Here is a 57,054-nt window from a genome sequence, read left to right as displayed (position 1 = left end):
CTGTTGCCGACCCGTGGCGAGCTCGTCCTGGCGGTCGAGCTCGCGGGCGATTGATCTGGCAAAGATCGTGAAGAGCTGTTCCGCCTGCGGCCCGATTTCGCGCGGTTCAGGGTCGATAGCACAGAGGGTGCCCCAGATACTCCCATCGTTTCTGAGGATCGGAACCGAGATGTAGCTCTTGAAGCCATATTTCCGGGGCGTGGGGTGATCGCGATAGACCGCGCTGTCATCCACATCCGGAATCATGACGCTGCTGCGACAGGCGCGTACTTCGCTGCAGATGGTCGTTGCGACATCAAGCTCGTCACCGGGCGTCAGGCCGAAATTCACCTGATCGCGGGACGCGCATGTCAGCCAGCGGTCTTCGGTCACGCGGGCGACAGCGACAAACCCCATGTCGGCTGCCGTGCCGCAGGCATCGAGGATCATGGAAAGATCCGAGACAAGATCGACCTGCCGGATGCTTTCTTGGAGGGGATCAATATTGGGTAACATGCGTTTGGCCGGAAGAGTGGTTCCAGCGCAAGGTACTTGACCTGATACCGAACTTCCATTGGTGAGTGCGCGTCTCGGAATGCCCGGCGGGCCTCAGGACGCGCGGTCGGGAACGAACCCGGCAGACAATGCCGCAGCGACGAAGGCGCTTCGTGCTTCCTTCACCGGGCTCATACAGTCCATGGCAGAGTCGATCTTTTCCAAGGCGGCATGACGCGCATCGTCCACGATCGGCCAGTTGCGGCGCAGCCAGTGACGCGCCTTTTCGATCGTACTGAAGCGTTCCGCGACACAATTGTGCGCCGAGTAAAGGGTGATCGGGGCACCCCATTGTATTTCAAACATTCGTTTCCCTTGTCTGTTAACGCGATCCCGGCGAAGCCTGCCCCGCAGGGCAGTCCGCAACGCTCTTCAAAAATGGAGGAGATCGCCTGTTCGGCGCGACGTGTGTCGTGCCAAGTCCCGCATCGGGGATACAGTCGGCTCCGAAAGCTCGGAACCAACCCTGTTATGCAGCTCCGGGATCCGGAGGCAGAGACGTCGCAAGGCTCAGTTTGCCGCGTCGTCCGGTTCGATTGCCGACGTCGCGGTCGGCTTCGACGCTGCCGCTTGCGGCTTCATTGCGCCAAACTTGCGATTGTTGGGACGTTTCTTCGCAGGAGTGCTGAGGAACTCCTTGAGATCGAGTTGCTTTTTCGGCTGGGAATAGCCTATGACCGTCTCCTCGTGTTGTTTTGTTTACGATGAACCACACGAATTCATTCGGAGAATTTCGCGCGGGCAGGAACGTGGAAAGCGGCGGCGTGGGGCCGGAGATCAGTCGTCTTCGCCCTTGTCGCGAGCCTCGCGGGCAGCCTTCAGGCGAGCCGTTTTTCCGTGCCGGACCAGAGCCTCGTCATCAAGCAAGCGCTTTGCGCTTGCGGTCGTCTTGTCTATCGCAGTCACCGGCTCAGCGGCTTTTGCAGCCGAAGCGGAAACCGTGGGAGCCAAGAGCCGCCCACCGTTTCCTTCTTGAGCCGGAACACCTTTAAGCAGGTCTTCCAGCTTCGTCTTCACGCAAGTGCCAGGTTGGTGGCGGATTCGCGACCGTCACGACCGCTCTCGACGTCGAAGGTGACAGCCTGACCGTCTTCAATCCGGCTGATCCCGCCGCGTTCGACGGCAGAGATGTGCAGGAAAATATCCTTGCTGCCATTTCCAGGCTGAATGAAGCCGAAGCCTTTGGTGCTGTTGAACCATTTCACGGTGCCATTGGCCATATCCGTGGTCTCCTTGATGAACGCTGCCCACACGATCGCGGCAGCCCGGCATAGTCGATCCAAGCCGATCAACCGAAACCAAGCCAATGGCGGCGGAATAACGAAGAGAAGAAACTTAGGCTTCTTATAGATGGTGTTCGCCTGACAGATTTTCAATGGCCTACGTGCGATATTAGCTTGTCACTGAGCCGGGACCACGGGTCGGGAGCGCCCAGATCTGCTGTTGGTTGCGCTTCGGTCCAACGTCGGCGACTTTGCCGGAAGCGCGAGAGGTACGGGGCGCCGCGAGCCGCATCCACTTCCTGCGCATCACTGGCATTTGTCCAAGACGCCGCGGAGGTCGGCTCTCCGCGCTCTCTCCTGAGGGCCTTTGCCGCCGCAGCGCAAATCGAGCACTCGCGGCGAACGGCAAAAAGGTCCGCTCTGCCGACCTTGAACCGTTGGGAATGCCGCGGCGGGGCCCGAACGGCCGCTTTGACGAAGCCGCGCCGCGGCGCCCACCAGTACAGAGAAGGTCGGCTTTGGGCCGAGCTTCTCAGTTGGCAGCCAGTCACGGAGCGGCAGAGATGTCCACCGTAAAGACCAGAAAGAAAAGCCCGGTCACGAGGACCGGGCGATGTGGGAAACGGGACAGTGGTGGACGGGGTAGCGAAGGCCACCCCGCCTGAGCATCATTCAGCGGCGACCATCGACTGGACGTCTTCCTCCTCGGTAGCTTCGTCGTCTTCATCGTCCACGGAGAGGAAGTCAGGCAGATCGACGGCATCCGCTGCGCCATCTACGGCGCTGTCGGCTTCGGCATCGCGCTCCACCATGCGCAGCGGCTCCGGAAGCCAGCCAGTTTCAGCCAGCAGGCGCTCGGCCTCCTCCGCCATGTCACCCTTCTTCAGGTGATCGATGAGCTGGGCCGCTCGCTCGCCGGCGCCCTCACGCACCGCCTCGATGATCCGCGGCTTGGTCACGCGGCCGAGATAGTTGGCGACGGTCGGGCGCCAGCCCACCGCCACCATTTCGAGGCCCGTCGCCCGGGCCAGCCTGTCGGCCTGGGACAGGCGCACGTCGAGCCCGTGCTGGCTAACGCCCATGCCGCCATAGGGGTTGGGCTTCTCGTGCAGCGCGTTGACGCCGAAGCTGACGCAATGGGCGAGCAGCTCCATGCGAGTGTCATCGTCCTGATCGGCCAGCCAGTCCCAGAGCGCGACATCCTCGGCAGGGATGTGATCGCCCCAGCGTTCGTGCCGCTCGGCGATGGCGCGCGCCGAGACGCTTTCGCCGAGGTCGTCGGCTTGCGCCGGGAAATGAACTTCCCGGACCTGGGCCTCGAGGCAGCCCTTGGTGGAGTGCGGCAGCAAGCAATCGGTGACCAGCCGGTGTAGTAGCGCCGTCATGGCAACATGCGGGTTGGACGCCAAGGCATCCCGGAGCGCCAGCGTGCGATGCGCGGTCAACTCGCTGACGAGACGGTCGGGTAGAGGCCGGATGGTTTCGACGTCCTCGTCCTCTTCGGATTCGGCCGCCGTACCACCCAAGGTGATGACAGCGCGCTGGACGCCGCCAGGCTCGCCGCCTTCGGGAGATGCACCATCGGCGTCATCGCCCTCGGGACCTTCCGTCTCCTCGTCTTCGGGACGGACATAGCCGCGTTCAACGGCGAGCTGGCCGTCGTGGCGGATGCTGACGAAGACACCAGCACGGGCCATCTGGTACGCGTCATAGCGCATCGGCCGGGCCTCGAAGGCCTCCAGCGCCTCCTCGATCTCGGCGAGGCGGGCATCAACCTCGTCGGGGAACTCGTCGGCCTGGGCATATTCCGCTTCCAGCGCGTCGAACTCGTCCCGCAGCTTCTCACGCTCGGCACGCTCCTCGTCGGTCAGGTCGATGGTGGTACCGGCCAGACGGCGCAAGCCGCTGGTGTGGCCGTAGGGGAAATCCGCCGCGACCTCGATCCACTTCCAGCCTTCGGCGGCGATGGTCTCCGCTTCGGCCTTCAGCTTCTCGCCGGCCAGCCGGTCGAGCAGCACCGGGTCCTGAAGCCAGCCGCCATCGTCCTGCTGGAAGAGATCGCGCAGCATATAGCCGCCCGCCGCCTCATAGGCCTCGATGCCGACGAAGAGCGCCCGTTTGTCGGAGGCCCGCACCGTGGTTTCGGTCAGCATGCGACGGATGGTATAGGGCTCCTTCTGCCAGCTATCCTTGATCGCCTCCCAGACCTGTTCCTGCCGGGCATGGTCGTCGGAGATTGTGAAGGCCATGAGCTGTTCCAGCGTCATGCCGTCCTCCGCATAGGTCTCGAGCAGCGTCGGCGAGACCGAAACCAGGCGCAGACGTTGCTTCACCACCTTGGCATCGACGAAAAAGGCGGCGGCGATTTCCTCCTCGCTCATGCCCTTCTCACGAAGGACCTGGAAGGCGCGGAACTGGTCGAGCGGATGCAGCGGCGCGCGCTCGATGTTCTCGGCCAGCGACACCTCGTCGATCAGGATATCGTCTCCGGCCTCCGAGACGACACAGGGCACCGGCGCGGTCTTGTTCAGGCGTTTCTGTTTGATCAGAAACTCCAGCGCACGGTAGCGGCGGCCGCCAGCCGGCACTTCGAAGAGGCCGGTTTCCTGCCCTTCGGCGTCGAGCTCGGGGCGGACATGCAGGGACTGGATCAGCCCGCGGCGGGCGATGGACTCGGCCAGTTCCTCGACCGAGATGCCGGCCTTCACGCGCCGGACATTGGACTGGCTGAGCACCAGCTTGTTGAAGGGGATGTCGCGCGAGGACGACAGGGTGATTTTCTGCGTGGCAGTGGCCATGTCAGGGTCTCCTTGACGGACGCCGGGGAGCCTCTCTCTCCGGCAACCAGCCCGTCACGAAACCCCCACCCTCCTTTCCCTCTCATGGCCGAGCCGAGTATGATCGCGAATACCCATCAGAGGTCGCCGCGGGCGCGCAGGCTGGTCTCCCGGCCAGCCCCGGTGATGATGTGGTCGTGCAGTATCACCCCCAGGGACGCAGAGGCGTTTCGGATTTCTTTCGTCATCGCGAGGTCGGCGGCTGAGGGCTCGGGATCGCCGGCCGGATGATTGTGGACGATGATCAGCGCCGAGGCGTTGAGCGCCAGGCAGCGCCGCAGCACCTCCCGGGGATAGACCGGGACATGATCGACCGTGCCGATGGCCAGGCATTCGTCAGAGATCAGCCGGTTCCTGCGATCGAGATAGAGGACATGGAAACGCTCCACATCGCCCCTGATGGTGAGCGCGCAATAGTCGAGCACCGCCTGCCAGGACGTCAGGACCGGGTTCTGGTTGAGGTGGCGCAGCAGGATCTGCCGGGCCTCGTAGACCACGGCCTGCTCCTGGGCCGAGAACCGAAGCGGCTGCGGTTCGATGGTGAGTGTTCTCATGGTTCGTGTCATGGTGCTGTTCTCCGACGGCAGCCGGCCGGGCGCCGGAGCTTTCACCGCGTCACGAGGAGAAGCGCCGCCCTCTTCCTGCGAAGAGAGCGGCGCCTAAGCTGCTGCCCCCTCAGGAACGCGGGGGCTCCGTATCGGGGCGTGTCCCGTTTGACAGGCGACCCGAGCGGTAAAGCAGGCGCTCGGCATCGCGGATGCTTCCGGTCTGACGCGCGGTGTCGGCCCAGACAGAGACCGGCACGTCGCCGGTGAACAGCAGATCCCGTTCGATTCCCATGCCGAAGGGCAGCCGGATCGAGCACAGTTCCTCAAAGCTCCAGGAGCCAAGTTCGGGGTAGCCAATGTCGGCCAGGCCAAACATGATGTCGCCGTCCTCGTCGAGCTCGGTCGCAAGCCAGACACCGGCGCCGAAGGGATTGAAGAACTTCACGATCGGAATGTGGTCGGTGTCAGCCTGGCGACCATTGGCCAAAAGCTGCGCGCGTTGTGACGCCGTCAGAAGGATCATGCCGCGGCCCTCCCGTCCGTCGAGGTTTGCCGATCAACATCGGCGCTGTCGTCGGGCAGATGGGCGAGCAGCCAGTCGGCCGCCTTGCTGGCCTGCGAGGCTGCACGAACGATCGCGCGGGAATCCTCGCGCAACACCTCCAGCCAGGAACCGATGTAATCGGCGTGGCGCACCGTCGGCACGATGCCGAGCGAGACGCAGCAGAACGCGCTCGAAATCTCGGCGATTAGTTCCTCGAAAGCGTATGTCTTCGTGCCGAAACTCCCCGAGAAGTCCCGCCCCAACCGTGAGGCATGTCCTGTCGCGTGCCCCATCTCGTGCAGGGCGGTCCGGTGCCAGTTGATTGGCTCGAAAGAGGCCTGCGGAGGTGGCACCTGCACGTAATCGAGCGCGGGAACATAGAAGGCGCGGTTGCCACCGATCCGAAAGTCGATACCAGTCGCGGCGATCAGTGCTTCGACCCGCGGCTCGATCAGCCCGGGCGGCGGTGGCGGCGCCTCGATGGCAATGTCGTCTGGCAGTCCCTCGCATTGGGCAGCATTGAACACGGTAAAGCGCTTCAGGAACGGGATGCTGTTCGCGTCTTCCCCGCTCTCCCGGGCGCGGCGCTTCTCGTCTTCAGGCGTGAAACGGTCGGCATAGACGACGGTGGTACCCCGCTCGCCCTTGCGGACATTACCGCCGAGCGACAGCGCCTGGCGGAAGGTCAGCCAGTGCTGCGTTGGATAGCCCTGCTGGATGACCGCGCCCCAGAGGATCAGGACATTGATCCCGGAATACTGCCGACCTGTGCTGGCGTTGCACGGCATGGCGAGCGGCGCTTGCGCCGCCGCCGTCCCCCAGGGCTGAACCCAGGGCAGCCGGCCTTCCTCCAGCTCGGCGATGATCTTGTCGGTGATGTCGTCATAAAGGTTCGTGCGCGGACCGCTCTTGCGGGCCGCGCGATGCTCTCTGGCCATCGGGATGATCTCCGCGACGGGCGCCGGAGGCCTCTCCTCCAGCCCTCAACCCGTCACGGAAAACCCGCCCGCACTTTCACTCTGAAGGGGGCGTTGCGGGGTCTCCCCGCTGATGGGGGTGCGTCGGCAACGCCAGTGCCGACCAGGGGGAAGGCTTTCCCCTCCCGGCTGTTCACCGAGGACATTAAAGACTAGGACTGGATGTCTCTAGACGTCGTGGAAGCAGACTTGAAACGCTCAATCGGCGCCCCCCAATTGAGTTGACGGAACGAAGTTTTGAGAGCGCTACCGCAATGGGAATTCAGCATCTATGCGCTGTCCCTTCCCAAGGGGCATGGGTTCGGAAACCGGCCCCCTGTCGCCGCATGGCTCAGCGAAGACGGTCTCTCATGTGGCATTCTCAGGCACGATCTGAACGATCGCTCCTATGGGGTGCTGGTCATGCGGCGGCGAACCGACCAAGTCTGGACGGTGACGGCCGAGCGGGAAGGCTATGCCGCTGAAAAAGAAGCCCTCGCCCAGTTGCCACCTCTCCTGAAAGACGGCGAGCCTCCGGAACCTGTTCCACCCGGCGTCATGCAGCGGCCCGCGCTCTATGATCTGGAAGGGAGGACGGCGAGCGAAGTGTTCGCGACGTTGACGCTGCCGTCCCATCGCCCCGCGGCATGGACGCTCAACCAGCTCTATCTCGCGCTTCCAAAGCCAGATCGAAACTGGGCAGGAGATTGCCAGACGAACAACTTTCACACGCGGTTGTGGGAGGCGCAGCTGCTGGCGACGTTTCGCGAGCAGGGATTGCTCGTGACCCAACCATATGAGTCCCCGGATTTCCGCATCGAGAACAGGCTTGGCGGTTCGGCATGGGTGGAAGCCGTAACGGCCAATCCCGCAGATCCTTACAACCATGTGAACGCGCCGCCGAGCGCCTTGCCAGCCGACCGGGAAGAGGCATTTTTCGGCGCCGGAGCTTTGCGCTTTGCCAAAACGATCGGCAACAAGCTTGCTCGCAACTATGATCAGTTGCCGCATGTACAGGGACAGCCCTTCGCCCTGGCAATTGCGGACTTTCAGGCACCGGCATCGATGATCTGGAGCCGGGAAGGACTGATCGGATATCTCTATGGCGAGGGCGCAGAAGAGGTTGAAATCGACGGGCGCATGCATGCGCGTCCGACGAATGCATCCCACCTCAAGGGCAAGGCCAGATTTCCCGCCGGCCTGTTTGCCGATGCGGGACATGCCGAGCTCTCCGCAGTTATCTTTTCGAACGCGTGTTCGATGGCCAAGCTCAATCGCGTTGCGGTATCGGGTCAGGGCGCACCGAGTGGACTGCGATACATGCGGATTGGCAACTTCTTTGACAGGACGCCAGGCGCTCTCAGGGGCATCCCGTTCTGCCTTGATGTGACCAGCGATGAGTATCGCAACCTCTGGCCGATAGGGAGTGAGCCGTGGTCGGCTGAAATCGAGGTCTTTCACAATCCGTTCGCGCACCACCCCTTGCCATTTGAGCTTCTGCCGGAGGCAACACACTGGTTCGACCAGGACGGTGAGACGGTGTGTCGGAGTTTCTACGAAACCTCGATCCTTTGGTCCCAGACACTGATCCAAAACGACACGGACCCACCGCCGACCCTAGAGCAACTGATGTCGAAGGGTCCAAAAGCGTGAAAGGCATCATGCCGAATGCACCGAAGGTGCTCGCATTCGATCACCCGAGGATATTTGCGGCCCGAGGTACGCCTTATGCACGACCACCCAGGCACGGATTCCCTACCCCTTCAGACGCTTCAGATAATCTCCCCGATCCAACGCCCCCGTCCGATTTGCGCGCCATGCTATCCGCTTCCCCGCCAACCCGCTGCGCGCCCTTCTCCCAGCTATGCCATCGTGTTTCACTCCGGGATCATGAACACGGCGTTTCTCTTGATAGCAATGTATTCCGGGCGACCGATCATTCCCGCTGAGGATGTCGCCAGGGATTTTTTCGGTCTGAGTACCGACAAGTTCATCCGCAAAGTCTCGGCTGGTTCCATCGCCCTCCCCCTCGTCCGCATGGAAGCATCCCAGAAATGCGCCAAAGGCGTCCATATCGACGATTTGGCCGAGTACCTAGACAAGCGGCGGGCTGCAGCCGTCAAGGAATGCCTGCAACTGCAGGGCCTTCGATAAGCATGTTCCCCTCTGAAAATCGCCAAAGACCTGCCTGCTACCCATGGCACCAAGCGACCACCCTCCTCGCCTTGTCCGACAGCATGGATTGAATTCTGTCAGAAAGCTGCGTATATTTCTGACAGGAGAACGATCATGCAGCACCTTGCCGAACAGATATTGACCCATGCAGAAGGGCTTCCGGAAGGAGCGCCACTTGCCGCAAAGGGCCTGTTGCACCTCGGCAGCCGTGCCGGTGTGGATCAGGCCTTGTCGCGCCTTGCCGAGCGCGGCCAGTTGATCCGTGCCGGGCGCGGCGTTTACCTGCGACCGATCAAAAGCCGGTTTGGAACGCGCGCGCCGTCCGTGGAACAGGCTGTCGAGGCCCTCGCGGCGCAACGTGGCGAAGTCATCGTTCCAACCGGCGCCGCTGAAGCGAATGCGCTCGGGCTGACCACGCAAGTGCCTGTTCGCTCCGTGTACCTGACCTCGGGTCGCAGCCGCACGCTCTCCTTGGGCAAACAACTCGTCGAACTGCGCCACGCTCCCCGATGGCAGCTTGCCCTTGGGAAGCGGCCGGCAGGCAGTGCTGTTCGCGCCCTGGCCTGGCTCGGGCCGGAACAGGCAGAGACAGCTCTTAGATCGCTGAAGCAGAAACTGCCGGCAGCGGCCTTTGACGAATTGGTAATTGCTGCACCGCAGTTCCCGACCTGGCTTGCACGCAGCGTCGTAAAGACGGCGCATGTCTGAGCCCTTCCTGTCGTTGTCGTCTGCCGACCGCAAGGACGCCCTGGCCGTAGTTGCTGATCGCTCCGGGCGGCCCGCGCACCTGCTCGAAAAGGACGTCTGGGTTGTCTGGGCCCTTCAGACCCTCTTCAGTTCCGAGCTCGGTGAGCACCTCGTCTTCAAGGGCGGAACATCCCTTTCCAAAGCCTATGGGGTGATCCAGCGCTTCTCTGAAGATGTCGATCTGACCTATGACATACGGGCAATCGCACCTGATCTGGTGGGAGAACACGCCGAAGCCCTGCCAACCACACGTAGTGAGGAAAAGCGCTGGTCGAAAGCTGTTCGGGATAGATTGCCGAAATGGGTCGTCGAAACGACGCAGCCCTTGATACAGGACGCCATTGCAGCGCAAGGGCTATCAGCCTCGACACGGGCAGATGGCGACAAGCTTTTCATCGATTACGAGGCCGCCTCTTCTGGCTCCGGCTATGTCGCCCCCAGCGTCATGCTGGAATTCGGTGCGAGGTCGACGGGCGAACCGGCGAGCCCGCGTGACGTCTCCTGCGACGCAAACGGGCTGATTGAGGGCGTGACCTTTCCGACCGCGACACCGCGCGTAATGCATGCCGAGCGGACATTTTGGGAGAAAGCCACGGCGATCCATGTCTTCTGCGTCCAGAGACGGCTCCGCGGGGAGCGCTTCGCGCGCCATTGGCATGACCTGGTACGCCTCGACGATGCAGGCATCGCGGATGTGGCTATTTCCGACCGAGACCTCGCCTCAGCAGTCGCGCGGCACAAGCGTATGTTCTTCCCGGAGAAGACGGCCGGCGGAACCCCCGTGGACTATGAAGCCGCGGTTCACGGCAATCTGCAACTGGCTCCAAACGGAGAGGCTCGCACCGCGCTCGCGGCCGATTACGCGCATATGGTCCACGACGGTCTCCTGCTTGAAGACGCCGAGCGTTTCGACGACCTCATCGAACGTTGCGCATCCATTGCCGAGCGCGCAAAGTGCCGAGCGCTTCATTAAGGCATTTACGCGGAAAATAAGAGCCAGCTGAAATACCTAGCCTTATCAAGAGGTCGTTGTCAGGGCCCTCTGACCAACCAAAGCAAACGGCAGCCAAAACCTAAACGCCATGCTGATAGATTGGGGCACGCCCATTATCCCAATCCTCTCGATTCAGGAAAATTCTGTATCCTGTAAGATGGAAGGATGAATTACTGAGATCTTTGACCAGATCCAACGTATCCACGTGAATAAAATGGCGATAGCTGGCTCGGAATCCTTCGCCAGGTGCCGCACGGAAATGAATGCCCGGGGGGCCGATCGTCAGACATGCCCTTGGCTGCGGGTCGTTTATCTCAGACAGCGCAGATGTCGCGAAATCGGGCTGGATTATCCAGTCCGTCCCGAATGAAACACACCACTCATCCGCTTCCCACTGGAATACCCGATGCCAGTCGGCTTCGCCCGCGCGCCCGAAGTCTGGATTCAAAAGCAGAACTGTCGGCTTGCTGTTAGGCTGCTCCAATGGTTCAGAAAGCTTAATGCCAAAGATCGCCTGGTGACCGTATCTCTTGAGGAGAAACAAGGCACCTTTCGGCTCCTCGGCGATTATCGCTGATCTGGCGTTCAACGTGCTTCGCATGTACAGCCCTCCGAAGATCGATCAATCCCAGCCCCGCCGAATATCGGTACGGTGACATTCGGGACAATGCACCGCGCTAGTCGGCCGCTTTTCACGTCGAGCCTCGCGACGTTCGTACTCATCAAGCACTTCGACTTCGAAACGGTGCCCACAATTGTTGCAGCGGAAATGAACACGCTCAGTCATAGCTGATACCTGCGTTACCAATGAACTCATTCCAGAGCACCTCAGCCGCTCGCTCTGGAGTCAGCCGTTCGTCAGCTTTGCCGAAGACGTTCATGGTTTGAATCAGGAATTGCTCGTAATCATCGGCCGAAATATTGAAACCGCCATTCGCTGTGTTGTCACCAGCGTTTTCGCTGAACGAGTAGTAGATATCGCCCAGAGCGACCTGCGAGCTACGGCAGTGCACTGAGATATGGGCCGTACCATTTCGATGTCCGCTGTTGACAACTGTTGCCCCAAAAGAGCTCGCACTTCTGTCAACGAAACGTCCGCGAAATCCATCGATTGAGTCGATTTCGATGATCGCTCGTCGGAAGTAATCCTTGAAGGTGGCGAAGGCAGCATCGCGGAAATCACCCTTGTCGATGTGGTCGAACTGCCGCTTTGCGCGGTAGCGTGCCATCGAGGGGCGTGTGGCCGACGGCTCATCGGCTACTTTCGCCGCAGCTGCTGGTACGGCTTCAGCTTCGATGATGCGTCGAAGCTCCTGCACGACATTTAGGTAAGCGGTGTTTGGATTGGCCCATGCACTGATCGCCTTGCCGTCCGTTGGCACGGCCTTCAGTTGGCGCAACTCCCTCATCGCTTTCCAATCGCATTCCTCCACGATGATCGGCACTACACGGGCGGTCCCTGCGTCGTGGCGTTCAAGCGCGCGTCTCATTTCGCGCTCGACACAGTAGTCTGATGCGATGAAGTCGGGGCTCACTAGAAGCAGGAACAGGTCGGAAGCCTCTAGTTCCCGTTCAATCTCAGCGTCCAGTTCGCCACCAGCCAAGATGTTGCGATCATACCAGGTCTCAATACGCCCTTCCCTTGTAAGGTTCTTGAGGTGGACGTGCAGCCGATCAAGCGCGGCCTTGTCGTTATGAGAATAAGAAATGAATGCCCGCATCTGCTCAACTCAAAATGTTTAATGTTTGTTCATGATATACCCGAAGCGCTACCTGCGTGAGACACTGCCTGTAGCGCTTGAGCCCGAAACCATTGTTCTACTGTCTACAGTCAGCGCTTCTTATTCGACTGAGACAACACCGAAGCGGCAAGTGTCTTTGTCTTTTCAGAATAACGGTCGCTGCGAAGTACCTTTGACGCGAGGTCCTCCATTTTCGCTCCGGTTTGCCGATTGGTCTTTGACTGAGACAACGCCGAACCAGCAAGCTTGCGGGCGATCTGTGAAGAGCCAGGTTTGAAAAGGGTGTCTGCTGCAAGCGAGGCAACCTTGGTCGAAGTTCCTTTACGATTTACCGCCATATTATCCTCCATGTGGTGTTTGGTTTACTTCTAGAGACTAGATGTGGGATTGGAGCCAAATTTCGCAACCTTCTTCAGTGACATTTCAAAATGGCAGCCTCGCCTCAAAAAGGTCTGGCGTGTCTTCGTCGCGCCGCCTGCTCAGGCCTTCACCAAGATGCAGGCACGGATGTTTAATACGTGTCAGGCCTTTGCCGCCCTCAAAATGGACCCACCCTCCTCTGGGCATGCCCACGCTTACGATCAGCGCCCCGCATATTGGACAAGTCCGCCTGAAGGATGCGCCCTCCTTGCCTTCACGATCGCCTCGAACTGCCCAACCGCCGCGAACGGACACCGTGCGCCCAGTCGACAGACGGCGGGTGTGTGCCTTCCGGTAATACCAACGGTCCTTCATCCCAGCCCCTTCCTTTCCTCGACCCGGCTGCCGCTTGGGGTCGAACGCACATAGAAGCCTTGTGGAATAGCCTCTTGCACCAGCCCCACATGGGATATCAGGCCCACGGCACGACTGCCCTCTGTCAGCGCGGCAAGAACTTGGATCACTTGATCCAGCGTGCCCGCCCCATTTTCGGTGTCGAGGCTCCCGAAGCCTTCGTCGATGAAGATTGTGTCCATCCGGATCTTGCCCGAAAGGCTCTCGACCACATCAGCTAATCCGAGCGCGAGGGCCAGTGCCGCGATAAAGGTCTCGCCGCCTGACAGTGTTGTTGTCGGGCGCGCCTTGCCGGTGTTGATGTCGAAGACCTCGATTTCGAGCCCACGCTTGCCGCGACCGCCAGATGCCTCGAGCCCGCGCGTCAGCCGGTAGCGACCACGTGTCATAGGGTCGAGCCTCATATTCGCCGCCTCGAGAACCTGGTCGAACATTGCTCCGATCGCGAAGGTCTCGAGTGTCATCTTGAAATCGTTCTTGCCGTTAGCCAGATCAGCCAGCCCCCGAAGCGGACCGGTCTCGGTTTCTAGCCGCTCGGTTTCGGTCAGAGCCGCGGCAAGCGATTCCTTGAATTTGGTCAGTGACGATAGATTCGTTCTCGCTGTGGCGAGTGCAGCGTTGGCCGCGTTCAAGGTCTGGGTGGCGTCTGCCAACGCCAGCTGAAGCAGGGCAAGGTCCGGGCGTTCACGATCTGCGCAAGCGGCTGTGGCGTTCTGAAGTGTCGTGCGCGCCGCGATCAGGCCTTCACGATGATCGGATACCGTCTTCTGGTCGGCATCGAGGGTCGGAAAATGCGCCTTGCAAGCATCATATCCCGCTTTGTCCAGCCCAACCTCGGCTAGCCGAGCGCCAAAATCGCCTTGCGCCTTTTTCACGCGCCGCTGCTGCCCGTCGCGCGCCCGCTTTGCTGCTTCAAGCTGCTCTTGCGCACGGGTGAGCGCTTCACTGGCGGCTCGGTCCTGTTGCGTCGCCACTTCCAGCGCCTCGGAGAGTTGCCCTTGCACTCTCTGCAAAGCCTCCCTTCGCGCGACAACCGCCTCGGGCGTGCGCAGACCTTCCGGCAGGGCCTCGATCACTGTGTCCAGCTTGGCGCGCGCGCCGGCAAGAGCGGTCTCGGCCTTTCCCGCAGCGGTGCGCGCCGTAGCCTCGGCGGTTTCTGCCTCAATCACCTTCCGCTTGAGTTCGGCCAACCGCTCCGCCATCGCGTCCAGATCGACCGCCTCTCCAAGCCCGGCGACGTCGCCTTCAAGCCGTGCGATTTCAGCCTCGAGTTCCGCCAACGTGCGCTCAGGACGTTCCTGTTCCTCCAGCGCCTGCTTCTTTTCGTCGAGCCGCCTTCGGAAATTGCCGAGTTCACTTTCGGCCCGAACTCTGGCTTCGGAGGCGGTTCTCGCCAGAACCTGCGCGCTCCGAAACGCTTCGGTCAAACCAGATTGTTCGGGCGTACCATGGGCAGGCGCAGGATGATCATGGGAACCACATACAGGGCATGGCGCCCCTTCGGTCAACTTTTCCGCCAGAATGATCGCTTGCGTGCGCGAAAGCCGTGCCTCGGCATCAAGTAAGGCCGCGTCAGCGGCTCGCGCCGCATCGGTTCTTGTCGCCAGTTCGTTCGATGCCACTTCGACATTTCGTTGAGCATCCGCGACAGCTTCTTGCGCCTTAGCTTGCGCCGCTGCCTTGGCTCTTTCTCGGTTGACCTCGGCCAGCTCACGGTTCAGCTGGCCTCGCACCGTTTCGGTCTTTCGCGCTTGATCAAGCGCCAGATCGGTCACATCGCGCTTAGACTTCAGCTTCTCTCGGGCATCTATGACCTCGGTCAGAGCCTTCTTCGCTGAAGCTTCGTACTTCGCAGCGTCGTCAAACGCGCTTCTTAGATCCGCTGCCTGCCCGACCTGCTTCTCGATCGCCTCCAACCTTGTCAGGTCAGCTTGAACTTGTTGCCGCCGGTCCTCGCCCGACTGTGCCTCAACAAGTTTTTTTTCCGCCAATTCCTTCGCGCCAGTAGCGATGTTGAGTTCCGCCTCGGCCTTCGTGACAGCCTCCACCGCATTCCGGCTTTCCTGCTCCGCATCCCGCCAAGCCGTCTCAAGATAACGGGCCTGCAAGGCATTCCGGACAGCCTCAATCCGCTTGGCGAGTTCTTCGACCTCGCCCGTTTTCTTTTCTAGATCATCGACAGCGTGCTGTGCCGTATCGACAGCAGAAAATGCTTTTTCGATTTGCTCGCCTTCGGTCAGAGCTTTGCGCGCGGCTTCGTTAGCCATCTCCGCGCCGCGCAGAATACCCTGCTTTTCTTCGACTTTGGCTTCGGCTGTGGCAATTCCGAGTTCCAGCGCTTCGGCGCTCTCGAAGCCACGTTCCTCGAGTCGAGCCACGTAGAGGGCGCGCTGGTCGCGCAACGCTCGTTCTGCCTCGGAGGCTTCTTCCTTAAGCCGTGCGGCGAGATCGCGATAGATCTTCACGTCGAAGAGATCCCGTAATATCTCGACCCGCGCATCCGTTTTTGCGGCCAGGAACGTCTCAAACTTGCCCTGCGGTAAGAGCACAATCTGCCGAAACTGATCTGCCCCGTAGCCAAGGAGCGCCTCGACCTGCTGCCCCACTAGCGAAACCTTCTTTTCGGCAATGACACGGCCAGAGTTAGTCGGACCAAGAGCGTCTACCGGAATCCCTGTGACATCAAACAACGAGGCTTCTGCCGCGTCCTCAGTGGTCCCTTCACCACGTGCCTTTGGACGTTCCTGCGCCGGACGACGACGGATCACGTAGGTCTTGGTGCCCAACTCGAAGACAAATTCGACTTCGGTAGGTAGATCCAACGCTGCGTGATCCGAGCGTAGTGAACGTGGTTCCTGATCGGTCTTGGTTGGTGACCCGAACAACGCGAAGGACATCGCCGAAAACAGCGTCGATTTTCCCGCGCCAGTCTGACCATAAATTCCGAACAGACCCGTCTCCAGCGCGGACCGGAAATCGACCACCTCGGTTGTCGCAAACGGCCCGAAGGCTTGAAGCGATAGGCGAATGGGTCTCACGTCTGCTCCTCCCCTGAGGCGGCTGCGTGGAGCTTTTCCGCGACGATCGCGACTTCGGTGGCGTTTGGCTCCCGGCCCCGCACAACCGTCATGAAATCGCCAATCATCTCGATCGGCGTGACCGCGGCCCGCCCGTTGCCGAGCACTTTGGTCTCTCTCGCGCGCTCCTGCCGGGCGTAGGCCAGATGGCAAGCATTGGGATAGGTCGCGCGCAAACGCTTCATCGGATCGATCAGAGGAATCTCATCCGTCAGTATAGCCTGGATAAAATCGTCAGACGGCGTTCCTTCCAGAAGATCAGAGAATGCCCCGGTAAGCGAACGCACCTGTCGGATCGGTCGGAACGGTACGGTGCGGATCTCGGCCCCTCCAGCTTTCAGATCGACGACAGTCATGGATTTTTCGCTTCCCGCCTCGTCGAAACCGAAAGCGAGCGGGGCGCCGGAGTAACGAATATGGCTCGCACCCACTTCCTGCGGCTTGTGCAAATGCCCTAGTGCAACATAGTCCGCCCCATCGAAGACATCGGAGGGAACAGTTTCGATGCCCCCGACTCGCGTCAGGGCGCGCTCGGTCTCGCCGACCGCCCCCCCCGCGACGAAAGCATGGGCCACGACGACCCAACGCGCCCCATCAGGCACCTGCCCCCTCGCCGCAGCGATCTGGGCGGCGACGACTTCCGACGGCGCATTAATGCTTTCATCCCCGAACACCTCGCGTGCGGCGTATTCATAGGAAAAGGGCAGTGCGGAAAAGGCGATCTCGCCATGTTCGTCTCGCAGCACAAGCGGAGTTTCGACCGCGTCGGCAATCCCACGCACCAGCACCCGCGACGCAGTGGAAAACACAGACATTGCCTCGATCCGGTCGCCAGAGTCGTGGTTTCCAGAGATCATCACCACAGCGGCTTCGGTCTCCTCTGCTACGCGCTTGAGGAAGCGATTGAACTGCCGAATCGACGAACTTGGCGGCGAAGCACGGTCAAAAACGTCCCCTGCGATGACAAGAACATCGGCCCGTTCGACCACAAGCGTTTCAAGGATCTGGCGAAGGATGACCTCATGATCCTCCTCAAGGCTCAACCCCATGAACTGCCGCCCCAGGTGCAGATCTGCCGTATGAAGTACTCGCATGAGGTCAATCCACTTTCTATACGTACAGTAAGTGTATGGACTTCGCTTCAAGAGTCAAGTATTACCGGCACATGAGCCTAGAAGACCTCAAACACGCGCAACGCGAGCGAATTTTGTTCCTTGACCAATGTCTGACCTGGAGAGGTCAAGCAAACCGCCGTGACGTGATGGAACGTTTTGATATCTCAATGGCACAGGCTGCCGTAGACTTTCGAACCTATCTTTCCCTGACGGGTACGCCGCCGGTCTACGATACCGCGGAGAAAGCTTACTTCTCGACGAGCAACCACAGTCCTTTGACTAACGCCGGCCCGGAACAGGTTTTCGAATTGCTCGATAGTAAGACAACATCCCTTGGCGCATGCATCCCGCTTCCCAATCGCGTGATGGATCACACTGTCGTCTCGCAGCTCTACCGCGCAATGATGGCTGAGCGAGACATCCAGATTACCTACACCTCGATGACAACCGGCCTCTCGGACCCGCAGTGGATTAGTCCGGTGCGGTTTCATTTCGATGGAGAGGCGATCCATCTCCGTGCGTGGAGTTACAAACACAACACGCACCGGGATTATCTCCCTATAAGAATAACTAAACAATCCGAAGCAGAGACGCGGGAGAGGCCCTCTCCCCTACCCTTTGACACTGATTGGCACAGCATCGTGCGTTTGTGGATACGTCCGCATTCGAGCCTTTCGGATGCACAGGCGCGCGTTGTCCGTCGGGAATACGGATTTCAAGAGGAAACACATATTACGGTCAAAACTCGAAGAGCGCTCGCATTCTACGTCGTAAGACGATGGCGTCTCAATGAAAATAATGCCCGTCTCGAACTAGATATGATCGAAGAATTGGATTCGTGAGTTAGCGCTACGAAAACACACTGGAAACTCAGCGCCGCGCCGGCTTTGAAAAGCAGTTAATCATACAGCATCCGTTTTCCGAGTTAGATTAGTCAAATCCACACAACAAGACGTCCTTTCGAATGGAGACCCGACAGAGCAAAAAATCATGGCGCAGCCAGATCCGGAGCATGTGCAAGACTTGCCTCCTTTGTATGCAAACTAAATTCCGCCGCTCGCAACCGCGATCACATCCAATCCTTCTAGGAAACCATAGCTTTCTCAAGAGATTACAATAGACGGGTGAGATCGGGCGTGGAATATTGAACCAGAGCTAGATGCAGGGATGCAGAAGCAAGCGTTGAGGGAGCGTAAGTTGACTGTAAGTGTTCATAATCCCGATCAGTATATGGCGGCGCTTAGGACGATCGTCGCGCAGGGCCGCAAGCGGATCGGGCTGCTAGTTGGCGCTGGAGCTTCTGCCGGAATGGCCAAGCCCGATGGCACCTATCCGCTCATCCCAGCAGTTGCGGGGCTCACGGACCAAGTCCTCACAACACTTGCCCCAACCTATCAAAAACAAATTGATGGCCTGAAAGCCGAGCTCGCGCAGCACGACATCGAGACGATCCTTTCGAGGATTCGCTCCCTGAGCCAGGTGATTGGTTCGTCGAAAGTCCACGATCTCGACGGCCCAGGCTTTGTGACTTTCGGAGAAGCGATCTGCTCCGAGATAGGCAAGATCGTGGACGTCCGATTGCCCGAGACCGGATCAGCTTATGCAGATCTCGTGAATTGGATCACGGGCACAACGCGTGACTATCCTATTGAGATTTTCACCACGAACTACGACTTGCTGTTCGAAGAAGCCTTCGAATCTGTACGAGCGCCGTACTTCGATGGCTTCACGGGCGGTCGCGAACCATTCTTCGACCCCGTCTCAGTGTCGCGCAGCGATCTTCCCGCTCGCTGGACGCGGCTATGGAAGCTCCATGGATCGCTCGGCTGGCGTGCAAGCGCGAAGGGCGAAGTGATCCGCACGGGCCAAAGCTCAGCAAGTCACCTCGTCTTCCCCGAACACCTGAAATACGATCAAACACAGAAAGCGCCCTACGCAGCGTTGCTCGATCGCCTTCGTACGTTCCTGCTCACCCCCGACACGCTACTCATCTCTATCGGATTTTCTTTTGCCGATGCACACATCGCGGCCCGGATCGATGAAGCGCTCGCAGCCAATCCATCCGCCAGCGTATTCGCATTCCAGTACAAGATTCTAGATGAAGAGGGTCCGGCGTGCGACCTCGCGCGCCGTCTGCCTAACTTTAGCGTCTATGCACGTGACCAGGCCAAGGTGAACGGCACGCGCGGCGCATGGAAAGCTCCGGCCGAACTTCCGAGCAAGGATTGGGGGCCGATAAGGTCGACCTACATGGACGACAAAGGAAACTTCACGCTCGGTGCAATAGAGCCCTTTGCTCGCTTCTTCGCGGCATCACGATCGGTTCAAGCATTTCCGACACAACCGGATCTAGCAGCATTGGCAGCAGAGGTGCCACTACCGACAGCCGTCACCGCGGCGGAGGCCAAATGAACGCCCCTACTCTTCTCGGCCATGTCGGCTCTGTCGCAGGTTCGACCGTAAGTGTGCGTCAGTTCGAGGGCGTCGCTTCGGGTATCGCGATCATCGGAGGACGAAGCTACCGGGTAGGTCAGGTCGGCAGCTTTGTGCGGATACCACAGGGTTATCATGATCTTTATGCTATCATATCAGAGGTCGGAGCAAGTGCTACACCGGTGACGCTAGTCGATGCGCTAGACCGCGGCGAACGATGGCTGACCGTTCAGCTTATTGGCGAGATTGTCGAGGCCTCGTTTGAGCGAGGCATCAGCCAGTATCCGAACGTGAACGATGAAGTGCATCTGGTCACAGAAGAGGATCTGGCCAAGATCTACGGTGCAGAGTTTTCCGGACAAGTGATAGTCGGGCGACTTGCTAACGCCGAGAGCATCCCAGTCCGCCTGGACCTCGACAAGCTAGTCACGCGCCATAGCGCAGTGCTCGGCTCGACCGGGTCGGGCAAGTCCACGACCGTCTCTAGCTTGTTGCGGTCAATCTCGGCGCCTGACGGAGCAGGCTTTCCGAGCGCGCGCGTTCTCTTACTCGATATCCACGGCGAATATGCCAGCGCGCTCGCCGACAACGCTGAAATTTTTCGGATCACACCCGGAGTGGGCGAGAAGCAGCTGGTCATTCCGTATTGGGCACTACGGCCGGCCGAAATACTCAATTTTCTGTGCGGGAAGTTGGATGATCGCGCAACGACCGCAATACTCGACAAGATCTTCGCTGCCAAAAGCGCGATTGCTCAAGCAGACAATTTGCCTGGTGTCGATCTGAGTTCGATGACCGTCGACAGCCCTATTCCGTACAGCTTGCGTAGCCTCTGGCTCGAGCTGATCGAACCAGAAGTCAAAACCTGGCTCGATCAGGCCAAGACACAGCCGGCGATCATTCAGCCTGGCGATGCGATCACACTTCGTCAACCAGCCTACCAGCCGCACACAACAACGAACTCAGCACCTTACCAGAACAACATCGGTGTGCTCGGAATCCGCAAGCAGCTCGATCGAATGCGATCACGAATGCTCGATCGTCAGTTCGAGTTCCTGCTCAAGCCCGGTGAATGGGAGCCTGACCTGACGGGCCACGTAACGAATGACCTTCCATCCCTCCTCGAAAGCTGGATCGGCCACGAGAAGGCGATAACGGTGCTTGATCTGTCGGGTATTCCTAGCGCGGTTCTTCTAGATTTGATCGGGGCGATTCTGTCGATTATCTATGAAGCGCTCTTCTGGGGTCGCGAGCGCGATGAGGGCGGCCGAAAGCGGCCTCAACTCGTTGTTATGGAGGAAGCTCACCGGTATCTTGGTCGAGAATCCGACAACCCTGCGCGCGAGATGGTTCAGAGAATCGCAAAAGAGGGACGGAAATTTGGTATCGGCGCAATGATCGTCAGCCAGCGTCCTTCGGAAATTGACGACACCATTCTTTCCCAGTGTGGGACCTTTGTCGCGTTGCGCCTCACCAACTCTACTGACCGCAGCAAGGTACAAGCCGCGTTGCCCGACAACCTGAGCGGCATTGCCGATAGCCTCTCGGTTCTAAGGACTGGCGAAGCGATCATAACCGGCGAGGCTGCGCGACTTCCAGTTCGCTGCCGCGTCACTCTCCCACCCAAAGACCGTCGCCCAAACAGCGAAGACCCGCTTGTAGCTGACAGTTGGAAGCGCCTCCGGGGGCCTGAAAACTATGATGAGCTTGTCGCGGTATGGCGTGCGCAGGATCCAAAGTGGAAGCCACCAGAAGTGGGCGAGAACGAAGGCGAGAACGAGGGAGGAAATTGATGGAACGACAGCCAGTAACTTCCAGCAACTTGGCAGAGGTCGGCTACGACCCGGAATTAGAGACGCTCGAAGTCCAATTCAGGCATGGCGGAGTTTATCAGTATTTCAACGTGCCTGCCTTCATGTACGAGCGCCTAATAACCGCCGACTCTCTAGGTCGTTTTTTCAATGCGGAAATTAAGGGGCACTACCCTGAAGCAAAGCTCTAGCGCGCCGCATTGAAATCGCGTCGAGGTCTTCAAGCAGCGCCTGGCCTCTACTAGAATGCATCTCAGAGACGGGCGGCCCGCATTCAGACCCAAGCGCAAAGCTGCTCAAGCGGCTACGACACGCGTGGCCGGAGTTTGTGATTGATCGCCTAGCTGACACCAAGGGCCAGCCAGACCTTGGTACACGCCCTGATCCCTTGATCATCCTCCAGGCACATCAGACCCGCACCAAGTAAGAATTTGGTACTTGGTACAGATGAGGATCACCTTATCATTTGATTACATAGAGTAATTTAAGAATTAGCCGTCCAATCCATCATGGGGGCGACAGCGAAGACTTTTCCGCCTTTAAGATATTGTTTGGTCATATTGATTTCATGTCACGCCAAAGCGGCAACAGTTGTGCCACCCTGTATTTTGAAAACCCTCTAACACATGTAACCATTTGAAGCCAACGGATGCGTCCAACCTGTCATTTCGCAATGGCGCACGGAGTTGTAGCAAATCCACCCCCTGATTGCGTCAGGGCGGGAGGTCGAGCCGCGAAACGCCAGATCTCCCAACTGCAGCTGTGCAACGGGCCATTCCACCACTTCCCGATCGTGTTGGGCGATATGCGGCATGCATCCTATCAGCACGCTCTGGATCACGCTGACCGGAAGGCCTTCGGGCGGGCTTCGGGTCGGCCTCCGGCCAGACCCGGACCCGCACACCAGGTAGCCGGAGCCTTACCCGATCAGCGGCTCGGGCCCCGCGACCTCGTCGTAGTGAAGGCGAAGGCGCTGAAGGGCGATGCGCAGCACGATCTTGCCCGACCGCGCGGACCAGCCGAGGCGTTGCTCGGCCTGCTCCAACCCCTCCAGATAGCAGCAGCAACGCAGCACCATGTCGCCCAGCCCGGGGCCGAGATCGCGCAGCGCCGCCGCAACCCGGTCCCGGGCACCGCGCGGGCCATCGGCGGGGCCGGCGCCTGGCTGAAACGCGCCGCGCGCGCCCCCGGTCAGAAAGCGGTCCCAGTTCTGGGCGACGCGCGGCCCCATCTGCGCAAGCTCGAAATCCTCTCGCAGCCGCTCGCCTGCCGCCACCAGATCGGCGCTCAGGAAGGGGGTGCCGTCCTTGTCGCGCCGCCGCGCCAGCGCCGCCACAGGGCTTTCCGCCACGTTGTAACGCATCTTGCGGGCGGGCTGGTGCGGCCCCTCCTCGACCAGTTTCTCACCCCAGATGCGATGCTGGGCGGCAAAGGGCATCGCGGCTTCCGCAATGCCCCCTGCCATGCCCCGTGCGGCCTGCGCCTCGTCCTCGGCCAGAAAGCGGCGGACGGCGGCGCGGCCGGCGGCGGTCGCCTCATACCGCGCCACACGGCCCGACCTGCGGCAGGTGATCCAGTCCTTGAGCGCGAAGGCCTCGGCGATGTGGCGATCCAGTACGGCCACGCGGGCGGTCATGCCGTCGGGAAGTTCCCGCAGCACGGCAGCCTTTTCCATCCCCGGCGCGACGACCAGCACGGCACCCGGTTCGCACAGCCGGCGCAGGACGCGCCGCGCCTCGCGGGCCAGGGTAACTTCGTCGGAAACAAGGGCGTCGGCGCGAATGGGTGCAGTCATTGTCATATCCTTGGAAAGGGAACCCGTGGAAACCGGGACGGTCTTGTCCGATCGGGCCAGCCCGGCCCTGCCGATGCGCGCAAGCGCCTCATCCACCAGAGGATCGTCGCGGCGGTTCTCGAACCTCCGCACCTGACGCAAGACGGTCGACGCGTGGCACCCCTCGGCCCGGGCAAGGGCGCGCAAAGACACGCCCCGCTCGGTATGCGACAGGTAGATCCGGACGGCATCGGGCAGCCACGCCGGAAGGGGTGTCATATCCTGTTGCGCAGCGGTCATGCGTAGCCTCCTTGCGTCTTCGTTCATCCAGAAGATGGTTAACGAAAATTGGATGCAATCGTTACTCGGCGGTTAATAATCGAACAGTTACTGATGATTGGCGGAAATTCCTAAACTCTTCTGAAAGGTGCGAACGCTAGGATGGCGGATTCCGCAACACACGCATAGGTTGAGTAATCTCACCCCGAAGCTTTATTCAGGGGATGACCGATGAGCCAGATAGATATTGCCGCATTCGCAGGGCTGGACGTGCTGGAGGTGCTGCAGACCCTGCGCCGCCCGCCGCTTCTGATCCGGACGGCGCGCATCGGCACGGCGGATTACCGGCGCACGCGCGATCTGCGACGCCTGTTGCGAATCGTGGGGGAGCTGCCCGGCCCGGTCCGGGCGCTGGAACTGCTGCTGGAGGCAGAGGCGCGGCTGGACGAACAGCGCCGGGCCGATGACGGGTGCTATGACCTTCTGCGCCATGTCGGCGTGATGATCGCCATCCTGTGCGAGGCGCGGCTGCTGCCGCGTCCCGCCCTGCCCCAAAAACCCCTGTCCCTGCAACGGGACACTGGGGCCGGGCCGGCGCGGTTGCGCCTTGTCAGCTGATCAGCGTCCCGGCTGATCAGACAAAGGCGTCGGGCATCGATTCCTTGCGCCGCGCGACGTAATCCTGCAGCCCCTCCTGCACGCCCGGGTCGATCTGCGGCTGCTGGTAGTCCCGCAGCAGCCGGTCCACCCGGGCCGAGGCGAGCGCCACGGTATCGCGCGCGCCCTCTTCTTCCCAGGTCTCGAAGGGTTTGTAGTCCAGAAGGTCGGTCCGCCAGAAGGCATCCTTGAAGTTCGCCTGCGTATGGGCACACCCCAGATAGTGCCCGCCCGGTCCGACCTCGCGGATCGCGCCCATCGCCTGGCCGTTTTCGGACACGTCCACGCCCTTGGCCAGATGGTGCAGAACGCCCAGCTGATCGGCATCCATCACGAATTTCTCGTAGGAACTGACCAGCCCGCCCTCCAGCCAGCCACAGGCGTGCAGCATGAAGTTGACGCCCGAGAGCAGCGCCATGTTCAGGCTGTTCGCGCTTTCATAGGCCGCCTGCGCGTCGGGCAGTTTCGACCCGCAGAACGCCCCGCCCGAACGATAGGGCAGCCCGAGCCGCCGCGCCAGTTGCCCGGCGCCATAGGTGATGTGGCTCGCCTCGGGTGTGCCAAAGGTCGGCGCGCCGGAATTCATGTCGATCGAGGTGACGAAGGCGCCAAAGATCACCGGCGCACCCTTGCGCACGAGCTGGCTGTAGGCGACGCCCGCCAGAACCTCGGCCAGCACCTGGGTCAGCGTCCCTGCGACCGAAACCGGCGCCATCGCCCCGCCTACGATGAACGGTGAGATCACGCAGGCCTGGTTGTTGCGCGCATAAACTTCCAGCGCGCCCATCATCACCGAATCGAATGTCAGCGGCGAGTTGATGTTGATGAGCGAGGTCATCACCGTGTTCTGCTGCACAAACTCCCGCCCGAACAGGATCTCGCACATCTCGACCGAATCCTGCGCGCGGCTCGGTTCCGTCACCGACCCCATGAAGGGCTTGTCCGACAGCGTCATATGCGCCAGCAGCATGTCCAGATGGCGCTTGTTGACCGGGATATCCGTCGGCTCGCACACCGTCCCACCGGAATGGTGCAGCCATTTGGACATATAGCCCAGCTTCACGAAATTGCGGAAATCCTCCATCGTCGCATAGCGCCGGCCGCCCGTGGCGTCGCGCACGAAAGGCGGGCCATAGACAGGCGCCAGCACCAATGACCGCCCCCCGATCTCCACGTTCCGCGCCGGGTTCCGGGCGTGCTGCACGATGCGCGACGGCGCCGTGGCGCAAAGCTGGCGCGCAAGGCCACGCGGGATGCGCACCCGCTCTCCTTCGACCTGGGCCCCTGCCCCCCGCCAAAGCTCCAGCGCGGCGGGGTTCTCGACGAAATTGACGCCGACTTCCTCCAGCACCGTCTCGGCGTTCCATTCGATGATCTGGAGCGCCTCTTCGTTGAGAATTTCGAGATTGGGGATGTTGCGCTCGATGAAACGGGCAGTATCGAGGCTCACCGCCGACCGCTCGGCACGACGTGCGGCACCCCCACCCCCGCGAACCCGGCGACCTGCTGCAACGTCACTCATGCTGAACCTCCTGACGGCGATATTCCGCCCCTGATACGCCCATCGTCCGGCCGGGCACAGGCGTTTTGCGTCATCTGCGACGCGAATCCGACATCGGGCCACCTGCCCTTGCGCAGGGCCTTGCACGAAACGGGACGAGGGCCTAAAGGCTGGCCATGACCCAGATCGCCCATGACCGCCTTCTCATCATCGACTTCGGCAGCCAGGTCACGCAGCTTATCGCGCGGCGCCTGCGTGAACTGAACGTCTATTGCGAAATCCATCCGTTCAACAAGGTTGACGCCGCCTTCCTGCGCGATTTCGGCGCAAAGGCGATCATCCTGTCGGGCGGACCGGCAAGCGTCCCCGAGGCAGGCAGCCCCCGCGCCCCGCAAGAGCTGTTCGAGCTTGGCCTGCCGGTTCTGGGTATCTGCTATGGCCAGCAGATCATGATGGAGCAGCTGGGCGGCAAGGTCGAATCCGGCCATCACCGCGAATTCGGCCGCGCCTTCGTCGAACCGGCCGCCGGGCATCGCAAGGACGGTATCTTTGCCGGGCTCTTTGCCGCCGGGCGCGAAGAAGTCTGGATGAGCCATGGCGACCGCGTCACGCATCTCGCGCCGGGCTTTGAGGTCATCGGGACCTCGCCCAATGCGCCGCTGGCCATCGTGGGCGACGAATCCCGCCATTTCTATGCGGTGCAGTTCCACCCCGAGGTGCATCACACCCCGAACGGGCGGATCCTTTTGCAGAACTTCGTGCGGCTGGCGGGATTTTCCGGCGACTGGACGATGGGCGCCTACAAGGAAGAGGCGATCCGCAAGATCCGCGAACAGGTGGGCGATGCCCGCGTCATCTGCGGACTTTCGGGCGGGGTCGACAGTTCGGTCGCCGCCGTCCTGATCCATGAGGCGATCGGCGACCAGCTGACCTGCGTGTTTGTCGATCACGGGCTGATGCGCCAGAACGAGGCCGAAGAGGTCGTGGCGATGTTCCGCGACACCTACAACATCCCCCTGATCCACGCGGATGAGGCCGACCTCTTCCTCGGCGCGCTCGAAGGCGTGTCCGACCCCGAGGTCAAGCGCAAGACCATCGGGCGCCTCTTTGTCGAGGTGTTCGAGAAACACGCGAAATCCGTCGGCGGGGCTGAATTCCTTGCTCAGGGGACGCTCTATCCGGACGTGATCGAAAGCGTCAGCTTCTCGGGCGGGCCGTCGGTCACGATCAAGTCGCACCATAATGTCGGCGGCCTGCCCGAAAAGATGGGCATGAAACTGGTGGAGCCGCTGCGCGAACTCTTCAAGGACGAGGTGCGCGCGCTGGGGCGCGAACTTGGCCTGCCTGCCCATTTCATCGGCCGCCACCCCTTCCCCGGTCCCGGCCTTGCCATCCGCTGCCCCGGCGAGATCACGCGCGAAAAGCTCGATATCCTGCGGCAGGCGGATGCGGTCTATATCGACCAGATCCGCAAGCACGGGCTTTACGACGCGATCTGGCAGGCCTTTGTCGCCCTTCTGCCGGTGCGCACGGTGGGCGTGATGGGCGACGGGCGCACCTATGACTATGCCTGCGCGCTGCGTGCGGTGACCTCGGTCGACGGGATGACGGCGGATTACTACCCCTTTACCCACGAATTCCTCGGGGAAACCGCGACCCGGATCATCAACGAGGTGCGCGGCATCAACCGCGTGACCTATGACATCACGTCGAAACCGCCAGGCACGATCGAGTGGGAATGATCTTGGCCTGTCCGGATGTATACGGAATCACGCCACAGTAAAACGTGCAAGGTGACGGATCCCGACGGCATGTATTGCGCGTCGGGCCATCGGCACCGTTTCGTTCAGGCTGGACTGTCGGCTGAATCGGCGACGCGAGACGGTCTACCTGAGCAAGTATGACCGAGATGGAATCTCGCTGGCGCGCCGGGAACTCTGCCTGGACACCCAGCGAGCGATCAGCGAGGGACGGTCGCCAGCCATTGATAAGCAGCGCGAAAAGCGCCGTATCAAGGAGGCGAAGAGCTTCGGCGAGTTCGACCAAAACGGTGGCATCCTGCAGGGTGAAAACGAAGACAGGACGGGCCCCTGGACACGGTCGGGATGGCCCGCCGCAATCCGACCGCAATGGCCCTGAGGAGCCGACAAGGATGAACCCGTCACGGGCGCCAGCATGTTTCTGGTTGGCAGCCGCTCGTCACCGTTGGCCAAAGCCCGGCCCAAATGCATCTTGCAGGTTGATCTTCGGCGCCGCCCCCGTCTAGAACATTGCCAAACGCAAGGACCCGGTGAGATTCCGGGTGGCTCTTCCGGCCGCTGATCCGCCGGACAATCCTTTGAAGAACCCCGAACGGACCACCGGAACGTCTTGCGAAAGACCTCCCGACGCGGGGCATTGGACAGTTCATGATTACACTCTCGGAATACCGCAACCAGTGGTTCGGCAACATCCGTGGCGATCTGCTGTCGGGGCTTGTCGTCGCCCTGGCATTGATCCCCGAGGCGATCGCCTTTTCCATCATCGCCGGCGTGGACCCCAAGGTCGGGCTTTACGCCAGCTTTTCCATCGCGGTGCTGATCGCCTTTGTCGGCGGGCGGCCCGGGATGATCTCGGCCGCGACGGCGGCGACGGCCGTCCTGATGATCACGCTCGTGCGCGACCACGGGCTGGAATACCTGTTTGCCGCCACCGTGCTGGCAGGCCTTTTGCAGATCGGCGCGGGGCTGCTGAAGCTGGGCCGCTTCATGCGCTATGTGTCGAAATCGGTGATGACCGGGTTCGTCAATGCGCTGGCGATCCTGATCTTCATGGCGCAGCTGCCGGAACTCGATTTCGGCACCCCCGGCGTGACCTGGCTGACCTGGGCGCTTGTCGCCGCGGGGCTTGCGGTCATCTACCTCTTCCCGCGCCTGACGACCGCAGTTCCTTCGCCCCTGGTCACGATCATCGCCTTGACCGCGCTTGTGGTCGCGATGGGCTGGGACGTGCGGACGGTGGGCGACCTGGGCGCGTTGCCAGATACATTGCCCGTGTTCCTCGTTCCCGATATCCCGCTGACGGTCGAGACGCTGCTGATCATCCTGCCTTATTCCGCCGCCATCGCGGTCGTGGGCCTGCTGGAAAGCCTGATGACGCAGAACATCGTGGACGACCTGACCGATACCAAATCGGACCGCAACCAGGAATGCATCGGCCAGGGGATCGCCAATACCGCGACCGGCTTCATCGGCGGGATGGCGGGCTGTGCGATGATCGGCCAGTCGATCATCAACGTGAAGTCCGGCGGGCGCGGGCGGCTCTCGGCCTTCACGGCCGGCGTCGTGCTTCTGATCCTCGTCGTAGGGCTCGGCGATCTGGTGGGGATCATCCCGATGCCGGCGCTGGTGGCGATCATGATCATGGTGTCGATCGGCACGTTCAGCTGGTCGTCGCTGAAGAACCTGCGGACGCATCCGCGGTCGTCCTCCGTGGTGATGATCGCGACTGTCGTCACAGTGGTCTACACGCACAACCTTGCCATCGGGGTGCTGGTCGGCGTGATGCTGTCGGGGATCTTCTTTGCCGCCAAGATCGCGCAACTGTTCCGCATCCGCTCCACCCTGTCCGGGGACGGGCGGACGCGGACCTATGTCGTCGAGGGGCAGCTCTTCTACGGATCGGCCGAGGATTTCGCCGCGGCCTTCGACTTCAAGGAGGCCGTCGAGAAGGTCATCATCGACGTCAGCCGCGCACATATATGGGACATCAGCTCGGTCCAGGCGCTGGACATGGCGATCCTGAAGTTCCGCCGTGAGGGCGCCGAGGTTCAGTTGATCGGCATGAACGAGGCATCGGAAACGCTGGTCGACAAGCTGGCCATCCATGACAAGCCCGGCGCGCTCGACAAGCTGATGGCGCATTGAGGGAGGACACAATGACCAGCAAGATACTCGCACTGGTGGACGGATCGGTCTATTCCGAAAGCGTCTGCCACCACACCGCCTGGATCGCCGGCCGCCTGAAGGCATCGGTGGACGTCATGCACGTCCTTGGCCGGCGTGAAGGCGCGGCCCGGCAGGATCTGTCCGGATCGCTGCGGCTGGGCGCGCGGTCCGCCCTTCTGGAGGAACTGGCCGCCGCCGACGAACAACGCGCGCGGCTTGCCATGACCAAGGGCCGTGCCATCCTGGAGGATGCGCAACAGATCCTGCAGGCGGAGAATGTCGGGACGGTCAGGGCTCACCTCCGCAAGGGCGATATTCTGGACGCCGTGCGGGACGTGGAGCCTGATCTTCGGGCCATCGTCATCGGCAAGCGCGGCGAGGCCGCTGATTTCGCGGCCGGACACCTGGGCTCCAACCTTGAACGCATCGTGCGGACGTCGAAGGTGCCGGTCTTTGTGGCCTCGCGGGCCTTCAGGCCGATCAGCAAGGTGCTGGTAGCCTATGACGGCAGCCCTTCTGCGATGAAGGCGGTCGAGCGTATGTCGCAAAGCCCGGTGTTCAGGGACCTCGCGGTCACCCTGCTCTACGCCGGCAGCGACAGGGTGGCGATGCGCGACAGGCTGGACGATGCCGTCCTGACCCTCTCCGCAGCCGGGCTGCAGACCAGCGCCAGGATCGTCGAGGGAGAACCGGAAGATGTGCTTCAATCCGTGGTCGCCGATGCGGGCCATGACCTTCTGGTGATGGGCGCCTACGGCCACAGCCGCATCCGCAGCCTGATCATCGGCTCGACCACCACGGCCATGGTGCAGGCGGTCCAGATCCCCGTGCTGCTTTATCGGTAAGTCCCCCGCTGCGCCGGCGACGTCGATCAGTGCGCGACGGATATCTTGGAAAGATCGACATCACATGCGCTCCGCTGGAGAACTCCCCGGGTGCCCATCGCCTCCGGGCTGCGCTCAAGGAGGGCTGGCGCTTTCCCGTCTCCAGGAACGAGATAAAGCGCGCTGACACATCAGCGCGTTCCGCCAGATCCTCTTGCGCGAGGCTAGCCGCCTGACGTGTTTCGCGAAGTGTGTCGGCGAAAGCGGTGACAAGAAGAAGATCATTGCGGCGGTCCATGGCTTGAGCCATCCCGCACAGCTCGACAGCGGAGCGAGCCTTGACGGCCATCGGACGGTTCCGGTGCGCATGCTGAAGCTTGCGCGATGCATGGCATATCGTAGCGCAAAATGTATGGCGGATTCCCAGGCGAGAACGCGACGAATGCAGCCGACGCCGATCAAACAAAGGGATCTGCGCGATACTGTCCAAAGGAAGTGGCGGAGACGAAGGGATTCGAACCCTCGAGACGGTTTCCCGTCTGCACCCTTAGCAGGGGTGTGCCTTCGACCACTCGGCCACGTCTCCGCCGACCCGTATAAGGGGCAAGGGAAGTGAGAACAAGCGGTTTTCTGAGCGTCTGGCAGGCGGGCAAGGCGGCGGTTTTTTTGATTTGTTTTGATGGGGGCGGCAAGTGGGGCGAGCGGCAGGAAGCGAGACGCCGTCGCCTCCCGCAAACGGCGTTTTCGTGCCGGATAGGGGATGGGCAGACGATTCCGCTCACCACGCTTTCGCGTGTCTGCGAAGGATGCGCGAGAGGCGAAAGCCGAGCAACCAACCCTGTACCAACGGCCACGACGCTTCTGCCAAACGCGACGCCCGGCGAACTGTGACAGGCGGGGCCGGGCTTGCCAGCCGTTGCTGCCCCCTCCATATCCATCATGAACATGGAGGCAGGTATGGGATATACGCGGACGGCACTTCTGCTTGCGGCGATGACGGCGCTTTTCATGGGGATCGGCCTCATGCTGGGCGGGCAGAGCGGGATGATCATGGCCCTGGTCTTTGCCGCGGGCATGAACCTCTTTGCGCTATACAATTCCGACAAGGCGGTGCTGCGGATGCACAACGCGCGCGAGGTCGATGAACGGACCGCGCCCGAGCTTTGGCGGATGGTCCGGGATCTGGCCCGGAACGCCGAGTTGCCGATGCCTCGCGTATATATCATCGACACGCCGCAGCCGAACGCCTTTGCGACCGGGCGGAACCCCGAAAATGCCGCCGTTGCGGCCACCACCGGGCTGCTGCAGCAGCTGACCGCCGAAGAGGTGGCCGGCGTGATGGCGCATGAGTTGGCGCATATCAAGAACCGCGACACGCTGATCATGACGATCACCGCGACCTTTGCCGGTGCGATCTCGATGCTCGCCAATTTCGCGCTGTTCTTCGGGGGCAGCCGTGACCGGCCCATGGGGATGCTCGGGACGCTGGCGGTGATGATCCTGGCGCCCCTTGCGGCGGCGCTGGTGCAGATGGCGATCAGCCGCGCCCGGGAATATGAGGCGGACCGCATCGGCGCGGAAATCTGTCGTCAGCCGCTCTGGCTCGCCTCCGCGCTGGGGCGGATCGAGGGGCTTGCGCAGCGGATTGACAACCAGGCGGCCGAGCGTAACCCGGCAACGGCACATATGTTCATCATCAACCCGCTTCATGCCCATGCGCATGACAAGCTGTTTTCGACCCATCCCGCCACCGCGAACCGGATCGCGGCCCTGCGTCAGATGGCCGGCGGCGAACAGGCTCGCCCCGCGACGGCACCGGAACGGGCCGCGGGGCAGAGCCGATTTCCCCAAACCGGGCGTGAGCGCGGCCGGGATCGCGGGCCCTGGGCCTGACGACGGAACAAGGCCGGGGCCGATCAGCGCGCCAGAACCAGTTCGGCCCGCAGCCCGCCCATCCGGTCGCTCTGGCCAAGGCGGAGCGTCCCGCCGTGCCCCCGCGCCACATCGAGCGCAATGGACAGGCCGAGGCCCACCCCCGACCCCTTGTTCTGGTTGCGCGCCTCATCAAGCCGCGTGAACGGGCGGAGCGCGAGGCTGCGCTGATCCGGGGGAATGCCCGGCCCGTCATCCTCGACCGTGTAGCGGATTGCGCGGTCGGTCACGGTCAGATGGACCTCGGCGCGACAGCCATAGCGCACTGCATTGGAGATCAGGTTTTCCAGCGCACGCTCTACCGCCATGGGACGCAGCATGGCCCGCCCCTGCCCCTCGACCAGTCCGATTGCCACGGGTTGCCCGGCCCGCTGCGCTTTTTCCACCACCCGATGGAGGATCTGCGCAGGATCGCAGCTTTCGGGATCGTCCAGCGCCTCGCCCCGAGAAAAGGCGAGAAAGGCATCGAGAAGATGCTCCATCTCGGCCACGTCCTGTTCCAGGGCCGCGACATCCTCGGACGGGTCGAGCATCGAGAGACCCAGCTTCATCCGCGTCAGCGGTGTGCGAAGGTCGTGGCTGACGCCCGAGAGCATCAATGTACGCTGTTCGATCGCCCGTTCGATCCGCGCCCGCATGTCGAGAAATGCTGCGCCTGCGGCCCGCACCTCGATCGCGCCGCGTGGCCGATAGGCAACGGAGCGGCCCTTGCCGAACGCCTCTGCCGCTGCCGCAAGCTGGCGGATCGGGCGCATCTGGTTGCGCAGAAAGACATAGGCGATGAAGGTCATCAGCACCCCGGTCACGATCATCAACACCAGAAGCTGATGCGGATTGCTGGCCGAAACGCGACCACGCGACAGCCCGACCTCCAGCAGCCCCAGATCCGTGTCGATCTGCACCTGCACCAGACGCTGATCGTCCAGAAGATCGACTGCGCGTGTGTTCGGCAGGCTCTGGTGCAGCGTGGCAATGACCTGGCGCCCCGAAAGATCGTAAAAGCGGCGTGCATCCTCGCGCAGGACGGGCGCCGGCAGGACCAGCCGCAGCGCGAGCGGATCCGCGAGGGGTTCGAGGCGTTCCCGGGCCTCTTCGACACTGGCCGCCCCGTCAATCAGCCGCAGCACATAGTTCAGTTCCAGCACGATATTTGCAGTCATCTGCTGCGTCACACGCTCAAAATGGCGCTGGATGAAAGTGATGGACACGACGAGCTGGATCGTGACGATGGGCACGATGAGGATAAGCGCCGCCCGGCCATAAAGACCGCGGGGCATCGTACGTTTGAACCAGCCGAAGACCATTGCAGAACCCTATCCGCCACGCCCGCAGGAAGAAAGGGCAGCCGTGACCGCCGCGCGTGAAATCGCCCCCGGCCTGCGCCTGCTCTGTGCCCCGAACCCCTCGCCCATGACGGGGCCGGGCACGAATACCTATATGGTTGGCCGGGGGCAGGTTGCGGTGATCGACCCGGGCCCGGATCTGCCTGCGCATCTTGACGCGATCCTGGGTGCCCTGGGGCCGGATGAGCGTGTCAGCCACATTCTGGTCACACATGCCCATCTGGATCACGCGGGGCTCGCCCGCGGGCTTTCGAAACGGACGGGTGCGCCTGTGCTTGCGTTCGGCAACTGGACCTCGGGCCGCAGCCCGCTGATGCAAAATCTGGCCGAGGCGGGCATCGGCGGGGGCGAGGGTGTCGATGCCAGCTTTGTCCCCGATCGGTGCCTGGGGGATGGAGAGGAAATCTCGGGGCCAGGCTGGGTGCTGCGGGCGCTCTGGACTCCGGGCCATTTCGGGAACCACATCTGCCTGCAATGGGGCGACGAGATCTTTACCGGCGATCTTGTGATGGGTTGGGCAAGCTCGCTGATCTCTCCGCCTGATGGTGACATGGGGGCCTATATGGCCTCGCTTTCGCGGATCATGTCGCTCGGCCCGCGCCGGCTGTGGCCCGGCCATGGCGACGCGGTCGATGATCCCGCATTCCGGCTGGCAGAGCTTGTCGCCCATCGCCGCTCGCGTGAGAGGGCGATCCTCGCCGCCGTTCTGGCCGCAGGGCCCGCAGGCGCGACCCCGGCCGAGCTGCGGCAGAGGGTCTATGGCAGCGATCTGGCCCCTGCCCTTTTTACCGCGGCAGAACGCAATGTGCTGGCCCACCTGATCGACCTGCACGAAAGGGGTCTTGTCGCCTGTCATCCCGCGCCCCATCCGGAGGCGAGATTCCACAGGCCATGACCCTGGCACGGCCTACCCGCAGATGCTGTCATCTTTTCTGCAAATTGCCTCTGGACGCCCCCGGAATCGGTTGCTATATCGCCCCCGTGTTCCGGCGTAGCTCAGCGGTAGAGCAGTTGACTGTTAATCAATTGGTCGTAGGTTCGATCCCTACCGCCGGAGCCATGAGACCTGCTTAAGGTCCTATTTTTCAAGTAAATCATGGCGAAACACCCGTTGTCAGGACACAATCCGGGACGCGGCAACCGGTTGTGAGCGTTACTCCTGTTCGGGCGGTTGTCCTGCAATTTGCCAAGCCGGCGTCAAAGCAGCCAGTTCAGGCGACGCTGCCGCGAAAACCCGCGTCAGGAACCCACCTTCCGGCGATCTCGATCCTCCTGCTGAAACTGGTGCGGGCGGTCGGACTCGAACCGACACTCCGTGAGGAAAGGGTGTTTGAGACCCTCGCGTCTACCATTCCGCCACGCCCGCATCGACTGGCTGTATCCTTCGCGGCGGGTGCGGAGTCAAGAAGCGAGGCGCGATCGGCCTGCGCCCGCGCTCAGAAAAATCCGGGGCGGGGTCGCGCCCCCTTTTCAATGTCTGGCCCAGCGGATAAGGAAGGCGCGTCGGGGCGTGGCGCAGCCTGGTAGCGCGACGGTTTTGGGTACCGTAGGCCGGAGGTTCGAATCCTCTCGCCCCGACCATTGGAGGCGACCGAGGCTTCCTTTCCCGAAAAACGGACCTGTTTATCCCCGGTCAAGCCAGGATTCCGGCGGAACCCGTTTGGTTCCAGGCGCCGGAAGGCACGTCCCGAAGTCGACGCCAAACCTGCCCCTATGCGCATCGGACCCGGGGCTACGTTTCAAATCATCAGCCCGGTTGCCCAAGCCCCGCCGCCACCGCCTGGTCGATCGCCGGGGCCATATGATGGGCTGCAACGAAGTCGTAGCCCCGTCTGGCCAGTGCGGCACGCAACGCGTCGTCCCTGGCGAGGCGCTCGGCGGCGCGAGCAAAATCCTCATCCGTCTCGGCGGCGAGGAAGGTTTCCTGATCCACGACGGCGATCCCCTCGACGGCCTTGGCCGTGGCGATGACCGGCACACCCAGCGCCAGCGCCTCCAGTACCTTGAGCCGCGTGCCGCCGCCTTCGGTCAGCGGGATCAGGGTCATCGCAGCCCGGCTGTAGAACGGTGCAAGATCGGGCGGGTCCGCCACAAGCTCGACCCCCGCCTGCCCCGCCCCCATGGCGCGCAGGCGGCGCCCAGGGCTGCGGCCGCAGATCGTCAGCGAAAAGTCCGGCAGCCGCGCGCGCAGAATCGGCTGGATCTGCCGGATCAGCCGTCGTGCGGCGCGGTCGTTCGGCCGATAACCGAGGTGACCGACAAAGATCGCATTCGCACCGCTCTGCGCTGCAGGCGCGGGGTCCGCCGCCTGACACCACTCCGGCACCGGGTTCGGAACGACCGCAATCGGCGCATGATCCGGCGCGATCCGCCGCAGAATATCCGCGTCTTGCGCGGAGCAGAGCCAGACCCCCGCCACCCGTTTGGCAAGCGCGCCTTCGGCGTCGCGCCCCTGTTTCCACCGGTTGCGGTAGAAAAGCCGTGCGATCCATCCGCGGCGGGCGAGGTCGATTTCCTGCTGCAACGCGCTTTCGATATTGTGCATGTCGAGGATCACGCGATGCCCAGCCTCGACCAGCGCATGGGCCACATCGCCCAGATAGATCCCGTCGATGATGACCGCATCGGGTGCCTGCGCCGCGACGGCGTGCAGGACGCTCTTGATGACCTCGGCCGGTATCCGCGCCTCGATCCGAGAGGCTTTGCGCTCGGGGCGCCCGTTGCCGCCGGCAAAATGATCCTGCACCGCAATAAGGCTGGACGGACCAAGGCGCGAAAGGCTAGATCCCAGCGCCCGGTTGCGCAGGGCCGCGCCGGACGATCGCGCCTGCGGCGATTCAAAAACAACATGAACGGTCTTCAACGTGACGCCCCTGATCCCCAAAATCATTCATCAGACGTGGCGCGACCACGACCTTCCGGAGCCGCGACATTGGCCCGAAAGCTGGAAGAAACTCAACCCGGAATGGGAATACAGGCTCTGGACGGATGCCGATCTGCTCGATCTCGTCCGGACGTACTATCCCGAGCTTGAGGAACTGTATCTCTCCTATCCGCGCCCGGTGCAGCGGGCGGACATGGGCCGGTATCTGATCCTGCATCATTGCGGCGGCATCTATGCCGATCTCGATACCGAGTGTCTGATACCCCTTGATCCGTTGGCAGCGGACTCCCGCGTCGTCCTTGCCGAAGAGCCGATCGAGCATCGCTACAATGGTATTCCTCTCGGGATGGACCGGTTGTTCTTCAACGGGGTCATGGCGAGCCCGCAGGGCCATCCCTTTTGGGGGCATGTGATCGCGACGCTCGTCCGGTGCCGCCATGCGCGGGACCATGTGCTGGAATCGACCGGCCCCTTTGCCTTTACCGGCGCCGTCGAAAGCTTTGACCGGCCGGAAACGCTTGCGCTGCATTCCTGCCACATCTTCACGGCCATGACCGCCAAAGGCGGGGAAAGCGCCGGGCGTCCGCATGGCCCCCATGGCGACACGCGGTTCTGCACCCATTACTGGCGCGGATCGTGGTTTCCCAAGGGCAGACACCGCCGGCACCGGCTGAAACGCGCCATCGCCCGCGCGCGCTATCGCCTGACGCGGGGCGCCTTCCTTGACCGGGACGAGGCCGCGCGCAATATCGACGTCAGCCTGCTGCACCGCCCCGTTACTGCGACCGACCGGAACGTCGCGGTCCTGATTCCCGTCCGCGACGGAGAGCCGTTCCTGGATCGCTGCATGGAGCTTTTGCACCAGCTCGATTACCCGCGCGACCGGTTGAAGATCGTTTTCTGTGAGGGGGACAGCAAGGATCGCAGCGCCGAGAGACTGCGCGAAATTGCCACCGGAACCTGCGGCTTCCGCGATATCGTGCTGACCGAACACCGGACCGGCGCACCTCTTGATCGGGCGCGGCGTTCCATTCCGAAGCTTCAGCATGAACGGCGCGCCAACCTCGCGCGTGTGCGGAACCATCTGATCGACCACGGGCTGGACGCGACGGATGACTGGGCGCTGTGGCTCGATGTGGATGTCTGCGACTACGCACCCGACACGCTGAACCGCCTGCTGGCCGAGAGGCACAAGGTCGTGACCCCGGATTGCGTACGCGACTGGGGCGGGCCGAGCTATGACCTCAACGCCTTCCATGACAGCGCCGAGCGGCGCGATCATCGCTACTATCGCCATGTCCACCGGGGGCTTTACATGCCGCCCGCAAGCCATGACCGTCGCCGCCATCTGCACGACCTGCGCTTTCTGGACCGGGTGCCGCTGTCATCGGTCGGCGGCACGATGCTGCTGGTACACGCAGCAGTTCACCGGGCCGGCCTGAGGTTCCCCGAGCTTCCCTATGACGATCTGTTGGAAACCGAAGGGTTCGGGCGGATGTGCCGCGATTTCGGCGTGATGCCTCTGGGTCTGCCGAATTTGCAGATACGGCATGTGAAGTCCTGAAGCCCTTCGCCTGCGCCTCAGCGCTCGGTGCGGAACCGTTCACGCAGGGCCGCATCGATCGCAGGGGGCACGAATTTCGAGATGTCCCCGCCCAGCCGGGCGATTTCCTTGACGAGCTTCGATGCGATCGCCTGATGCCGCGCCTCGGCCATCAGGAACACCGTCTCGATCGAGGCATCGAGCGCGCGGTTCATGCCGACCATCTGAAACTCGTATTCGAAATCGGCGACGGCCCGCAGGCCACGGATGATGACGCCCGCGCCCACATCGCGCGCGCAGTCGATCAACAGGTTCTCGAACGGATGCGCGACGATCTCGGCGCCCGTTTCGCGTGCAAGCGGGCCGCATTCGGCCTCGATCATCGCTACGCGTTCGTCGAGCGAAAAGAGCGGCCCCTTGTCCCGGTTGATCGCAACCCCGATCACCAGCCGGTCCACAAGGCGCGCCGCGCGCCGGATGATGTCGATATGACCATGCGTCACCGGATCGAAGGTGCCCGGGTAAAGACCGATGCGCATAGGTTTCCTCCCTTGCGGCTGTGCCCGGGGGCCGGGCACTTCGTGGAGGCACGCAACAATATTGCGCCCCGGAATACAAGGGAAGAATGCAAGGGGCAGCCGGCGCCCGGACGCCGGGACCGCCACCCCGCCCGGGGCTCAGTGCCCCATGATCATCCCTTCAAGGGCGCTTTTCTCCATATGCAGTTCGGAAAGCCGCGCCTTGACCACGTCACCGATGGAAATCAGCCCGACCATTCGCCCGTCCTCCATCACCGGCATGTGGCGGAACCGGCCTTCGGTCATCCGTTCCAGCACCGCGTCGGCGCTGTCGTCGCTTTGGCACGACACGACGCGGGCGGTCATCAGCGCCTGCACCGGATCGTCGAGACAGGATTGTCCGCGCCGCCCCAGTTCCCGCACGATGTCCCGTTCGGAGATGATCCCCGCCACCTCGCCATCCCGCATCACCACTAGCGACCCGATCCGATGCTGCGACAGCCGGCGCGCGGCCTCGGCCACGGTGTCATCAGGGCCGACCGACAAGACCTCCGAACTGTCCTTGAGGTTGAGTATCTGGCGAACGAGCATGGCTACCTCCCTTTGGCTGCGTCCGTTCAGCGTCGGCCCGGGGGTGCAGGTCTGTCAAGTCATCCGTTGGGCGGCGGTTTCAAGCCGCACGAGCTCTTGCCGCAATCCATGGGCGAGCGCAGTGGCAAAACGGTTCAGGCGGTCCAGACGGCGGTCATCCGCGTGGCGGATCAGGTAGAAACTGCGCCGGAGGCTGAGAAGTCCGGGCAGGACGCGCACCAGCCCCGGACCCGCCGGCAGCGCGAAATCATGAACGATCCCGATCCCTGCCCCCGTCCGCAGCCAGTTGAACTGCACCGAAACCGAGTTGGAGGCGAGGGGAACGGTGCTGAGCTCCGCCTCTGCCAGATAGTCGAGTTCCTTGTCGAAGATCATGTCGGGAATGTAGCCCACCACCCGATGGCCTCGCAGATCTGCAAGCGAGCGGATCGGCGGATGGCGGTCCAGATAATCCCGATGGGCGGCCAGATGCAGCCGGTAATCGGCCAGGCGCTGCACCGACAGGCGCCCTGCCCCCGGCCTGCTCACCGCGACCGCCATGTCGGCCTCGCGCCGGGACAGGTTGAAGACGCGGGGCAACGCGATGATCTGAACCTCCAGCCCCGGATTCGCATCGCAGATCGCAGCGACAACCTGCGGCAGCAGAAAGTTGGCGCATCCGTCCGGCGCGCCGATCCGCACCTGCCCCGTCAGCCCCGCGCTGCTGCCCCGCAGCGCATCCGCCGCCCCCACCATCGCCTGTTCCGCCCGGACCGCATGATCCAGAAGACGCTGCCCCGCATCGCTGAGCGCATAGCCCTGCGGCGACTTCGCAAAAAGCGGCTGCCCCAGCGCCTCTTCCAGACGGGCGATGCGCCGCCCCACCGTGGCCGGGTCGATCCGCAACACACGGGCCGCCGATGACAGGCTCTCTTGTCGCGCGACGGCCAGAAACACCCTCAGATCATCCCAGTCCACGCCCTGGCCTTTGCGGAAATGCAATATGCTTTTGTCATCTTGCGCCTTTTCCCGACAAATTTGCAAGGCTAGGGTCAGGATGACCAATGCAGGAGGAATCGCGATGCAGGAATTGACCCACTGGATCAACGGCAAACACGTCAAAGGCACGTCGGGCCGGTTCGCGGATGTCTACAACCCTGCAACGGGCGAGGTTCAGGCGCGCGTTCCGCTGGCGAGCCGGGAGGAGCTTGACGCCGCCGTCGCCCAGGCGGCCGAGGCGCAGCCGAAATGGGCCGCCACCAACCCGCAGCGACGGGCGCGGGTGATGATGAAATTCGTCGATCTGCTGAACCGCGACATGGACAGCCTTGCCGAGGCGCTGAGCCGCGAACATGGCAAGACCCTTCCCGACGCCAAGGGCGACATCCAGCGCGGGCTGGAGGTGATCGAGTTCTGCATCGGCGCGCCGCATCTTCTGAAGGGCGAATTTACCGACAGCGCCGGCCCCGGCATCGACATGTATTCGATGCGCCAGCCGGTAGGCGTGGCTGCGGGCATCACGCCCTTCAACTTTCCCGCCATGATCCCGCTGTGGAAGATGGGGCCCGCGCTCGCCTGCGGAAACGCCTTCATCCTGAAACCGTCGGAACGCGATCCGTCGGTACCCTTGATGCTGGCCGAGCTGATGCAGGAGGCGGGCCTGCCGGACGGCGTGCTGCAGGTGATCAACGGTGACAAGGAAGCGGTCGACGCGATCCTCGACAACCCGGTGATCCAGGCGGTGGGCTTTGTCGGCTCCACCCCGATTGCGGAATATATCTACGGGCGGGGCTGTTCCAACGGAAAGCGCGTGCAGTGCTTTGGCGGCGCCAAGAACCACATGATCATCATGCCCGAGGCCGATCTGGATCAGGCGGCGGATGCGCTGGTGGGCGCGGGCTATGGGGCGGCGGGCGAACGCTGCATGGCGATTTCGGTCGCGGTTCCCGTGGGCGACAAGACGGCGGATGCGCTGATCGAAAAGCTGATCCCGCGGATCGAAAAGCTCAAGGTCGGGCCCTATACCGCAGGCGCAGACGTGGATTACGGGCCGGTCGTCACGGCACAGGCGCGCGACAAGATCCTCTCGCTGGTCGAAAGCGGCGTGGCACAGGGCGCAAAGCTTGTGGTCGACGGGCGCAACTTCAGCCTTCAGGGCTATGAAGATGGGTTCTTTGTCGGGCCGCATCTTTTCGACCACGTGACCACCGATATGGACATCTACCGGCAAGAGATCTTTGGTCCTGTCCTCTCGACCGTCCGCGCAAAAACCTATGAAGAGGCGCTGGCCCATGCCATGGATCACGAATACGGCAACGGTACCGCGATCTTTACCCGTGACGGCGATACCGCCCGTGACTTTGCGGCGCGGGTGAATGTGGGGATGATCGGGATCAACGTGCCGATCCCGGTGCCGCTGGCCTATCACACCTTCGGCGGGTGGAAGAAATCGGCCTTCGGCGATCTCAACCAGCATGGCCCCGACGCCTTCCGTTTTTACACCCGGACCAAGACGATCACCTCTCGCTGGCCGAGCGGCATCAAGGAAGGCGGGGAATTCAACTTCCGCGCGATGGAGTGACCGCGGGGCGCGGGCATGGCTGAGGTCGCGATCCGCAGGCAAGGCCGCGCAGGGCGTATCACCCTGAACCGGCCCGGCGCGCTCAATGCGCTGAGCCATGCGATGTGCCTGACGATCGAGGCGGCGCTGGACAGCTGGCGCGATGATGACGCCGTCGAACTGGTCATCATCGATGCCGAGGGCGACCGCGCCTTCTGCGCCGGGGGCGATATCGCCGCGCTCTACCACCATGCAGTGATGGGCCGGTTCGAGCCCGCCCGGCGCTATTGGCGCGACGAATACCGGATGAATCTCAAGCTCCGCCGCTATCCCAAGCCGGTCGTCAGCCTGATGCAGGGTTTCGTGATGGGGGGTGGCGTTGGCCTTGGATGCCATGTCAGCCACCGCATCGTGGGCGAGAGCAGTCAGGTCGCGATGCCGGAATGTGGCATCGGGCTGGTTCCGGATGTCGGCGGCACCCGTCTGTTGGCACGCGCCCCGGGGCGGCTGGGGCTATATCTCGGCCTTACAGGCGCGCGGATGGGGGCGGGCGACGCGATCCTGGCGGGTTTTGCGGATCATCATGTGCCCGAGGCCGAGTGGCCCGACCTGATCTTGGCGCTTGCTGAAACCGGCGATCCTGCGGCGATCCCCATTCATCCGCCGCCGTCGGGACGCCTTGCTGGTCTGCTGCCCGAACTGATCAGCCTCTTTTCCAGCTTCGATGTGGCGCAGATCATTGAGGCTGCCGCATCGCGCGACAGCCGCTTCGCCGCCGAGGTTCACGCCACGCTCTCGCGGAACTCACCGCTGTCGATGGCCTGCACGGCCGAGATGCTGCAAAGGCTTGGCCCTGCGCCGGGAATGGCCGAGGCGTTGCGGCAGGAGTATCGCTTCACCTGGCGGGCGCAGACCCTGTCGGACTTTACCGAAGGCACACGCGCCGTGGTGATCGACAAGGACAGGACGCCGCGCTGGCGCCACGCATCCGCCGCCGATGTCCCACGCGCCGAGGTCGAGACGATGCTCGCCCCCCTTGGCGCCGAAGAATGGCAAGAGGATTAGGCACCGGTCCCGCGGGCCCGGATGCGACAGCGGTTCTCACCGTTCGCGAAAATCCGCGCGCGCGGAGTGATTTTCGTTGACATTTCCTCCGGAACCTTTTGCCGCCAAGCGCAGTTTTCCCTGCAACTCACACCGCATCAACCTTGCTTGATCTAGGGAAAAACACATGCAGCTCCGCGCCCTTAGCCTGGCAGCGGCCTTGGTTCTGCCAGCCACCGCCGTCTTCGCCGATTGCGATTCGATTCTTGTCGCAGATACCTGCGTCGCCCCCGTAAACACCATCGCCACCGAGGCGGTTCTGGAAGAACCGGTCTATGAGGTGGGCGATACGCTTCCGATTTATGACTACAACATCCTCATCAACCCGGAATATTACGGCCTGCCCGTGGTCAACGGACATTGGCGCTATTACCGCGTCAACGGGGATATCTTCCGCGTCCATGCAGGCACGGCGGAAATTCTGGAGCGCGTGACGGAACAGAGCGCCCTGCTGCGCTGACCCTCCCGGAACCTGCTCTGCGACTTATTCTGCGGCCATACGTGGCCGCAGCATCGGACCGAGATACCGGCCTGTGTGGCTCGCCTCTACCCCCGCGACATCCTCGGGCGTTCCGGTCGCGACGACCTGCCCGCCGCCATCGCCACCCTCGGGTCCGATATCGATGATCCAGTCGGCGGTCTTGATGACGTCGAGGTTATGCTCGATCACCACCACGGAATTCCCTTGCTCCACCAGTTCATGCAGAACCTCAAGAAGCTTGCGCACGTCTTCGAAATGCAAGCCGGTCGTGGGTTCATCGAGGATATAGAGCGTCCGGCCGGTCGAGCGGCGCGAAAGCTCCTTGGAGAGTTTCACGCGCTGCGCCTCGCCCCCTGAAAGCGTGGTCGCCTGCTGGCCCACCTTGATATAGCCAAGGCCCACCCGCATCAGCGCGTCCATCTTTTCCCGGATGCTCGGCACTGCCTGGAAAAAGCCCTGCGCATCCTCGACCGTCATATCAAGAACGTCGGCTATGCTTTTGCCTTTGAACAGAACTTCAAGCGTCTCGCGGTTATAGCGCTTGCCCTTGCAGGTCTCGCAGGTCACGTAGACATCGGGGAGAAAGTGCATCTCGATCTTGATGACTCCGTCCCCCTGACAGGCTTCGCAGCGCCCGCCCTTGACGTTGAAGCTGAAGCGACCGGGCTTGTAGCCGCGCGCCTTGGCCTCGGGCAGACCGGCGAACCAGTCGCGGATCGGGCCGAAGGCGCCGGTATAGGTGGCAGGGTTTGAACGGGGCGTGCGGCCAATGGGCCGCTGGTCGATGTCGATCACCTTGTCCAGATGCTCCAGCCCCTTGATCGTCTCGCAGGGTGCCGGGGTCTGCCGCGCGCCGTTGAGCCGCATCGACGCGGTCTTGAACAGCGTCTCGATCGTCAGGGTCGATTTTCCGCCCCCGGAAACGCCGGTCACGCAGACGAATTTGCCAAGCGGGAAATCGACGGTGACTTCGCGCAGGTTGTTACCCGTGGCCTTTACGACGCTGATCTTCTTGCCATTTCCCTTGCGGCGCTTTTTCGGAACACCGATCTCTCGCGCGCCCGAAAGATATTGCCCGGTAAGGCTTGCAGGGTCCGCCGTAATCTCGGCGGGCGTACCCCTTGCCACCACCTGACCGCCATGCACGCCAGCCCCCGGGCCGATGTCAAAGACGTAATCCGCCTCGCGGATCGCCTCTTCGTCATGTTCGACCACCAGCACCGTATTGCCCTGGTCGCGCAGGTTCTTCAGCGTCGTCAGCAAACGGTCATTGTCGCGCTGATGAAGCCCGATGGACGGTTCATCCAGCACGTAAAGCACGCCCGTCAGTCCGGACCCGATCTGGCTTGCCAGCCGGATGCGTTGGCTCTCGCCCCCGGAAAGCGTGCCGGCGTTGCGCGCCAGCGTCAGATAATCGAGCCCGACATTCACCAGAAAGCCGAGCCTTTCCCGGATCTCCTTGAGAATGGCGCGGGCGATCTCGTTCTTCTGCCGCGTCAGCCCCTCGGGCGCGGCCTCGATCCAGGCGAGCGCCTCGCGGATCGACATCTGCACGACCTGCCCGATGTGCAATCCACCAATCCGCACGGCCAGCGCCTCGGGGCGCAGCCGGTAGCCACCGCAGGCATGGCAGGGGCGGTTGTTCTGATAGCGCTCGAATTCCTCACGAACCCAGGCGCTGTCGGTCTCGCGCCAGCGGCGTTCCAGGTTGGGGATCACCCCCTCGAACCCCCGACTTACATTGTAGACGCGCCCGCCTTCGTCATAGCGAAAGGGGATTTCCTCTTCGCCCGACCCGAACAGGATCACCTGCTGCACATTGGCGGGAAGGTCCTTCCACGCCTTTTTCTTGTCGAATTCATAATGCCGCGCGAGCGAGTCGATGGTCTGCGTGAAATACGGGCTCTTGCCCTTGCGCCACGGCGCGATTGCCCCGTTTGCCAGCGACAGCGCCGCATCGGGCACGACAAGCCGGTCGTCAAAGAAAAGCTCTACCCCCAACCCGTCGCATTCCGGGCAGGCGCCAAAGGGAGCATTGAACGAAAAGAGGCGCGGCTCGATCTCGGGGATGGTGAAGCCCGAGACGGGACAGGCGAATTTCTCGCTGAAGGTGATGCGTTCGGCCTCGCCCTCGGCCGGCGCGGTTTCCAGAACGGCGATACCGTCCGCCAGATCAAGGGCGGTGCGGAAACTGTCGGCCAGCCGAGTCTCCAGCCCCTCGCGCACGACGATCCGGTCCACCACCACGTCGATGTCATGGCGGAACTTCTTGTCGAGCGTCGGCGGTTCGTCCAGTTCGTAAAAGGCGCCGTCCACCTTGACCCGCTGAAAGCCCTGCTTGCGAAGCTCCTGAAACTCTTTCTTGTATTCGCCCTTGCGGTCCCGGACGATCGGGGCAAGGAGATAGGCGCGGGTGCCTTCCTCCATTGCCATCACGCGGTCCACCATGTCCTGCACCTGCTGCGCCTCGATGGGCAGGCCGGTGGCGGGCGAATAGGGCGTGCCGACCCGCGCGAAGAGAAGCCGCATGTAGTCGTAGATTTCCGTGACCGTGCCGACGGTGGAGCGGGGGTTTTTCGACGTTGTCTTCTGCTCGATGGAAATCGCGGGCGACAAGCCCGAGATATGGTCCACATCGGGCTTTTGCATCATGTCGAGGAACTGGCGAGCATAGGCGCTCAGGCTTTCGACATAACGCCGCTGACCTTCGGCATAGATGGTGTCGAAGGCGAGGCTCGACTTTCCCGACCCCGAAAGCCCGGTAATGACCACCAACTGGTCGCGCGGAATGTCAACGTCGATATTCTTGAGGTTATGTTCGCGCGCGCCGCGCACCTCGATCATCTTCTGTTCGGCCATTCCGCGGGTCCCCTTCGGCAACAGCCACAGAGATAGGCGAGAGCGTCCGAGTCTCCAACCCCAAAAAGTGAACAGGACGTGAACAGGCGGGAAGTGGCGCAGGGATTGCCCCCTGCGCCGGCAGATCAGAAGTGCAACGCCCTTCCATAGGCCGACAGCACGCTTTCATGCATCATCTCGCTCAGCGTCGGATGCGGGAAGACGGCGTGCATCAGGTCTTCCTCAGTCGTTTCCAGCGTCTGGCCAATGACGTAGCCCTGGATCAGTTCCGTCACCTCGGCGCCTACCATATGGGCGCCCAAAAGCTCACCCGTTTTGGCGTCGAATACCGTTTTCACCATGCCTTCGGGTTCGCCAAGCGCGATGGCCTTGCCGTTGCCGATGAAGGGGAAGCGGCCGACCTTGACCTCGTGCCCCGCCGCCTTGGCCTTGGCTTCGGTAAGGCCGACACTGGCGATCTGCGGGTGGCAATAGGTGCAACCGGGGATCGAGTTCGGCTTGATCGGGTGCGGATGCCCGCCGGCGATCAGTTCTGCGACCATGACACCCTCATGGCTGGCCTTGTGCGCGAGCCAGGGCGCGCCGGCCACGTCACCGATGGCATAAAGCCCCTCGACACCCGTGCGGCAGTATTCGTCAGTAACAACATGGGTGCGGTCGATCTTGACGCCCAGTTCCTCCAGCCCGAGGTTTTCGACATTGCCCACGATCCCCACGGCCGAGATCACGGTGTCGAATTCCTGCGTCTCGACCTTGCCGTTCTGCTCGATATGGGCCGTGACCTTGCCCTGCCCCCGGTCAAGCTGCTTGACGCCGGCTTTTTCGAGGATCTTCATGCCCTGCTTGGCGAACTGTTTTTTCGCGAAGGCCGAGATTTCCTCATCCTCGACGGGCAGGATGCGGTCCATCACCTCGACCACGGTGGTGTCTGCCCCAAGCGTGTTGAAGAAGCTCGCGAATTCGATCCCGATTGCGCCGGAACCGATCACCAGAAGCTTTTTCGGCATCCGTTTCGCCACCAGCGCCTCGCGGTAGGACCAGACCAGATCGCCGTCCGCTTCCAGCCCCGGCAGTTGCCGCGCGCGCGCCCCGGTGGCGAGAATGATGTTCCTGGCCGTCAGATCCTCACTGCCCTTGTCGGTCTTGACGCTGACCTTACCCTTGCCGGTCAGGCGGGCCTCACCCATCACGACGGTGATCTTGTTCTTCTTCATGAGGTGGGCGACGCCCGAAGAAAGCTGCTTGGCCACCCCGCGTGAGCGTTTCACCACCGCGTCAAGGTCGAAACCGATGCTGTCCGCCTTGAGCCCGAATTCCCCCGCGCGATGCATGAGGTGAAAGACCTCGGACGACCGCAGCAGCGCCTTCGTGGGGATACAGCCCCAGTTGAGACAGATACCGCCCAGATTTTCCCGTTCCACGATCGCGACCGAAAGGCCGAGCTGGGCCGCACGGATGGCCGCGACATAGCCCCCCGGCCCTGCCCCGATCACGATCACGTCAAAGGCTTTCGCTGCCATGCCAATCCCTCCGCATGAGAATGGTTTAGCGTTAAACGATCTGGGCGCGGGGATCAATCACCCGGCGAGCTTCCTGGGCCCCAGTTGCGCGACCGCGTGCTGATAACCGCCTGCATCCAGAAAGGCCTGCTCCTCGGGTCGGGTTGTGCGGCCCAGGGCTGCGTTCCGATATGGGAACCGCCCGAACTGACGGATGATGTTGCGATGCGCGCGGGCATGGAGCAGGTTTTCGGCACCCGTTTCAGGCATCCGCGTCAGGAACAGCCGCACGCAGCGTTCCTGATCCGCCACGATTTCCGAATGCATCAGCGGCAGATAGAAGAACTGTCGTTCCGGTTCCGGAATGCGCATGTCCCAGCGATGGTGGATCGCGCGTTGCGCGGCCTTGCGGGCCAGTTCATCCGTCTCGAACGCGCGCGCATCGCCCCGGAACATGTTGCGGGGAAACTGGTCGGTCAGCAGGATGAAGGCCAGGATGCTCTCGGCGTTGCAGTTGAAACGGTCGGGCTTTTTCTCGCGCGCCTTTTCCCATGCAGGCAGAAATTCCGCGCGGATGTCGTCGTCGAGGCCTTCGGGCGGATCATACCAGCCCTTCGGCCCTACCTCGTTCAGCCAGAAATCGAGGATCCGGTTGGTATCGGGCATGTCGCTTCTCCGCTCGCCAAGGTTGTCACCTCCAAAGATGCACGTCCGGTCGCGAAAGGCAAACCAGTTCAGGCCGCGGCATCGGAATCCGGCGCGCTGTCCTGCGCGACCTCCATCACCGCTTCAAGCGCAACGGCGGTCCCCACGGGCGTGACGGTGGTAAAGCCGCCCGTGGTTTCCACCGCCGGGGCCGGACGCTGCGTCGCGCGCCAGCCGGCATAGGCCGTCAGCACCGCCAACAGCACCGCGATGTAAAGGAAGAACCCGTTGATCCCGACCAGAGACATCATCCAGGCGGTGATCAGCGGACCCGAAATCGCCCCCACGCCGTTAATGAACAACAGCCCGCCAGAGGCCGCGGCCATGTCGCGCTGATCCAGAAAATCGTTCGTATGCGCGAGCAGCAGCGAATAAAGCGGGTTCGAGACACCGCCGATCACCAGCGCCAGCACCAGAAGAACCTCGAAGGGCGGATTGATCAGCACCGGCAGCACCATCGCGCCCGTGCCCACCGCCGAGACGATCAGGATCAGCCGCCGCCGGTCCATCCGGTCGGAAAACCAGCCGATCGGATACTGGAACAAAAGGCCGCCCAGATAAATCGTCGCGATGAATATCGTAAGCTGCGCAACGCTAAGCCCCGCCTGCGTGCCCCAGACCGAGGCCATGCCGAAGAGCGCGGAAAACACGCCCCCCATAAGGAAAATCCCGATACATCCAAGCGGCGAGGCGACGAAGAGCTTGCGGAAGCTCATGCTCTGGGTCGTCTCGAACACGGGCGCGGGCGAGACCGACAAAAGGATCGGCGTAAAAGCTATCGACACGAGCACCGAGGGCAGCACGAAGAGCAGGTAGCCGCCCGCGTCGCCCACGTTCATCAGGCCCTGCGCGCCGATGATGCCGATCATCTGCACGATCATGTAGGCCGACAGCGCCTGCCCGCGCGTCTCGTTCGTGGCCGAGTTGTTGAGCCAGCTTTCCGCCGTGACATAGACGCCGGAAAAGCAGAACCCCATCACCACCCGCATCAGGATCCACGCGACGGGATTGGGGGCGACCGCATAAAGCACCAGAAGCGCCGAGATCATCGAGCCGAGTGCTGCAAAGACCCGCACATGTCCCACCCGGCGGATGAGTTCCGGTGCGAGCCGCGAGCCAAAGAGAAACCCGAGGAAATAGGCCGACATGACCATCGACATCTCGAAGGTCGAGAACCCCTCGATCGCGCCGCGCACGCCCAGCAGCGTTCCCTGCACGCCGTTTCCGACCATCAGAAGCATGACGCCCAGCAAGAGCGCCCATGAATTGGCCAGAACGACAAGCATCTTTCGTCTCCTTATCCTCGGTCGCGGGCATAGCCGCCCCGCCGGTCAACCGCGCCTAACCCAGCGACGTTCCGCGTCCCGTTTGCGCCCCCTGCGGCGCAACGGAGCGTCCCGGCACCAGAAGCGAGGCATCGCCATAGGAAAAGAAGCGGTAGCCTTCCTTTATGGCATGGGCATAAAGATCGAGCATCCGTTCCTTTCCCATCAGCGCGGAAACCAGCATCAGAAGGGTCGAGCGCGGCAGGTGGAAATTCGTCATAAGCGCATCGGTCACGCGAAAACGGTAGCCGGGATAGATGAAGATATCCGTATCGCCCGCCCAGGCTGCAAGCGTGCCGTCGGGCGCGGCGGCGCTCTCGATCAGGCGCAGCGCGGTCGTGCCCACGGGAATGATACGTCCGCCTGCGGCGCGGGTGCGGTTGATGGCGTGGGCGGCCTCTTCCGTGACCTCGCCCCATTCGGAATGCATCCGGTGCTGCGTTACGTCATCGACCTTGACCGGAAGGAAGGTCCCCGCGCCCACATGCAGCGTGACCTCGGTGGTGGCGACGCCCCGCTCTGCCAGCGCCGCCAGAAGATCGGCATCGAAATGGAGCGAGGCCGTCGGCGCCGCGACCGCGCCCGGATGGCGGGCAAAGACGGTCTGATAGTCTTCCTTGTCCTGCGGATCCGCGGCCCGGCGCGCGGCGATATAGGGCGGCAGGGGCATCGCGCCGGCCTGCGACAGCGCCGCGTCAAAGGCCGGGCCTTCCAGATTGAAGGTCAGGCGGACCGAGTCCTCCATCCGTTCGGCGACGCTGGCCACCAGCCCGGCGGCGAAGCGGATCTCATCCCCCGGCTTCAGTTTGCGCAACGGCCGCGCCAGCGCGCGCCAGCCGCCCTGCGCCGCGACCTCCAGCAACGTGACCTCGACGCCGGCCTCGACCTCACCTTCCGGGGTCGGGCGATGGCGGCGCCCGTCCAGCCGCGCCGGAATGACGCGGGTGTTGTTCAGGACCAGCAGATCGCCGGGGCGCAGGACCGACGGCAGGTCCCCCACCCGCAGGTCGCGCTGGCCGGCGCCTTCCGCAACCAGCAGCCGCGCGGCGCTGCGCGGGCGCACGGGCCGGGTGGCGATCAGTTCCTCGGGCAGGTCAAAGTCGAAGTCGGAAAGTTTCATTTCAGCATCCGTATGCACGGCGGACAGGTCTTACGGGCTCTGGTTCGACTGGGCCACCGCCGGCGCCGAAAGGCTGGGCTGCGGCGGACGCAGAAGGTCCCGCACCGCCCCGGGCGCCAGCAGCGACAGCGGGTTGACGCTGACACGCGGGGCCGAGGCAGGACCGCTCAGACCATAGTTGAAGCCAAAGAGCCCCTCGCCGGGGCGCGAAATAAGGCTCCCCACCACGTTGACAAGATAGACCGGCGAGACGACGCCCTGCATATCGAGGCTCCTTGTGGCGTTGCGATAGACACCCTGAAGGGTCACCCCAAGCGAGGGGCCGGTGGCGGCGCTCCTGATGATCTCGATCCCGTCCGGGGTCAAGCGGAACTCGGCCGAGGTTTCGTCGAACACGATCCCCTGCCCGTCGAGCTGTTCCAGAAGGCCGACGATGCTCAGCGCCCCCAGGATCTGCGCCAGCGCGGGCGCGCGATGGACATTGACCTGCCCTGCCCGCAGCCAGCCATCGAAATGGCCACCGCCCAGCGGCAATAGCCGCAGGTCCAGCGCCCCGCCCCGCGCGCCCCGGAAAAGGCCGGCGGCCTCGACCACCGCGCCCGCATCATTGGCGCTGACCTGTATCAGGTTCCGCCCCAGCAGGCGCCCGTCCGGCGCCATCGCGGGCGCGATCTGACCCGAGACCGGAACCGCGCCGTTCAGCATCCCCTCGAACCGGCCCGCCATGCCGGTCTGGGGGTTGAACCGGCCCGTGACGCCGGTCAGGCTGATCTGATCGGTGACGATCACCCGGTCGAGCCGCGCCTGAAGCGGCCCTGCCTGCATCCCGCCACCACCACTGCTGCCGCCACTGCCGCTGCCCGCGTCGAAACCCGGCAGGCCGTCCCCCCGCAGGTCGAGCGTCCCGCCCGCGACCTCGACCGTCAGCGCATTGCCCGTTCCCTGCCCGCGCAGCACGACCGGCGCATCGAGCCAGCCGCCCAGCCGCACCCGCGACAACCGCAGCGCATCGAGGCCGCCACCCGCGCGCAGGTCGATCCGCCCCTCGGCGGAAAGGCCCGGCGCGTTGATCCGCAACCGGTCCACCTGCGGAACCTCGGCCAGCGTCACGTCGAGATCAAGCGTCCCCGTCGCAGCCTCGCCCAGACGCCAGCCCACCGGGTCGAGACGCAGCCCGACCCCCGCAAGGTCAGAGCGCAGCGAAAGCCGGGGGCGCCCGCCGCGCGGCAACTCCACCTCCAGCGACGCGCGGCCACGGCCGCTTATCATCTCTTGCGGCAGCGCCGGGACAAAGGCCGCGACGGCACGGGGCGAAAGCTCGGCCCAGCCGCTGACCCGAGCGGGCATCGTCTGCGTCCCGGGACCAAGCGGCTGCGAGAAAACCACATCGAACGGCACGCCCTCCAGGCGGCCCGGCCCGCCGATCTGAAGCCGTGAGGGCGTCGCCTCCAGCCGCAGGCTTTCCGACACCAGCTGGCGGCCCGGCACGATCCGGTCCGAGGTGACGTCATGCAGCGTGCCGGTGACGTGATAATCCACATCGACCGGCTGCACCCCACGCCGCAGGGGTATCCGCATCCTGGCTTCCAGCGTCGCCCGCCCCTCGACCAGATCGACCGGGCGGTTGGCGCGCGTCAGGAACTGGAACGGAGGCTCATCCAGAAACGACAGCGCCGCGGTGATGCTGCTTTCGGTGCGCAGGTCCAGATCGGCTGTGGCCGGGCGCTCGGTCACGTCGGCCACGCGGAAGACCGAATCCTGTACCGCGATCCGCCCCCCCTGCGGGGCCGCGACCTCGCCCTCGTCCAGAACCATGACGTAAGACGTGTTCTCGATCGTCGCATAGCCGCGCCCGTCAAGGATCGGGGGCATCGTGCGCAGAAACCGCACCTCGGCGTCACTGAACTCATACCCTACGGCAAGGCGGGTTTCCTGCCCCGGCGCAAGCCGCAGTGCCGCGGTAACGTTGTAGATCAGGCCGGTCTGCACATTCTCGACCAGCCAGTTGCGCATCCCATGCACGATCCCCGGCGGCCAGAGCGCAAGCAGCCGGTCATGGGTGATCTCGTTCAGCGCCAGATCGAGCGCCACGCGCCAGCCATCGGCCTCTGCCCCGATCTCCCCCTCGGCCATCAGGCGCCGGCCGTCCTCGATCAGCGTCACCTGCCCGATTGTTGCCGTGAAGGGATCGAGCCGCAGCCGCACATCCACTGCGCCCTCGCTGAACCGGACTGGTTCCTCAAATATCTCCTCCGGGTCTATCTGAACATCGGAGAAACGGAACTGCCCCAGCAGCACCCCCGGAAGACCGTGTTCCATCTCCTCAAGATAGGCGTGCCCGCCTGCAGCCATGCGCAAGGTGGGGCTGTCGATCACCACGTCGTTGAAGACAATGCGCCGCGCCTGCGGATCATAGTCGAGCGAAAGCTGTGCCACGTCAAAGGCGATCGGCCGCATTCCGTCCAGCGGACGAAGCGCGCCCGCCCCCAGGCGCAGCCCGCCCTTGAGGGTCACGACCTCGCCCGCTTCGTCGATCCGCGCCGCAAGTTCACCCGAAATCGGTGCCTCGACAAGCGACAACCAGCTCAGCGCCGCGCTCTGGGCCGCGACATCGGCGGCGGCCACATCCTCGATCCGTACCGAAAGCTCGGCCTCGGGGCTGTCGCGACGGCTGACAAAGCTCATCTCGGCGCTTGCGGGCGTGCCCCAGGTTCCGATCAGTCCGACGCCCAGCCTGAGCGCGACCGCCTCATCATCCTGCATCAGGGATACCCTACCATCGGAAACCTGCCAGATTTCGCCTGCCCGCGCATCGGCAAGTGTCAGGGTCAGCCGATCGGCCTCGATCCGCTGCACCCCGCGCAGTGCGGGCATGTCAAAGACCGTATCGACCGCCTGCAGAACCTCGGCGAATGATCCGGGCGTCTCGAACGCGCCGTCGCCACCCAGCGACAGGTCGAACCGGCCCTCTTCATCCCGGCGCAGCAGGGCATGGCCGCCGCTGATCCGCAGCACGGTCGGGCGGAACTGCCCGGCCAGCAGATCCTCGCGCGACAGCCGCGCCTCGATCACCGAGAACCGCGCGAGCGGCTCGGTCGGTGTCTCGGCCAGGAAAACCTCCAGATCGCGGACCAGAAGACGGGGGGTAAAGCCGCGCTCGATCTCTACCTCAGCCGCGCCAAGCCGGATTGCCATGCCCGCCGGCAGACCGGCATCGAGCCGGGACTCGACCTTTTCCAGCACCCAGCCCGGAGCCGGCAGCCCGCGTTCGGTGGCCGCAAACACCACGACGCCCACGAGAATTGCAAGGAACAGCGTCGTGGAAATAAGCCAGATGCTGAAACTGCCGCGCCGCCTGGCGCGTCGGCCCGTGGAGCGGCGCCCGGCCTTCTGCCGGTTCTGTGCAGGTGCCCCCTGCCGATGTGCCGGCTCTTTGTCCAACTGCCCCGTCGCTTTGTCGCCTGCCCCTGTCACGGCTTTATCTTTGCCTCGGAAAAGCTAAAACAGGACTGATTTCGAAACCGCAAGCAAAGGAAATCTACATGAGCACGATTGCGCCGGGGGCCGTTGCGCCTGATTTCACGCTTCCCCGCGACGGGGGGAAAGAGGTTACGCTTTCCGCATTGCAGCCCAGGCCCGTGGTTCTCTACTTCTATCCCAAGGACGACACCTCGGGCTGCACCAGCCAGGCGGTTGATTTCACCGCCCGCGCGGCAGAATTCGAGGCCGCGGGGGCCGTCGTTCTGGGCGTGTCCAAGGACAGCGTGGCCAAGCACGACAAATTCGTCGCCAAGCACGGGCTGGGCATCGCGCTTCTGTCGGATGAGGCCAGCGACGTCTGCGAACGCTATGGCGTCTGGAAGGAAAAGAGCATGTACGGTAAGACCTATATGGGGATCGAGCGCACGACGTTCCTGATCGGCGGCGACGGCACCGTGCGTCAGGTCTGGAACAAGGTGAAAGTCCCCGGTCATGTGGAAGAGCTCCTGACAGCGGTGCGTGCCCTATGAAGACGCTCGCGGAACGGGCGGTCGAGGTTCTGACCACCGCCGACGGGCGTGCCAAGGCGGCCCTGTCCCGGCAGCACGCGGCCGAATGGTTCGCGGCGCGTGAAGCGGGTGCACCCCTGACCGTAGGCACGGCCGATCCGCCGCTGCGCCCGTCCCGCCCCGCGCGCCCCGAACTGCTGCCGCCCCGCGATGTGCCGCGCAGACGGCCGGGGACGGCCGAGGGCCGGATCGCGCTGCTGCACGCGGTCGCGCATATCGAGCTGAACGCCGTCGATCTTCACTGGGATATCATCGCGCGGTTCGGGCATGTCCCGATGCCGATGGGCTTCTATGATGACTGGGTCAAGGCCGCCGATGAGGAATCCAAGCATTTCAACCTCATGTGCGACTGTCTTGAAGCCATGGGGAGCCATTACGGCGCCCTTGCGGCCCATGCGGGGATGTGGCGCGCCGCCGAGGACACCGCCAGCGACCTGATGGGCCGGCTGGCGGTCGTGCCGATGGTGCTGGAGGCGCGCGGCCTCGACGTCACCCCCGGCATGATCGACGTCTTTCGCAAGGCGGGCGAAACCGGCGCCATCGCGGCGCTGGAAACGATCTATGCCGAAGAGGTGGGGCATGTCGCCTATGGCTCCAAATGGTTCCACTTTCTCTGCGGCCGCGAGAACAGCGACCCGAAGGAGGTTTTTCACGGCCTCGTCCGGCATTACTTCCATGGCGCGCTCAAACCCCCCTTCAACGAAGAGAAACGCGCCGAGGCGGGCCTTCCGCCGGATTTTTACTGGCCGCTGGCCGAGGAAATCGGTTGACAAGAAACGGTCGGCGGATTTCTGCCGACCGATACAGAGTCTCCGCGCTGATCCGCCGATCATTTTTCGCGGCTGTTGCGCGAAAGCCGCGCCGTTTGTACTCCAATTCCAAGGCTGATGACCCGGAAATGAAATGGGCGCAGCCGGCAGGGGTGGGACAAACGGGACAGATCCATTGAAAACTCGTATTGCTAACCGTCTGAACGCATCGCTTGAGCGTTGGTTCCCCGAACGGCGGCTCTTCCTTCGTTCGGATACAGAGACGCGGTTCATCCGGCTGCGGCCCTTGACCCAGATCGGGGTTCTTGCAGGCAGCACGGCCGTCGTGGGCTGGGCCATCGTCGCCTCGGCCGTGCTGATGATGGACAGCATCGGTTCCGGCAACTACCGCGATCAGGCCAAGCGTGAACAGGCCGTCTATGAGACCCGGCTCAATTCGCTTTCTGGCGAACGCGACCGCCGGGCCGCCGAGGCCGTGCAGGCGCAGGAACGTTTCGCGATCGCGATGGGCCAGATTTCCGACATGCAGTCGGCGCTGCTTGCCTCTGAAGACCGTGCGCGCGAACTGGAGACCGGGCTTGAGGTCGTGCAGCGCACGCTTCAGCGCACCATCCGCGAACGGGACGAGGCGCGCGAAGAGGCGCAGACCCTGACCGTCGCCCTTGCCGAGGAAACCGGATCGGCCCGGACCGACGCCTCGCGCATCCGCGACATGGAGGAAACGCTCGACTTCCTCGCGGCCGCGCTTGGCGACACAGCAGGCGAACGCGACGCCATCGCGCAATTCGCCGTTCAGGCCCGCAACGAGACCGAGATGATCGCCCTCGAAAAGCGCCTGTTGGAAGAGCGCAACGACATGATCTTTTCGCGCCTGGAAGAGGCCGTGACCGTCTCGATGGAGCCGCTGGACCGCATGTTCCGCGCCGCCGGCCTGTCGACGGATTCGCTGCTGCAGCAGGTCCGCAGCGGCTATACCGGCCCCGAGGCGCTGACGCCGCTTTCTGTCTCGACGCGCGGCACCGCGGATTTCGACACGGATACGGATGAGGAACGGGCGAACAGCATCCTCACCGGGCTTGAGGAAATGAACCTCTATCGCATGGCCGCGCAAAAGGCGCCGTTCGCGAATCCGGTCAGCAGCTCTGTCCGCTTTACCTCCGGATTCGGGATGCGCCGCGACCCCAAGAACGGCTCGCGCCGGATGCATGCGGGCATCGACTATGCCGGGCCGTCGGGCACGAACATCCTGTCGACCGCGGACGGCGTGGTGATCGAGGCCGGTTGGAATTCAGGCGGTTACGGCAACATGGTGCGCATCCGC

At 62.9% G+C, this 57,054-nt stretch carries 48 protein-coding genes, 4 tRNA genes and 1 other annotated feature (2 of these 53 only partly in view); of the genes, 23 read left to right on the top strand and 29 right to left on the bottom strand.

Translation table 11 applies throughout. The features are described from left to right. From ACFSGJ_RS09855 to ACFSGJ_RS09820, 8 genes are all read right to left on the bottom strand, one after another. Positions 1–429, bottom strand: partial view of a GAF domain-containing sensor histidine kinase gene (locus tag ACFSGJ_RS09855; RefSeq protein ID WP_390261172.1) — the 5' portion only. Its footprint begins 720 nt before the window's first position; the window shows 429 of its 1,149 coding nt (coding positions 1–429); its start codon is at positions 427–429; the stop codon falls past the left edge of the window. A 159-nt stretch (positions 430–588) separates the two neighbouring features. Next, complete coding sequence (locus tag ACFSGJ_RS09850) at positions 589–840, bottom strand: DUF982 domain-containing protein (protein ID WP_390261171.1); 252 nt, start codon at positions 838–840, stop codon at positions 589–591. Positions 841–1,311: 471 nt separating this feature from the next. Then, positions 1,312–1,551 (bottom strand): hypothetical protein, encoded by a 240-nt coding sequence (locus tag ACFSGJ_RS09845; protein ID WP_390261170.1) that lies wholly within the window; start codon positions 1,549–1,551, stop codon positions 1,312–1,314. After that, the gene (locus tag ACFSGJ_RS09840; protein WP_390261204.1) at positions 1,548–1,754 is read right to left on the bottom strand and encodes a cold-shock protein; all 207 of its coding nucleotides are present in this window, start codon (positions 1,752–1,754) and stop codon (positions 1,548–1,550) included. The genes ACFSGJ_RS09845 and ACFSGJ_RS09840 overlap by 4 nt, the downstream gene beginning before the upstream one ends. A 671-nt stretch (positions 1,755–2,425) precedes the next feature. Beyond that, complete coding sequence (locus ACFSGJ_RS09835; RefSeq protein ID WP_390261169.1) at positions 2,426–4,555, bottom strand: ParB/RepB/Spo0J family partition protein; 2,130 nt, start codon at positions 4,553–4,555, stop codon at positions 2,426–2,428. Positions 4,556–4,671: 116 nt separating this feature from the next. Next, positions 4,672–5,160 carry a RadC family protein gene (radC, locus tag ACFSGJ_RS09830; RefSeq protein ID WP_390261167.1) on the bottom strand — a complete coding sequence of 163 codons (489 nt, stop codon included), beginning with the start codon at positions 5,158–5,160 and terminating at the stop codon, positions 4,672–4,674. 109 nt (positions 5,161–5,269) lie between these two features. Then, entirely contained in the window at positions 5,270–5,665 is a 396-nt protein-coding gene (locus ACFSGJ_RS09825) for a DUF2958 domain-containing protein (protein ID WP_390261165.1), read from the bottom strand. Beyond that, a complete protein-coding gene (locus ACFSGJ_RS09820) occupies positions 5,662–6,624 on the bottom strand; it encodes an ArdC family protein (protein WP_390261163.1) in 963 nt (320 codons plus the stop codon). Before ACFSGJ_RS09820 ends, ACFSGJ_RS09825 begins: the two co-directional genes overlap by 4 nt. A gap of 276 nt (positions 6,625–6,900) precedes the next feature. On the opposite strand from ACFSGJ_RS09820, the gene ACFSGJ_RS09815 reads away from it, so the two are divergent. The 4 genes from ACFSGJ_RS09815 (at position 6,901) to ACFSGJ_RS09800 (ending at position 10,537) form a co-directional block, all read left to right on the top strand. Beyond that, complete coding sequence (locus ACFSGJ_RS09815) at positions 6,901–8,295, top strand: hypothetical protein (RefSeq protein ID WP_390261161.1); 1,395 nt, start codon at positions 6,901–6,903, stop codon at positions 8,293–8,295. Positions 8,296–8,532: 237 nt separating this feature from the next. Further along, positions 8,533–8,796 (top strand): pyocin activator PrtN family protein, encoded by a 264-nt coding sequence (locus ACFSGJ_RS09810; RefSeq protein WP_020043354.1) that lies wholly within the window; start codon positions 8,533–8,535, stop codon positions 8,794–8,796. A gap of 135 nt (positions 8,797–8,931) precedes the next feature. Continuing rightward, a complete protein-coding gene (locus tag ACFSGJ_RS09805; protein WP_390261159.1) occupies positions 8,932–9,525 on the top strand; it encodes a DUF6088 family protein in 594 nt (197 codons plus the stop codon). Then, the gene (locus tag ACFSGJ_RS09800; RefSeq protein ID WP_390261158.1) at positions 9,518–10,537 is read left to right on the top strand and encodes a nucleotidyl transferase AbiEii/AbiGii toxin family protein; all 1,020 of its coding nucleotides are present in this window, start codon (positions 9,518–9,520) and stop codon (positions 10,535–10,537) included. The genes ACFSGJ_RS09805 and ACFSGJ_RS09800 overlap by 8 nt, the downstream gene beginning before the upstream one ends. A gap of 100 nt (positions 10,538–10,637) precedes the next feature. Here the strand turns inward: ACFSGJ_RS09800 and ACFSGJ_RS09795 are convergent, their stop codons facing one another. The 5 genes from ACFSGJ_RS09795 to ACFSGJ_RS09775 all read right to left on the bottom strand — a co-directional run bounded on the left by ACFSGJ_RS09795 (position 10,638) and on the right by ACFSGJ_RS09775 (position 17,245). Further along, complete coding sequence (locus ACFSGJ_RS09795) at positions 10,638–11,159, bottom strand: hypothetical protein (protein WP_390261157.1); 522 nt, start codon at positions 11,157–11,159, stop codon at positions 10,638–10,640. A 178-nt stretch (positions 11,160–11,337) separates the two neighbouring features. After that, positions 11,338–12,279, bottom strand: coding sequence for a toll/interleukin-1 receptor domain-containing protein (locus tag ACFSGJ_RS09790; protein WP_390261155.1), 942 nt, complete (start codon positions 12,277–12,279; stop codon positions 11,338–11,340). 110 nt (positions 12,280–12,389) lie between these two features. Next, on the bottom strand, positions 12,390–12,638 hold the full coding sequence (locus tag ACFSGJ_RS09785; RefSeq protein ID WP_107975429.1) for a hypothetical protein: 249 nt from the start codon (positions 12,636–12,638) through the stop codon (positions 12,390–12,392). Positions 12,639–13,031: 393 nt separating this feature from the next. After that, positions 13,032–16,112, bottom strand: coding sequence for an AAA family ATPase (locus ACFSGJ_RS09780; RefSeq protein WP_390261153.1), 3,081 nt, complete (start codon positions 16,110–16,112; stop codon positions 13,032–13,034). Then, entirely contained in the window at positions 16,109–17,245 is a 1,137-nt protein-coding gene (locus tag ACFSGJ_RS09775; RefSeq protein WP_390261151.1) for an exonuclease SbcCD subunit D, read from the bottom strand. The genes ACFSGJ_RS09780 and ACFSGJ_RS09775 overlap by 4 nt, the downstream gene beginning before the upstream one ends. A gap of 71 nt (positions 17,246–17,316) precedes the next feature. Here ACFSGJ_RS09775 and ACFSGJ_RS09770 point away from each other — a divergent pair, with 71 nt between their 5' ends. The 4 genes from ACFSGJ_RS09770 (at position 17,317) to ACFSGJ_RS09755 (ending at position 21,701) form a co-directional block, all read left to right on the top strand. Beyond that, on the top strand, positions 17,317–18,108 hold the full coding sequence (locus tag ACFSGJ_RS09770) for a WYL domain-containing protein (protein ID WP_390261150.1): 792 nt from the start codon (positions 17,317–17,319) through the stop codon (positions 18,106–18,108). A gap of 355 nt (positions 18,109–18,463) precedes the next feature. Next, positions 18,464–19,678 (top strand): SIR2 family NAD-dependent protein deacylase, encoded by a 1,215-nt coding sequence (locus ACFSGJ_RS09765; protein ID WP_390261148.1) that lies wholly within the window; start codon positions 18,464–18,466, stop codon positions 19,676–19,678. Continuing rightward, positions 19,675–21,492, top strand: a complete 1,818-nt coding sequence (locus ACFSGJ_RS09760; protein ID WP_390261146.1) for an ATP-binding protein — start codon at positions 19,675–19,677, stop codon at positions 21,490–21,492. The genes ACFSGJ_RS09765 and ACFSGJ_RS09760 overlap by 4 nt, the downstream gene beginning before the upstream one ends. Beyond that, entirely contained in the window at positions 21,492–21,701 is a 210-nt protein-coding gene (locus ACFSGJ_RS09755; RefSeq protein WP_107975435.1) for a KTSC domain-containing protein, read from the top strand. The genes ACFSGJ_RS09760 and ACFSGJ_RS09755 overlap by 1 nt, the downstream gene beginning before the upstream one ends. 728 nt (positions 21,702–22,429) lie before the next feature. On the opposite strand, the gene ACFSGJ_RS09750 is transcribed toward ACFSGJ_RS09755, so the two are convergent. After that, the gene (locus ACFSGJ_RS09750) at positions 22,430–23,584 is read right to left on the bottom strand and encodes a DUF6456 domain-containing protein (RefSeq protein ID WP_390261144.1); all 1,155 of its coding nucleotides are present in this window, start codon (positions 23,582–23,584) and stop codon (positions 22,430–22,432) included. A 210-nt stretch (positions 23,585–23,794) separates the two neighbouring features. On the opposite strand from ACFSGJ_RS09750, the gene ACFSGJ_RS09745 reads away from it, so the two are divergent. Further along, complete coding sequence (locus ACFSGJ_RS09745; protein ID WP_390261142.1) at positions 23,795–24,181, top strand: DUF6477 family protein; 387 nt, start codon at positions 23,795–23,797, stop codon at positions 24,179–24,181. 16 nt (positions 24,182–24,197) lie between these two features. Here ACFSGJ_RS09745 and ACFSGJ_RS09740 read toward each other — a convergent pair whose 3' ends face one another. Then, positions 24,198–25,742, bottom strand: a complete 1,545-nt coding sequence (locus tag ACFSGJ_RS09740; protein ID WP_390261140.1) for a trimethylamine methyltransferase family protein — start codon at positions 25,740–25,742, stop codon at positions 24,198–24,200. 155 nt (positions 25,743–25,897) lie between these two features. On the opposite strand from ACFSGJ_RS09740, the gene guaA reads away from it, so the two are divergent. The 3 genes from guaA to ACFSGJ_RS09725 all read left to right on the top strand — a co-directional run bounded on the left by guaA (position 25,898) and on the right by ACFSGJ_RS09725 (position 30,492). Next, complete coding sequence (gene guaA, locus ACFSGJ_RS09735) at positions 25,898–27,463, top strand: glutamine-hydrolyzing GMP synthase (protein ID WP_390261138.1); 1,566 nt, start codon at positions 25,898–25,900, stop codon at positions 27,461–27,463. 538 nt (positions 27,464–28,001) lie between these two features. Next, positions 28,002–28,057, top strand: a sequence feature (sul1 is cis-regulatory element that is thought to sense ions involved in sulfur or methionine metabolism; They are found in Alphaproteobacteria). A gap of 72 nt (positions 28,058–28,129) precedes the next feature. Beyond that, complete coding sequence (locus tag ACFSGJ_RS09730; RefSeq protein ID WP_390261136.1) at positions 28,130–29,626, top strand: SulP family inorganic anion transporter; 1,497 nt, start codon at positions 28,130–28,132, stop codon at positions 29,624–29,626. Between the two features lie 11 nt (positions 29,627–29,637). Then, positions 29,638–30,492 carry a universal stress protein gene (locus ACFSGJ_RS09725; protein WP_390261134.1) on the top strand — a complete coding sequence of 285 codons (855 nt, stop codon included), beginning with the start codon at positions 29,638–29,640 and terminating at the stop codon, positions 30,490–30,492. On the opposite strand, the gene ACFSGJ_RS09720 is transcribed toward ACFSGJ_RS09725, so the two are convergent. Together ACFSGJ_RS09720 and ACFSGJ_RS09715 are read right to left on the bottom strand one after the other, a co-directional pair. Next, positions 30,428–30,769, bottom strand: a complete 342-nt coding sequence (locus tag ACFSGJ_RS09720) for a helix-turn-helix transcriptional regulator (protein WP_390261202.1) — start codon at positions 30,767–30,769, stop codon at positions 30,428–30,430. The genes ACFSGJ_RS09725 and ACFSGJ_RS09720 overlap by 65 nt on opposite strands. Positions 30,770–30,967: 198 nt before the next feature. Then, positions 30,968–31,057, bottom strand: a tRNA-Ser gene (locus ACFSGJ_RS09715). Positions 31,058–31,428: 371 nt separating this feature from the next. Between ACFSGJ_RS09715 and htpX the strand changes: the two genes are divergently transcribed. Continuing rightward, positions 31,429–32,364: a zinc metalloprotease HtpX gene (htpX, locus tag ACFSGJ_RS09710; RefSeq protein ID WP_390261133.1), complete on the top strand. Its 936-nt coding sequence runs from the start codon at positions 31,429–31,431 to the stop codon at positions 32,362–32,364. A 23-nt stretch (positions 32,365–32,387) separates the two neighbouring features. Here the strand turns inward: htpX and ACFSGJ_RS09705 are convergent, their stop codons facing one another. Next, positions 32,388–33,707, bottom strand: a complete 1,320-nt coding sequence (locus ACFSGJ_RS09705) for an ATP-binding protein (protein WP_390261131.1) — start codon at positions 33,705–33,707, stop codon at positions 32,388–32,390. A gap of 43 nt (positions 33,708–33,750) precedes the next feature. Here ACFSGJ_RS09705 and ACFSGJ_RS09700 point away from each other — a divergent pair, with 43 nt between their 5' ends. Together ACFSGJ_RS09700 and ACFSGJ_RS09695 are read left to right on the top strand one after the other, a co-directional pair. After that, positions 33,751–34,641: an MBL fold metallo-hydrolase gene (locus ACFSGJ_RS09700; protein ID WP_390261130.1), complete on the top strand. Its 891-nt coding sequence runs from the start codon at positions 33,751–33,753 to the stop codon at positions 34,639–34,641. A 90-nt stretch (positions 34,642–34,731) separates the two neighbouring features. Continuing rightward, a tRNA-Asn gene (locus ACFSGJ_RS09695) sits at positions 34,732–34,806 on the top strand. Between the two features lie 222 nt (positions 34,807–35,028). Here ACFSGJ_RS09695 and ACFSGJ_RS09690 read toward each other — a convergent pair. Further along, positions 35,029–35,112: transfer RNA gene (locus ACFSGJ_RS09690), tRNA-Leu, on the bottom strand. A 138-nt stretch (positions 35,113–35,250) separates the two neighbouring features. Here ACFSGJ_RS09690 and ACFSGJ_RS09685 point away from each other — a divergent pair. Beyond that, positions 35,251–35,327 (top strand) — tRNA-Pro (locus ACFSGJ_RS09685). Between the two features lie 166 nt (positions 35,328–35,493). On the opposite strand, the gene ACFSGJ_RS09680 is transcribed toward ACFSGJ_RS09685, so the two are convergent. Next, entirely contained in the window at positions 35,494–36,609 is a 1,116-nt protein-coding gene (locus ACFSGJ_RS09680; protein ID WP_390261128.1) for a glycosyltransferase family 4 protein, read from the bottom strand. 1 nt (position 36,610) lies between these two features. Here ACFSGJ_RS09680 and ACFSGJ_RS09675 point away from each other — a divergent pair, with 1 nt between their 5' ends. Beyond that, a complete protein-coding gene (locus ACFSGJ_RS09675; protein ID WP_390261126.1) occupies positions 36,611–38,194 on the top strand; it encodes a glycosyltransferase in 1,584 nt (527 codons plus the stop codon). Between the two features lie 17 nt (positions 38,195–38,211). Here ACFSGJ_RS09675 and coaD read toward each other — a convergent pair whose 3' ends face one another. From coaD to ACFSGJ_RS09660, 3 genes are all read right to left on the bottom strand, one after another. Beyond that, positions 38,212–38,712 carry a pantetheine-phosphate adenylyltransferase gene (gene coaD, locus ACFSGJ_RS09670; RefSeq protein WP_390261124.1) on the bottom strand — a complete coding sequence of 167 codons (501 nt, stop codon included), beginning with the start codon at positions 38,710–38,712 and terminating at the stop codon, positions 38,212–38,214. Between the two features lie 138 nt (positions 38,713–38,850). Continuing rightward, a complete protein-coding gene (locus tag ACFSGJ_RS09665; protein ID WP_390261122.1) occupies positions 38,851–39,282 on the bottom strand; it encodes a CBS domain-containing protein in 432 nt (143 codons plus the stop codon). A gap of 54 nt (positions 39,283–39,336) precedes the next feature. Then, a complete protein-coding gene (locus ACFSGJ_RS09660) occupies positions 39,337–40,239 on the bottom strand; it encodes a LysR family transcriptional regulator (RefSeq protein WP_390261120.1) in 903 nt (300 codons plus the stop codon). Positions 40,240–40,342: 103 nt separating this feature from the next. Here ACFSGJ_RS09660 and ACFSGJ_RS09655 point away from each other — a divergent pair, with 103 nt between their 5' ends. From ACFSGJ_RS09655 to ACFSGJ_RS09645, 3 genes are all read left to right on the top strand, one after another. Continuing rightward, the gene (locus tag ACFSGJ_RS09655; RefSeq protein ID WP_390261118.1) at positions 40,343–41,842 is read left to right on the top strand and encodes a CoA-acylating methylmalonate-semialdehyde dehydrogenase; all 1,500 of its coding nucleotides are present in this window, start codon (positions 40,343–40,345) and stop codon (positions 41,840–41,842) included. Between the two features lie 15 nt (positions 41,843–41,857). After that, a complete protein-coding gene (locus tag ACFSGJ_RS09650; protein ID WP_390261116.1) occupies positions 41,858–42,886 on the top strand; it encodes an enoyl-CoA hydratase/isomerase family protein in 1,029 nt (342 codons plus the stop codon). Between the two features lie 166 nt (positions 42,887–43,052). Then, positions 43,053–43,385, top strand: coding sequence for a hypothetical protein (locus tag ACFSGJ_RS09645; protein ID WP_390261114.1), 333 nt, complete (start codon positions 43,053–43,055; stop codon positions 43,383–43,385). Between the two features lie 24 nt (positions 43,386–43,409). Here the strand turns inward: ACFSGJ_RS09645 and uvrA are convergent, their stop codons facing one another. The 6 genes from uvrA to ACFSGJ_RS09615 all read right to left on the bottom strand — a co-directional run bounded on the left by uvrA (position 43,410) and on the right by ACFSGJ_RS09615 (position 54,355). Then, a complete protein-coding gene (gene uvrA, locus ACFSGJ_RS09640) occupies positions 43,410–46,265 on the bottom strand; it encodes an excinuclease ABC subunit UvrA (RefSeq protein WP_390261112.1) in 2,856 nt (951 codons plus the stop codon). Positions 46,266–46,390: 125 nt separating this feature from the next. After that, positions 46,391–47,785, bottom strand: a complete 1,395-nt coding sequence (lpdA, locus tag ACFSGJ_RS09635) for a dihydrolipoyl dehydrogenase (RefSeq protein WP_390261110.1) — start codon at positions 47,783–47,785, stop codon at positions 46,391–46,393. 57 nt (positions 47,786–47,842) lie between these two features. After that, positions 47,843–48,430: a DUF924 family protein gene (locus ACFSGJ_RS09630; RefSeq protein ID WP_390261108.1), complete on the bottom strand. Its 588-nt coding sequence runs from the start codon at positions 48,428–48,430 to the stop codon at positions 47,843–47,845. A gap of 68 nt (positions 48,431–48,498) precedes the next feature. After that, the gene (locus ACFSGJ_RS09625) at positions 48,499–49,755 is read right to left on the bottom strand and encodes an MFS transporter (RefSeq protein WP_390261106.1); all 1,257 of its coding nucleotides are present in this window, start codon (positions 49,753–49,755) and stop codon (positions 48,499–48,501) included. A 55-nt stretch (positions 49,756–49,810) separates the two neighbouring features. Continuing rightward, positions 49,811–50,914, bottom strand: a complete 1,104-nt coding sequence (gene queA, locus ACFSGJ_RS09620; protein ID WP_390261104.1) for a tRNA preQ1(34) S-adenosylmethionine ribosyltransferase-isomerase QueA — start codon at positions 50,912–50,914, stop codon at positions 49,811–49,813. Between the two features lie 30 nt (positions 50,915–50,944). Further along, positions 50,945–54,355 (bottom strand): hypothetical protein, encoded by a 3,411-nt coding sequence (locus ACFSGJ_RS09615; RefSeq protein ID WP_390261103.1) that lies wholly within the window; start codon positions 54,353–54,355, stop codon positions 50,945–50,947. Between the two features lie 101 nt (positions 54,356–54,456). On the opposite strand from ACFSGJ_RS09615, the gene bcp reads away from it, so the two are divergent. From bcp to ACFSGJ_RS09600, 3 genes are all read left to right on the top strand, one after another. Further along, positions 54,457–54,924: a thioredoxin-dependent thiol peroxidase gene (gene bcp / locus ACFSGJ_RS09610; protein WP_390261102.1), complete on the top strand. Its 468-nt coding sequence runs from the start codon at positions 54,457–54,459 to the stop codon at positions 54,922–54,924. Further along, entirely contained in the window at positions 54,921–55,733 is an 813-nt protein-coding gene (locus tag ACFSGJ_RS09605) for a ferritin-like domain-containing protein (protein WP_390261101.1), read from the top strand. The genes bcp and ACFSGJ_RS09605 overlap by 4 nt, the downstream gene beginning before the upstream one ends. Before the next feature lie 175 nt (positions 55,734–55,908). Further along, positions 55,909–57,054: the 5' portion of a DUF5930 domain-containing protein gene (locus ACFSGJ_RS09600; protein WP_390261099.1), read on the top strand. It continues 204 nt past the right edge of the window; 1,146 of the gene's 1,350 nt are visible here — the first part of the coding sequence; the start codon lies at positions 55,909–55,911; its stop codon lies beyond the right edge, outside the window.

This window comes from Halodurantibacterium flavum (assembly GCF_042681825.1).
Lineage (GTDB): Bacteria > Pseudomonadota > Alphaproteobacteria > Rhodobacterales > Rhodobacteraceae > Halodurantibacterium > Halodurantibacterium flavum.
Note: the sequence above shows the minus strand (reverse complement) of the source record. Positions and strands in the feature narration are given on the sequence as shown.

Excerpts from the sequence above, each read along its gene's own strand:
- ACFSGJ_RS09850 (WP_390261171.1), bottom strand. The coding sequence starts at position 840 with ATGTTTGAAATACAATGGGGTGCCCCGATCACCCTTTACTCGGCGCAC.
- ACFSGJ_RS09840 (WP_390261204.1), bottom strand. The coding sequence starts at position 1,754 with ATGGCCAATGGCACCGTGAAATGGTTCAACAGCACCAAAGGCTTCGGC.
- ACFSGJ_RS09835 (WP_390261169.1), bottom strand. The coding sequence starts at position 4,555 with ATGGCCACTGCCACGCAGAAAATCACCCTGTCGTCCTCGCGCGACATC.
- radC (WP_390261167.1), bottom strand. The coding sequence starts at position 5,160 with ATGACACGAACCATGAGAACACTCACCATCGAACCGCAGCCGCTTCGG.
- ACFSGJ_RS09825 (WP_390261165.1), bottom strand. The coding sequence starts at position 5,665 with ATGATCCTTCTGACGGCGTCACAACGCGCGCAGCTTTTGGCCAATGGT.
- ACFSGJ_RS09820 (WP_390261163.1), bottom strand. The coding sequence starts at position 6,624 with ATGGCCAGAGAGCATCGCGCGGCCCGCAAGAGCGGTCCGCGCACGAAC.
- ACFSGJ_RS09810 (WP_020043354.1), top strand. The coding sequence starts at position 8,533 with ATGAACACGGCGTTTCTCTTGATAGCAATGTATTCCGGGCGACCGATC.
- ACFSGJ_RS09805 (WP_390261159.1), top strand. The coding sequence starts at position 8,932 with ATGCAGCACCTTGCCGAACAGATATTGACCCATGCAGAAGGGCTTCCG.
- ACFSGJ_RS09800 (WP_390261158.1), top strand. The coding sequence starts at position 9,518 with ATGTCTGAGCCCTTCCTGTCGTTGTCGTCTGCCGACCGCAAGGACGCC.
- ACFSGJ_RS09795 (WP_390261157.1), bottom strand. The coding sequence starts at position 11,159 with ATGCGAAGCACGTTGAACGCCAGATCAGCGATAATCGCCGAGGAGCCG.
- ACFSGJ_RS09790 (WP_390261155.1), bottom strand. The coding sequence starts at position 12,279 with ATGCGGGCATTCATTTCTTATTCTCATAACGACAAGGCCGCGCTTGAT.
- ACFSGJ_RS09785 (WP_107975429.1), bottom strand. The coding sequence starts at position 12,638 with ATGGCGGTAAATCGTAAAGGAACTTCGACCAAGGTTGCCTCGCTTGCA.
- ACFSGJ_RS09775 (WP_390261151.1), bottom strand. The coding sequence starts at position 17,245 with ATGCGAGTACTTCATACGGCAGATCTGCACCTGGGGCGGCAGTTCATG.
- ACFSGJ_RS09770 (WP_390261150.1), top strand. The coding sequence starts at position 17,317 with ATGAGCCTAGAAGACCTCAAACACGCGCAACGCGAGCGAATTTTGTTC.
- ACFSGJ_RS09760 (WP_390261146.1), top strand. The coding sequence starts at position 19,675 with ATGAACGCCCCTACTCTTCTCGGCCATGTCGGCTCTGTCGCAGGTTCG.
- ACFSGJ_RS09755 (WP_107975435.1), top strand. The coding sequence starts at position 21,492 with ATGGAACGACAGCCAGTAACTTCCAGCAACTTGGCAGAGGTCGGCTAC.
- ACFSGJ_RS09750 (WP_390261144.1), bottom strand. The coding sequence starts at position 23,584 with ATGACCGCTGCGCAACAGGATATGACACCCCTTCCGGCGTGGCTGCCC.
- ACFSGJ_RS09745 (WP_390261142.1), top strand. The coding sequence starts at position 23,795 with ATGAGCCAGATAGATATTGCCGCATTCGCAGGGCTGGACGTGCTGGAG.
- ACFSGJ_RS09740 (WP_390261140.1), bottom strand. The coding sequence starts at position 25,742 with ATGAGTGACGTTGCAGCAGGTCGCCGGGTTCGCGGGGGTGGGGGTGCC.
- guaA (WP_390261138.1), top strand. The coding sequence starts at position 25,898 with ATGACCCAGATCGCCCATGACCGCCTTCTCATCATCGACTTCGGCAGC.
- ACFSGJ_RS09730 (WP_390261136.1), top strand. The coding sequence starts at position 28,130 with ATGATTACACTCTCGGAATACCGCAACCAGTGGTTCGGCAACATCCGT.
- ACFSGJ_RS09725 (WP_390261134.1), top strand. The coding sequence starts at position 29,638 with ATGACCAGCAAGATACTCGCACTGGTGGACGGATCGGTCTATTCCGAA.
- ACFSGJ_RS09720 (WP_390261202.1), bottom strand. The coding sequence starts at position 30,769 with ATGGACCGCCGCAATGATCTTCTTCTTGTCACCGCTTTCGCCGACACA.
- htpX (WP_390261133.1), top strand. The coding sequence starts at position 31,429 with ATGGGATATACGCGGACGGCACTTCTGCTTGCGGCGATGACGGCGCTT.
- ACFSGJ_RS09705 (WP_390261131.1), bottom strand. The coding sequence starts at position 33,707 with ATGGTCTTCGGCTGGTTCAAACGTACGATGCCCCGCGGTCTTTATGGC.
- coaD (WP_390261124.1), bottom strand. The coding sequence starts at position 38,712 with ATGCGCATCGGTCTTTACCCGGGCACCTTCGATCCGGTGACGCATGGT.
- ACFSGJ_RS09665 (WP_390261122.1), bottom strand. The coding sequence starts at position 39,282 with ATGCTCGTTCGCCAGATACTCAACCTCAAGGACAGTTCGGAGGTCTTG.
- ACFSGJ_RS09655 (WP_390261118.1), top strand. The coding sequence starts at position 40,343 with ATGCAGGAATTGACCCACTGGATCAACGGCAAACACGTCAAAGGCACG.
- ACFSGJ_RS09650 (WP_390261116.1), top strand. The coding sequence starts at position 41,858 with ATGGCTGAGGTCGCGATCCGCAGGCAAGGCCGCGCAGGGCGTATCACC.
- ACFSGJ_RS09645 (WP_390261114.1), top strand. The coding sequence starts at position 43,053 with ATGCAGCTCCGCGCCCTTAGCCTGGCAGCGGCCTTGGTTCTGCCAGCC.
- uvrA (WP_390261112.1), bottom strand. The coding sequence starts at position 46,265 with ATGGCCGAACAGAAGATGATCGAGGTGCGCGGCGCGCGCGAACATAAC.
- lpdA (WP_390261110.1), bottom strand. The coding sequence starts at position 47,785 with ATGGCAGCGAAAGCCTTTGACGTGATCGTGATCGGGGCAGGGCCGGGG.
- ACFSGJ_RS09630 (WP_390261108.1), bottom strand. The coding sequence starts at position 48,430 with ATGCCCGATACCAACCGGATCCTCGATTTCTGGCTGAACGAGGTAGGG.
- ACFSGJ_RS09625 (WP_390261106.1), bottom strand. The coding sequence starts at position 49,755 with ATGCTTGTCGTTCTGGCCAATTCATGGGCGCTCTTGCTGGGCGTCATG.
- queA (WP_390261104.1), bottom strand. The coding sequence starts at position 50,914 with ATGAAACTTTCCGACTTCGACTTTGACCTGCCCGAGGAACTGATCGCC.
- bcp (WP_390261102.1), top strand. The coding sequence starts at position 54,457 with ATGAGCACGATTGCGCCGGGGGCCGTTGCGCCTGATTTCACGCTTCCC.
- ACFSGJ_RS09605 (WP_390261101.1), top strand. The coding sequence starts at position 54,921 with ATGAAGACGCTCGCGGAACGGGCGGTCGAGGTTCTGACCACCGCCGAC.